This window comes from Leptolyngbya sp. BC1307, from assembly GCF_002286735.1.
Classification (GTDB): domain Bacteria; phylum Cyanobacteriota; class Cyanobacteriia; order Phormidesmidales; family Phormidesmidaceae; genus Phormidesmis.
In genome coordinates this window covers 1-51,151 of record NZ_NRTA01000032.1, presented here as the reverse complement: position 1 = coordinate 51,151, position 51,151 = coordinate 1, and the positions used below count along the sequence as shown (strand labels likewise).

Here is a 51,151-nt window from a genome sequence, read left to right as displayed (position 1 = left end):
CTATTTGCCTATTTTCGCAGTAGTGAGCACAAGTCCCGGCAAAACTATCTCAAGCTCCTGCGTCATCCGTTTGAGGACTATGTGCTCAACGAATATGCCCAAGCCTACCTGAGCGCTCATGGGCTAGCGTCTCGCCATTTAGAGAAACTGAGCTTTTCTGAGCAGGTGATTTGTCAGGGTGAATCGGCATGGGCAGCTTATTTAGAGCGCCTTGATATCGTCACCCCGCTCGCGGTTAGGTTGGTCACCGAAGCGGCTTTGCTCGGCAGTGTGATTAGCCATGGGGTGTCACCTGAGTTGATTATCCTCAGTGATGGTGCGCCGCAGTTTGTCTTGTTCGTCCATGCCCTGTGCTGGATACATATGGAACGTACCCTGCGCAAATTGAGCGGCGAAACCCCTGCGCAGCTCAACGAAATTGAAGCCCTGCGCTATCAGCTGTGGGCCTACTACCAAGCCTTGAAGTTTTATCGCCAAGACCCCTCTGCTGACGATATACCTGCATTCAACCGAGGCTTTGATGCCATCTTTGCACAGACCTTCGAGGACAATGCGCCCTTAAACGCGGTGCTCAAGCAGTTTACCAACCACAAGGCAGAACTCCTGCGCGTCCTGGAGATGCCAGCGCTGCCTTTGCATACCAATGCCGCTGAATCTGATATTCGCGAGATGGTCACTCGTCGTAAGATTAGTGGCACCACTCGCCATGACTTGGGCAGGCAGGCGCGTGACACCTTTGTCGGCCTCAAAAAAACCTGTCGCAAGCTGGGCTTTTCGTTCTGGCAATATTTGACCTCCAGGCTCAAACACGATGACACTGTTCCCTTGTTGCCTGATGTCATTAGACAAAGAGCGGCTCAGGCAACGGCTCAGGCCCTGCCTGCTGAGTCGGCTTGTTTTGTTGCAAGCTAAAACAAGCTTGCCTTCTACCAGCGGTTATTGAGCTATTGCATCGAATGTCTGTCTAGGGCTAATGCCAAGCACTAAAAAACCGGTAGGTTATAAAACCATCTCAATTAAGAAAATAGTAGCCGAAGGCTGTTAGAGAAAGATTCTACCGAGCGATAAAAATCTACAGAGATGAGTGACCAGCATCACCGCTTACATCACTCTGCCAGAGGCTGACCGGCTTAGATACCGCCCCATACCTGATCGCCCCAGCCACTGCTCTTCTTCTACAATCAGCTCTCCGCGCAGAAACACTTTCTTCACCTGCCCCTGAATACTTCGCCCTTCAAAGAGAGAGTAGTCTACGTTTGAATGCTGCGTGCTGGCGCTCAGCGTGTGTTGTTGATTGGGGTCGAACAACACAATGTCGGCATCGCTCCCGACGGCGATCGTTCCTTTTTGAGGAAATAGCCCAAACATCTTGGCAGGGGCAGTAGCGGTAAGCTGCACAAAGCGATTGAGAGTGATCTTGCCTGCTCTCACGCCGCCATCATACAGTAGCTCTAGCCGCAGCTCTACGCCAGGAGCACCGTTCGGAATATTGTTGAAGTTGTCTTGACCCATCCGCTTAGATCTGAATATGCCCATCGGGTTTTCATTAAAACAGAAGGGACAGTGATCGGTCGAGACAATTTGCAGATCGTCAAAGCGCAAGCCCCGCCAGAGTTCGTGCTGACATTTATGGTCTCGCAGGGGCGGCGTCATCACATACTTGGCACTCTCAAAGCCAGGACGATCATATTCACCCTGGTTTAGAAAAAGATAGTGAGGGCAGGTTTCGGCAAAAGCGGGAATGCCGCGATCGCGCGCCTCCACCACCGCATCTAAAGCCTCTTTTGCCGACAGATGCACGATATAAACCGGCACCTCCGCCAGCTCTGCAATCCGAATCACCCGGTGAGTAGCTTCGCCCTCCATCAGCCGGGGCCGCGTCAGCTGGTGGAATTTAGGAGAAGTGTTACCCGCTGCCAGCGCCTCTTCAATCAGCGCCTGAATCACGGTGCCGTTTTCTGCATGAATATTTACCATGCCGCCGTGGTCACTCACTTTGCGCATAATCTTGTAGATGGCCGCATCATCTACCATCAGCACGCCAGGATAGGCCATGTAGAGCTTAAAGCTGGAGACGCCTTCATTGTTGACCAAGTCAGGGAGTTCGGCCAGCGCATCGTCATTCGCATCGGTGATAATGACATGAAAGCCGTAGTCTACGCAGCACTGAGGCTCTGCTGCTGCTAGCCGCCGATCTAGCGCTGCCTTCGGGCTTTCTCCATGAAACTGCTGGGCAAAGTCAATGACTGTTGTCGTGCCGCCAAAGGCCGCTGAGCGAGTGCCGCTCTCAAAGCTGTCGCAGGTATAAACGTCATTGCCCATCGGCGTTTCCATATGCACATGCACATCGACGCCGCCGGGGATGACGAGCAGCCCTGTGGCGTCGTGAACTTCGGCATCTTCTGGCTGTAGGGTGCGAGCGATCGCTTCCACCTTTCCGTTCTCAACCAAAACATCCGCGACGTAATCGTCAACAGCAGTCACAATGCGTCCGCCTTTAATCAGCACTTTGCTCATAGTCTCCTCCTGGTCGGCGCTGTCTGAATAGTCCCTAAATTCAGGACTACCTAGTTTGGCACGTATCGAGCTATAGCTGCACGCCTCGAATAGACATATCTAGCAACTGCATAGGATGCATGAGGATAACGGTTTTACCTTGCTTTTCTAAGGATTGCTTGATCTGTAAAGAACAACCTGGGTTAGAAGAAGCGATTAGCTCAGCTCCGGTATTCAGTAAGCTAGTGGCTTTCATTTGGCCAAGTTCCTGAGCAATTTCTGGCTGTAGCATATTGTATACCCCGGCGCTGCCACAGCACAGTGCCGCATCTAGCGGTTCGCGCAGGCTAATACCGGGAATTTGCTGTAAAAGCTGACGGGGCTGAAGACTAATTTTTTGACCGTGGAGCAAGTGACAAGCGTCTTGGTAAACAGTCACTAGCGGCTCGTCTTGCAAGGGAGACAGTGGCGCTGTCAGCCCTATTTCGGCAAGAAACTCCTGAACATCTCGAACTTTGGCAGAAAAGGCTCGGGCACGCTCCGCATAGTCTGGATCGTCTGCCAAAATGTGACCGTACTCTTTTAGCGTGTGGCCGCAGCCTGCCGCATTGATAATTATATAGTCAACGTCCGCGCCTGCAAAGCTGTCGATCATCTGGCGGGCGAGTGCTTGCGCCTGAGCTGTTTCGCCCTGGTGCGCCGGGAGCGCAGAGCAGCAGCCCTGAGATCTCGGAACAACAATCTCGCAGCCGTTAGCGCTCAGCACCCGAGCAGTCGCTTCGTTGACCCCTGTGAAAAAAACTCGCTGAACGCAGCCTAAAATCATCCCCACCCGATAGCGAGCCTTCCCCTGAGCCGGTATCAGCTCAGGGAGATTGTCTGCAAAGCAGCTAGCCGTTACCGGGGGCAGCAGACTCTCCATCGCCGCCAGATTTGGCGAGAGTTGCTTCAGCAATCCGCTGGACTGAATTAGCTTAGAGAGCCCAGATCTTTGGTAGAGAGCCAGCGGCGCTAACAAAAGACGAATGCGATCAGGATAGGGAAACAGAGAGAAGATTAGCTGGCGCAGCACTTTTTGAGGGAGAGGGCGGGAATGATTGCGCTGAATTTGAGGGCGGACATTGGCGATGAGCTGGTCGTACTGAACGCCGGAGGGACAGGCGGTGGTACAGGCCAGGCAGCCTAAGCAGGTATCAAAATGTTTGACTGAAGCGGCAGAGAGAGGGGCTTCACCTTTGTTAATGGCATCCATCAAGTAGATGCGACCGCGCGGAGAGTCGTTTTCTTTGCCGATAACCCGGTAGCTCGGGCAGGTGGGCAAGCAAAATCCGCAGTGTACGCAGGCGTCAATCAATGACTGCTCGGGAGGTGCAGCAGGGTCAAAGCCAGCGCCATTCTCAGCGCTTTCCTCATTGAGTGCAGTAGTAGCCAAACTGGTATCTAACTTGAGCGGGCCGTCTGAAGTTTTCATAAGCAGTCTGATAGCAGGGTTCCCTTAGTCTCTAAGCTTAGCGCGTGTCATCCGCATGAGTGACTCTGACGGTTTGCGGAATGCGATCGCTTCTCTCTGTATCCCTTTAGACAGGTAGCATCTCTCGGCATTTACTCCCAACGCAGGGAACCACGAAAGAGAATTACAGAGGGAAACTATGAATCATTTTGCAGTGCTCATTCGGCTATTGCGCGATCGCCGAATGTTCTTAGACGAGGTGCGCTCAGGCACTAAGCTAGAGACCAAAATCGCCTCGCTACTGGTGGCTAGCAGCTTCTTTTTTTCAATATACGGCGCGATTATCGGCTCTTACGGCGGCGGCTTACAAATTATCTCTTCGGCCATCAAGCTCCCGGCGCTGTATTTACTGACGCTGATTATCTGTCTGCCAACTCTCTACTTCTTCGACATTTTGTTTGGCTCCAGGCTCGGCTTTAAGCAATATGTCACCATGGCGCTGACTTCGGTGGCCGTGATTAGCGTGCTGCTTTTTAGCTTTGCCCCGGTCGTCTTGTTCTTCTTGATTTCGGTCAAAGGCTACAAATTCTTTTTACTGATGACGGTGCTGGTAATGGCGATTACTGGCTGTGTGGGCGTCAGACTGTTTTACAAGGGGATGATCGACATGGTTGGCCCGGAGGCGATTGAGCAAAAAATGCGCCGCCGACTCTTGCAAGGCTGGGTGGTGCTATACGCCCTGGTGGGCTCTCAGCTTGGCTGGACGCTGAGACCGTTTGTCGGCACAGAAGGAGAACCTTTTCAAATCTTTCGGCCCGAGATTGACGGTAATTTCTACGCTCAGGTCTTTCGCTCCATTGGCTCTATGCTGGGCTTTTACTAAACTGCGAGAAGTGCAGACAGATAATAAAAACCGAGATAATAAAGACCGATGGGTGAGATTCTCTCAGGCTTATAAATTGGGATGGGTGGACAGCAATAATGGCTGAAGAGCTAGCAAATCTGGATAATTTGAGGATCACTCAGCGCGAGCTAGACCAGCTTACAGATCTCGATATCAGCGAAGTGACGATGGGCTGGGCCTACCGGCAGAGCGCTTTTCGTCCGCAGCGACGGCTGGCCTGGCTAAGCGAACAGATACTTACCCTGGGGGTCGCGCTGATCTTTTGCGTGCCGGTGACGCTGCTGTTGGTGCGGGCGCTCAGCGGAGACAGTATGCAGGCGGTGTGGCGCTGGTTGCCGCTAGGAGGAATCGGGGCGATCGCGCTCACCTTTGCCTGGAGTATCTATCGCTGGCAGGCAGGCAAAGGTCTGCTCACCTTGAGCTACCTGCTCGATGAAATCGACCGCTTTAACGAAATGGTCGCTGCCGTCGAAATTTTAAAAGAACTGGGCGCGGCTAAGACCAGCCGTCTGAACTTAGAAAACCAGCAGGAAGTGATAGAGGCGCTGCATCTCACCCGAGAGAGCCTGGTGTGCGGTCTGATGACGGAGCGAGTCATGCGCAAGCACCAGCGGTTTATGAGTCAGCGGGCGGAGATGTTTTCCAACATTGAGCGAAATTTAGCCACGCTGCAGCGGCTACAGGTGAGCGATGACGCTAGTGAATACAGCCGTCTGCTGAATGAAGCGATTCAGATCGGCACGAGCGTGCATCGGGAGCTGAGTGGGGGCGATCGCGCTAATCGCTAGTGGGGTGCCTTTTGCCAACCGCCGGCGATCGCCTCTGATTCCGTACAAAACCATCGCTCTCTTTTTTGAGAGTCAATCACCGTTGTCTCATAATCTTCCATACCTGGCAGATGGTAGAGCTTTCTGCCTGTATTCATTGAGATATTGCCCTTAACAGTGCAGTTCGAATTTGCGATGTTTGCATTCACAAACGGAGCGAGTTTGTCGTGAAACCAGTCAGCCTCTATTGAAAGTAAGACTGAAAGCAAGACAGCGACTAAAGCGCCAATGCCTGAAACAGCACTTAGCAAATTTTTAACCTGGTCGCTTGACCTTTTTCTATATCTGCTACCAGCCGTTTTCGTGGTCAGAGAACGCGGCGAAACCCCTTGAATGGAGACTTTAGCAGCGCGCACTTTCCCATTCGATTCGGTAGCTCGCTCGTACAAAATCATATCGTTTACTTTGGGCCGACGGCTCAATCTCTCCAGTGCACTGATGTGCAAAAAGACATCTTGACTGCCATCGTCCGGTTTGATAAAGCCAAATCCCCTATCATCCTTCCAGGATGACAATTTTCCTCGCTGCCGAGATGCCATGACGTTGTCTCATATGGATACCCGTCTATATTCTTCCCAGCGCAAAATTAGCGATCGCCACTCTTCGGTCAGTGCCATCTTCTACAAAACAGCGCCCCTCTAACGGCTTAACAGATCTTCAATAGCTTGTTTGATAAAGGTTTCATCTTCAGCGTTTTGATAGGGATTGCCCGCCCGGTGACCCCAGATTGAAGGAATGGGTCGATACTCGCTGTGTGGAATCAGCGCAGCCTCCGCCTCGCAGTCTGCTGGTGTAAAGTACAGATCGGTGGTCGCAGGCATCACCAGCGTTTGCGCGGCAATAGACATCAGTGCCTGCTCATAGTAGCCGTTGTAAACCGGATTATCACTGACATCGCAGCGTAGCCAGGTCTCAATCATCGCTAGCAAATTATGCGGATCGCGTTTGCGATAGCCCGCTTCCCAACTGCGTAGCAAATAGTCTTCTAAAGACTCGTACCCCCATTCTAGATAGGGCTTGGCCCGGTAATAAGCCTGCGAAGCCGCCCAGCTTGCATAGATTTGAGTAAAGGTGTGAAATCCACGCTCGGGTATGCCCTCAAAGCGATCGCCCTTCCAAGCCGGGTCACCCTGTAAAGCCGCCCGCAAACTGTAGAGAAAAATACGATTGTGATCGGTGGTTTTGGCGGTACCACACAGCGCCGCAATCCGCCTGACCTGCTCCGGATAGAGCACACCCCAGTGATACGCCTGCTGCGCCCCCATCGACCAGCCATAGACCAGCGCTAACTGCTCTATACCCAGACTGTTTAGCAGCGCCTGCTGAGCCCGAACGTTGTCATAGTGCGTGAAATAAAAGCCGGGTTGCTGAGCCTGTTCACAGTTGCTAGGCGAGGTAGAAAGGCCGTTACCAAACATATTCGGCATGATCACAAACCAGTCTGCCGGGTCTAAGATGCCACCTGGACGTATCAACCAGTCAACATCGGTATGCTGCGCTCCGTAGGAAGTGGGGTAGAGAATGACGTTGGTACGAGAAGGATTTAGCTGGCCGTAGGTTTGGTATACCAGATCGGCCTCAGGGAGAACTGCGCCGCACTGTAGCTGAAAAGCTTTGATAGTAAAACGGTGGGGGGAGGCCATATCAGGGAAAAACCGGGCTAGAGATGAGCGGAGAGATCCTGAGCGCTAATCAATGCCAGCGGCTAACTCAGCTGTTGCACAATCTTTTGGTTAACGCGCAGATATCCGGAATCTACCGAGGCAAAATGTTGTTTTAGCGTTTGGTGAGCCTGAGGCAAGGCATGAAAAGGAATCGACGGATAGAGATGGTGCTCGGCATGGTAAGGCATGTTCCACATAAGCAGTCGCAGCGGCCAAAGGGTGAGGGTTGTGCGCGTATTGGTGAGCAAGTTGTCGCCATAAGTGCAGCCGGTATGCTCAGCTAAGAGAACAAATCGCAAAAGCGGCTGTCCGACGGCTAGCGGCAAGAGCCAGCCCGTGACCAAAAAGTAGGGATGTCCGATGGCGGCAGCAATCAGTCCAACAGCGATGTAGGTGCCTAACTGTAGTTGGGTCGAGCGTATGACTTCTCTGCGAGCGCTGTCAGATAAAAAAGGGCAGTCGTCCAAGTCTCCTAAAGCCGCTCTGAGGTGACCTTTGATCTTACCTATCCACCAAGAGAAGCCCGTGAGATGCCAGAGGTATTGGCTCAACGTCTTCGGCTCAGGATCTTCTAACTCAGGATCTTTACCCGGCACTCGGGTGTAGCGATGGTGCCACTTATGATAGTGCCGGTAGAAGGTACTGTTATAGAACGACAGCAGTCCGGCTAGCCAGGCGATCGCATCATTCGCCCGAGTATTGGCAAACGCCGTTCGATGGACGCACTCATGCACCGCACAAAACATGAAGGCCAAACTCGCCCCGTACACCACCAGCGCCGGGAGCGCCAGCCAACCGGGAGCCGTTTCCCAGAGGTAGCCGCTCACCGCCATGACTGCTAGGTGCGCAGCCAATCGGCCGGTACCCGCCAGATTAGATCGTTGGTTTAAAGGGGTGAGTTCGGCAGGTGATAGAAGCTGACGCGGATTAAAGCTGGCTGAAGCGGAAGATTGCACGGTAGTTAACATCTGCTGCACGCTGAAGATGATGAGGGTAAAACGTAGCTGATTGACGAGAAAAGCTAGCCTCGTATTATCACTTGTTATAACAAGCTGAGCGTAACACACGCAAGCCTGCTATAACAATCTGTACGTGGCTATACAAAAAAATGAGTCGTTTAGCTCTATAGCCTGCTGCTCCTAACCTGCTGACTATGACCGTTCCTTTACATATCAGTATCTCTGAGCAGCTTCGCGGCCAGATTGAAGCAGGCAAGTATCGGCCCGGCGAAAAGCTGCCGAGCGAACATCAGCTAATGAAAACATATGATGTGAGCCGCATCACCGCCAGGCAGGCAATTACCAATTTGGTTAGTCAGGGTTTGGTTCAGGCGCAGCAGGGCAAAGGGGTATTTGTCACGCCTCAGCAGAAGGTGGCTTACTCACTCTCTAGCCCGCTAGTCTTTTTAGAGGAAGACATTGCCCGCAAAGGCATGAATTTTACGTTTGAAAACCTGACCTTTAGAAAAGTGCGTCCGCCCAAGGCCGTGCAAGCCATCTTGCAGCTCACCGATCAGCCGATAGCCTATTTGCAAAAGAAGCTGCTGCGGATGGATGGGGCGGTAGGAGCTATCGATATCACCTACATTTTGCCAGAATTGGGCCAGAGACTGGGGGCGCAGCTCAAGCAGAAAATGACCTTTCCGACCTTAGAAGCCAATGCGATCGCTATTGAGCGCATTGACGCTGTGATCGAATGCACGCACGCCGACTACGAGATGAGCGGCTACTTAGAGGTGCCGATCGGACAGCCGCTGATTGTCTATCGCTACACCACTTACACCAGTCAGCAGCCGATTTTATACGGCGAGACCATCTCGCGAGCAGACCGATTTTGCTACTCGCTGACGATTAAAGGGAACGGCAGCTAACTTGACCTGCCGCGAATAGATAATCACGAACAGGTAGGAGGTTCGTAGCCCCAGCGATCAATCAAAGGTTGCCAGCGATCGCTCACCTGTTCAATCATCTCTTTAGGAAAAGAATATTGGTTCTTCTGATAGTGTTTTTGTGAGTCGAGATAGCGCTGAAAAGCAGGCAGGTCATCTTCCCAACCCGCTAACTCTAGCTGCTCATAAACCTGAGAGAGCTGTTCAATCGGCTGAGCTTCAAACGTTTCAAACTGGAGCGCGATAAAATCTTTTTTGGGCAAAGACTCAGTATCTTGCAAAAGCTGATTGATCATCTTAGGGTAGCTCTCCAGCACAATCTCTTCGACTGGGACATGCTCAAAAGGCTGCAAAGACAGTTCTCGAAAAAGCTTGGCGTAAAAATTTAGCGTGGAGCGAAAGACAACATAGGGATTGCGATAGATGTGAATGAACTTGGCATCTGGCCAGAGCTGACGCAGCCGCTGCACGCGGGCGGTGTAAACCGGATTTTTGATCAGCAACTGCTGGTCGGGGTTTTGGAGCTGAAGCTTTTTGCAAAAGTGAACCATTGCCTGCTGCCAGCGCTCAATTTCTAATTCGCTACAGCCCTCAAAAAAAATCCCGGCGTTGAAGTTTTGGGTAAAGCGTTGGGGAAAATACAGGCCGTGGTAGAACGACAGCAGTTGCATACTAGCTAAGGCGATCTCGTCCTCTTGGGGAGAATCTGGGTTCACCGGCACCCGGTCAATAAATCGATCTTTGGGCAGGGCTCGCTCTAAAATTGGCTGTAGCCCATTGCCCAGGGTGAGAAAGTCCCAAGGTAAACCTACGGCTAGCGGTGAGGTATAGGCAAACTGAGGCGACTGACACAGTACGCTGTGCAAAAATGTCGTGCCGCTACGCCAGTGGCCCACGATAAAAATAGGAGATTTGGTCTGCTCAGGTAGCGGAGAACGCGCCACCTGCCAGCGTTCGTACGTTGAGAAAGGCCAGCGCAGCAGCGCAGTTCCTAGAATGATAGAGAGATGCACCGGGTAGCGCCCCGGCCCATTTTGGCGAAGGAGGGCCGTAAGCGTCTTTAGATTTGCACCCATGAGGGGGTGCAGCAGGCGGGGCTGGGTAGAAGAGGGCACAGGATTTAGCCGAAAAGACTGCCGAGCGATCGCGCCATATTCCGAGGCTGCATCGCATCTGCTGCCGCCGTGGGCTCATAGCCGCAGTGAACCATACAGTTTGCGCATTCAGGATTGCCGCTTTTTGCGCCGTAGCTATCCCAGTCGGTCTGATCGAGCAGCTCTTGAAAAGTTTTGTAGTGCCCCTCATTTAGCAGGTAGCAAGGCTTTTGCCAGCCCAATACGCTGTAGCTAGGGCTGCCCCAAGGCGTACAGTCGTAGTCTTTTTGGCCGATCAAAAAATCTAAAAAGAGCGGATTGTGATTAAACTGCCAGGCTTTTTTGCCGCTGTTAAAAGGCGCTAGGATCTCCCGGAACAGCGCTTTGGTCTGTTCTTTTTGCAGAAAGTGATCCTGGTCGGGGGCCCATTCGTAGCTGTACCCAGGAGAGACCATCATGCCATCTACCCCAATTTCAGTCAGGTAGTCAAACAGATCTTGAATTTCTTTGGGATCGGTGCCCTGGAATACAGTGGTATTGGTCGTCACCCGAAAGCCTCTGGCCTTGGCCGCACGAATGGCGCTGATCGCCGTTTCAAACACGCCTTTGCGGTCTACGCAGTGGTCGTGCAGTTCCTTCAGTCCGTCGAGATGAATGCTAAAGCTCAAGTAAGCCGAGGGCTCAAACTTATCCAGGCTTTTTTCTAGCAGCAGTCCGTTTGTACAGAGGTAGACAAACTTTTTACGCTCGACTAATCCCCGTACAATTTCGTCAATTTGAGGGTGCAGCAAGGGCTCACCGCCGGGGATAGAAACTACCGGCACACCGCACTCCTCAACCGCATCAAAACATTCTTGAGGAGAAAGATTTTGCTTAAGAATTTCTTTTGGATGCTGAATTTTTCCGCAGCCAGAGCAGGCCAAATTGCATCGAAACAGCGGCTCTAGCATGAGTACCAGAGGATACCGCTTGCGACCTCTAAGACGTTGAGACACGAGGTATTGGCCGACTGAGACCGCCTGCTGGAGATGAATGCCCATGAATGCTTAAGTCCTTTGAATTTTTAGCTATTTAATTTCTAGACTATTTGAATTTTTATCCTATCGTGGCAAAATTAGCTACTTCAAAATTAACCCACCATTAATTATTCTATATAGCAATCACTACATTATCCGTAGTGTATATGAGGAGAGAACTATGCTACCTGTCGATCCCGCTCTGGCTTTATTGAAAGCAACCAGCCGAACTTTTTTTATTCCTATCAGCCTATTGCCTTCAGGTCTTAAAGAAGCTGTAGCGTCTGCCTACCTGTGTATGCGGGCGATTGACCAGATTGAAGATCATGCCGATATGGATTTTGTTCTTAAGTCCAAGCTACTCAGGCAGCTCAGCTTAAATTTGCAGGCAGGGACAGCAACTTCTGCCGCAGATGATTTTGCGGTCGGGCTGAAAGATGGCGGGGCAGAGTTGGAAGAGGTGACGCTGCGAATTGGCGAGTGGGCGCTGCTGGCCCCGGCGACGATTTCACCGCGTATCTGGGATGCGACAGCGGCGATGGCCGACCGGATGGCCTACTGGGCAGAGCGCAACTGGCTGATTCAAGATGAGGCGGATCTCAATCGCTATTCGTTTAGCGTGGCGGGGGCGGTGGGCCTGATGCTGTCTGATCTGTGGGCCTGGCACGATGGAACTCAGACTAGCCGCACCGAGGCGATTGGCTTTGGGCGGGGTCTACAGTCAGTCAATATTTTGCGCAACCACGCTGAAGATATGACCCGAGGCGTAGACTTTTACCCCAACGGCTGGACAGACGCTGACATGCAGCGCTATGCCCGCCGCAACTTGGCGCTGGCAGATGCCTATACAGCCACCTTACCTAAAGGCCCGGCGCTGACGTTTTGCCGCATTCCGCTAGCGCTGGCACACGGTACGCTTGACGCGCTTTCTCAAGGCAGAGAGAAGCTCAGCCGTAGCGATGTGCTGGCCATTGTCGGCCAGATTACTAAGGAGCAGATCGCCCAAGTTGCCAGCTAGCTTTGTATCTATTGATACTATAGAAGCGCGATCGGATCGCACGCTAAAAACCTAAGTCCTGCTGGTATGGCCCCTACTTCGTTTCGAGATCGGTTTAACGTCTCCAGGATTGCAATTCAGCATTCTTGGGTGACCGTTTGCTGCTGGATTGCGATCGCAGTAGCGGGCCTATTTGCTTTGAGTTCCCTCAAGTACGCCCTTTTTCCTGACATTACTTTTCCAGTCGTGGTGGTCAGTGCCACTGCGCCGATTGAGACCGCGCTAGAAAGCGAGACGCAGTTAACCATTCCATTGGAAGATCAGCTGCGATCGCTAGAGCCGCTTAACAAGACCGTTTCATCGACATCGGCGGGTCGCACCGTCATCAATCTGCGGTTTAAAGTTGGTACGGCACTCGATGAAGATAGGGCTGCTGTTGAGCAAGCGCTGGGCGAGGTCGAACTGCCGCCAGCGGCTAGTTACGACATTATTCCGCTGAATCTCAATGAGGCCACGGCCATTAGCTATGCGCTTTCGAGTGAGGGCCTATCGCTAACCGACTTGGCAGACCTGGCGGAAGCTGAAATTCTGCCCGTACTGCAAGAAATTTCCGGCGTTCTCCGGGTAGATCTGCGAGGCACAGGCGTTCAAGCGCAGCCAGACGAATTGGAGGGATCGCTAGCTGCTTTGCAAAACTCACCGACGCTGGTGCGCTTTGACCGTCAGACGGCGCTGGCGGTGCAGGTGGTGAAGCAGGGCGATGCGAATACGCTAGAGGTGGTAGACCGCGTAGAATCTGCCGTGCAGCAGTTGGAAAGCGACCTGCCGCAGGTGCAGTTTACGCTGGCGGCAAGTCAGGCGGAGTACATTCGGGCGGCAACGCAGGCGACGATTAGCTCGCTGATTGGGGCGATCGCCATTGCCGTTTTGGTAATCTTTGCCTTTTTACGTAGCTGGCGGGCCACGCTAATTACCGCCCTGGCGATTCCGCTCTCGCTGCTAGGTACCTGCATCGTCATGGCGGTGGCAGGCTTTAACCTGGAGACGATTACGCTGCTAGCCCTGGCGCTGGTGATTGGCATTGTAGTAGATGATGCCATTGTGGAGCTAGAAAATATCATCCGGCATATTGAGCTGGGGCACAGTCCGCGTCAGGCGGCACTGATTGCCACGCGAGAAATTGGCCTGACGGTATCGGCCTCTACACTGACGATCGCAGCAGTATTTTTGCCCGTGGCCTTTATGGGCGGCACGATTGGGCAGTTTTTTAAACCCTTCGGCCTGACCGTATCGGCAGCGGTGCTGATTTCTCTGCTGGTAGCGCGGACGCTCTCTCCGGTGCTGGCGGCCTACTGGCTGAAACCAGGACGATTGCCGCCAACAGAGGCCGATCAAGGTGGTGGTCAGGCAGCGCCTGTCTCCTGGTTAGAACGTAGCTATAGCCGCTTACTAGCCTGGTCGCTGGCGCATCGGTGGAATGTGGTAGGAATTGCGATCGCTAGTTTCATCGCCGGGATTGCCATCATTCCGCTGATTCCTCAAGGCTTTATCCCGCAGCTTGATCGGGGTGAATTCTATCTCAATTACACGGTACCGCTGGCCCAATCTCAGCCCCGACCGGCGGGCGGGCCATTACAAGATCCCCAAGCCAATCCTTCCTCTATTGACCCGAGAGCGCAGCTACTGCAGCAAACTTTGGCAGCGGCTGAACCGCTAGAAGACACAGTATTTCAACTCTCAGAAGTGGACTCGGTGCTGACAACTGCAGGCGGACAGGGGCGACCTAATCAGGGCAGTCTTTATATCAAATTGAAGGGCGATCGCACCCGTGACACCGCCGCCGTCCAAACCCAGCTTCGCCAGGATCTACCCGAGCAAAGCGACCTCATCACCAGCATCGAAGACGTTCAGTTTGTCGATACTGGTGGCGAAAAGCCTTTGCAAGTGGCCCTACTCGGCGACGATTTGGCAACGCTCGATCAAGCCGCTGCTGAAGTCAAAGCAGAAGTTGAAGGTTTGCCCGGCTTTGCCGATGTCAGCCTTTCTGGAGAAGACAATACCCCTGAGCAAATTGTTGAAATCACCCGCCAAAACGGTGAGCGAGTAGCCTTTATCAGCGCCAATCTGAGCGAGGGTAAAGCCTTGGGAGACGCTACCGATCAGGTGGTAGAGATTGCCCAGTCTATTATTCCTGCCGACATTCGCATCGACCTAGGCGGCGACTCTGCCCGCATTGGTGAAGTGCTGGGCAGCTTTGGGAGAACGCTGGCTTTTGCCGTCGTTTGTATGTTGGCGGTGCTGCTGATCCCGTTTGGGCGGCTGCTAGAACCGGCGGTGGTTGGGCTGACGCTGCCACTGTCTGTGGTCGGGGCGATGCTGGCGCTGCTGGTCACTCAGAGCGATTTTGGCCTGGTGTCGGTGCTCGGGCTGCTGTTTTTGCTCGGGCTGCTCGATAAAAACGCACTGCTAATGATGGACTACACCAATCAGCTCAGGCGCACGGGCATGAAGCGCACCGAGGCCATCTTGCAGACGGGGCTGGTGCGGCTGCGGCCTATCTTGATGACAACGGCTTCTACTGTGCTGGGGATGATCCCGATCGCGCTAGGGTTGGGCGCAGGCTCGGAGCTGCGTCAGCCGATGGCCGTGGCGATTATTGGCGGGCTGCTGACTTCTACGTTACTGAGCCTGGTGGTGGTGCCCGTGCTCTATAGTCTTTTAGAAGATAGTTGGGAAAAGGTAGCCCGACGCTCTGCCTGAGAAGGCGGTGGAACCGGAACCGGATACAAAAGGGGAATTCAGACCATGCAAGTGTTTGTCACCGGCGGCACCGGATTTATCGGGGCAAATGTCATTCGCCTACTGCTGCAAGAAGGGCACAGCGTCCGCGCTCTCGTGCGGCCCAACAGCCGGCTTGATAATCTGCAAGGGTTGAACGTTGAAAAAGTCACGAGCGATTTAAACGATCCCGATCTCTGGCAGCAGATGCAGGGCTGCGAGGCGCTGTTTCATGTGGCGGCGTACTATTCTCTCTGGCAGTCAGACCGGGAGCGGCTACACCAGGCCAATGTTTTGGGCACGCGCAACTGTCTGGCAGCGGCTAACCGCGCAGGCATTAAACGCACGGTCTATACCAGCTCGGCGGCGACGATTGGCCTGGGGCCTCAAGGCGTGCCAGTCGATGAAACGCATCAGTCTCCGGTGGAAGACCTGATTGGGCACTACCGCAAGTCTAAATACTGGGCGGAGCAAGAGGCTTTTAAGGCGATCGCCGGGGGGCAAGATATCGTGATTGTTAATCCTACGTCGCCGATTGGGGCCTGGGACGTTAGGCCAACGCCTACCGGGGATATTATTGTGCGGTTTTTACGGCAGAAGATGCCGTTTTATCTGGCAGATACAGGGCTCAATTTTGTTGATGTGCAAGATGTGGCCTGGGGGCATCTGCTGGCGCTGCAGAAAGGGCACTCGGGCGATCGCTACATTCTAGGCAACCAAAACATGAAGCTTAAAGCGATGCTCGACCTGCTAGAAGACTTCACGGGTATCAGCGCCCCCACAAGATCCATTCCAGTCGGCATTCCGCTCGCCGTTGCCTGGATAGAAGAAAATCTCTTGGCCCGCCTGGGTAGAAAGCCGACCGTGCCGCTAGATGGCGTTCGCAAGGGTACCAAAACTATGTATTACGACGCTTCTAAGGCTGTTAAGGAATTGGGATTGCCCCAAACGCCAATTTTGCAGGCTTTACAGCGTGAGGTCGATTGGTTTGTCGCGAATGGCTACGCGGCCTGAGCAATCCAGATTTTCTCTATTCCTATGGATGTCATTGTTTTTTTGTTGAAGGCTTCGTGGCGGGCGGTGGCGATCGCGCTCCTGACTGGCTTAGTCAGCGGTGGCTGTAGCGCGGGTCTGATTGCATTGATCAGCCGGACGGTCGTGCAGGAAGGGTTGCCGAGTGGGGCAATCACAGTTGCCTTCATCGGCTTGGGCATTGTCGCGCTCACGACTGCTATGTTCTCTCGCATTCTGCTAGTCCGCTTCTCTCAGGCGGCGGTATTTGATCTGCAAATGCGCCTCAGCCGCCAGATTTTAGCGACTGAACTAAAACCCTTAGAGACCTTAGGACTGCCGCGCCTGCTAGTAGTGCTCACAGAAGACGTACAGACGGTCGCAAACGCCGCTGGTGTGGTGCCGATGCTAGTAATTAACATTGCTAGCGCCGCAGGGTGCATGGTCTATATCTCCTGGCTGTCGTGGCAAGTGCTGGCGCTGGTGATTTTGCTGACGCTGATCGCTTCAGTGAGCTGTCGCTGGTTTCTAGTCAGTGGCTGGCGGTGGTTGGGCATAGCCCGAGAACAACAGGATCAGCTATTTCAACACTTTCGCACTTTGGTTGATGGCGTCAAAGAACTCAAGCTGCACTATTTGGGTCAGCAAGACTTTTTAGAAGCAGATTTACAACAAACCGCTATTCGAGTTCGCCGCGCCAACGAGCGAGGCATGAGCCTGTTTGCCATTATCGATAGTTGGGGAAAGTTCATCTACTTCTTTGCGGTGGGGCTGATACTGTTTGCCCTACCGCGATGGATTGGCATCACCCCAGAAATGCGCTTTGGCTACGTGCTTACCTTTACCTATGTGCTCGGCCCGATGGAAAGCCTGGTCAACAAGCTACCGCTGCTCAGTCGCGCCAGCATCGCTCTTGATAAAATCAGGACACTGGGTCTGAGCTTGAGCAGTCCTAAGTCTGCTGCGACAGCGCCCCCACCGCCCACCGACTGGCACCGCCTTAGCCTCAAGGAGACAACCCATACCTACCGCACCGATCAGGGCGACAGCGAATTCACGCTTGGCCCCGTAAACCTGACAGTGCATCCTGGCGAGCTAATTTTCGTCATTGGCGGTAATGGCAGCGGCAAATCTACACTAGCCAAGCTAATAACGGGCCTGTATCAACCTCAGTCTGGATCTATCTGGCTAGACGATCAGCCGGTGACGGCTCAAAATCAAGACTGGTATCGCCAGCATTTTTCTGTTGTTTTCTCAGATTTCTATCTATTTGATCGACTGTTGGGCTTCGACAGCAGCGCCGACGATATTCGCGCCAGAGAATACCTAAAAAAATTACAGCTCGACCATAAGGTCAGCATTGATCATGGCGAATTTTCGACAACGTCACTTTCTCAGGGTCAGCGCAAGCGACTCACGCTGCTAAGCGCCTATCTAGAGAATCGCCCGATCTACCTGTTTGACGAATGGGCAGCCGACCAGGACCCTACCTTCAAGCACATTTTTTACACTCAGTTTTTGCCTGATTTAAAAGCCCAAGGCAAGACTATTTTTGTCATCAGCCACGACGACCGCTATTTTCATTGGGCAGATCGCTTAATTAAGCTCGACTACGGCAGCATTAGCTACGATAACCCACCTGTTCAGCCATCTCATGTATAGCGAAAGCGTAAAAATTCAGACAGTTCTGGTGCCGGCGGGGGCTGAGTACCAGGCCGTCAAAAGCGGACTGAGTAGGGTGCCAAATGCTCCTGAATTAGTGGCGATTCCGGCGGGGCCGCAGGGTGTTAAAACGTTTTTAGAAACCCGGTCTATTCGGGAGGGCGGCGTATTGCTGATGGGGTTAGGCGGCAGTCTCACGCCTGAGCTGAGCGTGGGTAATGGAGTCGTGATAGAGAAAATTTGGCAGGCGGCAGGAGAGATGTTTGCATGCGATCGCACTCTCACCACTCAACTGGCAGAACGACTGAGGATTGCCACTGGGATAGGCGTGACATGCGATCGCGTGATTACAACCGTAGCGGAGAAAAAGAGATTAGGCGATCGCTACAGTGCCAGCGTCGTCGATATGGAAGGAGCTGTTTTACTGAAGGCATTGCCTGAGAGGGCGATCGCTATCTTGAGAGTGATCAGTGATGACTGTCAGGATGATTTGCCCGATATTGCGGGGGCGATCGCAGCCGACGGCTCACTCAGGCCAATGTACCTAGCTCTCAGTTTTATAAAACGTCCGCTATCAGCAATCCGATTTATTAGAGGCTCGCTAAAAGGACTCAAAGCGCTAGAAAATGTGGCCTTCGCGCTTTTCTAAGGGTCGGTTCTGCTAGAGGGTTAGAATGCACAGAGGCTAGATGACGGCAACACTACAGTCAATATTCTGACCCTGGGAGTTGTCCACGAAGGCATTGCCAACAGTGCGCTGTCGCTCGTAGATTATTATCTGCCTGATTCCTGGGATGACAAACTTGCCCATGCATTCACCATTGCCATTATCCTGGCAATAGGCTGGATAGCGCAGCAAGCAGTCAATACCACCAAAGTATTAATTCTGCGGCGATACAGCACCGACAAAATAGCCTTGAACTACAGCGCCTTGCGTTCGGCGATTCTCAGTTTGGCAGAGCGCGATCGCTTGTTCTCCCTCACTTCTTCTCGCGTCGCCACAATCGGCTTTTTGGTAATAATTTGCAACCGCTCGTCCCCCCGAAAGGCATACTTCACAATCCGATCTTCCAAACTGTGAAAGCTGATAATCGCCAGCCGTCCTCCCGGGGCTAGCCAGTCAGGCGCTTTTGCCAAAAAATTCTCTAGCGCCGTTAGCTCACCATTCACCGCGATCCGCAGCGCTTGAAAGGTGCGGGTCGCCGGATGAATGCGACCGTGGCGGGCTTTGGCGGGGTAGGCACCCGCGATCGCATCAGCCAGTTCCGTCGTCGTACTAAAAGGCCGCTTCTCTACCATTCGCCGGGAAATCCGCCGCGACAGCCGCTCCTCTCCATATTGATAAATCGTATCGGCCAGCGTCTTTTCATCCCAATGATTGACAATTTCAGCCGCCGTCAGCTCCTGCGTGCTGTCCATTCGCATATCTAGCGGAGCTTCGTGGCGAAAGCTAAACCCCCGCTGCGACTGATCAAGTTGCGTAGAGCTAACGCCAATATCAGCCAAAATGCCGTCAAAGCGTAAGTCAGCCGGATCGTAGCGAGCAAAATTAGTGTGAATAAAAGTCGTCCGGTTAAACTCAGCTAGCCGTTCCTCAGCCGCTGCTAGCGCCTGCAAATCTTGATCAAGCGCTACTAGCTCCACATCTGCCGCAGCCTGCAATATCAGCTCGGCATGGCCCGCCCCGCCCACGGTCGCATCTAAATAGCGATCGCCCGCCCGCACCTGTAGCCCCTCAATCACCGCCCCACTCAGGACAGGAACATGAAAAAAAGGCTGAGCAAATCCATCTTCAGACATATCTTTAAGCGCTAGGGTTGGGCGGCAGCAGTTCAGCAGCGCCGAAAAACGCTACCTTGGAATAGACTCACAGGGCAGTCTAACCCCTGCAAATCAATATTGTTTGACCGTTGAATCTTTAGAGTAAACGTATGACAATAGCAAAGTAATAGAGTAGAGCCGTAAAGGAAACCCGTAAACACATGGCAACGCTGCAAACCAAGACCGAGCCCATGGTCATTAACATGGGGCCTCATCACCCTTCTATGCACGGGGTGCTCCGTTTGATTGTCACCCTAGATGGTGAGGATGTGATCGACGTTGAGCCGGTCATTGGCTATCTGCATCGCGGCATGGAAAAAATTGCCGAAAGCCGCACCAACGTCATGTACGTGCCCTACGTCAGCCGCTGGGACTACGCCGCTGGCATGTTCAATGAAGCCATCACGGTCAACGCGCCTGAGAAGCTAGCCAACATCGAAGTGCCCAAACGCGCTAGCTACATCCGCATGATCATGCTAGAGCTAAACCGCATTGCTAACCATCTGCTGTGGCTTGGCCCCTTTATGGCCGACGTTGGCGCTCAAACGCCCTTCTTCTACATCTTTCGCGAACGGGAGATGATCTATGACTTGTGGGAAGCGGCTTCTGGCGCCCGGCTGATCAACAATAACTATTTTCGCATTGGTGGCGTTGCTGCCGATTTGCCCTACGGCTGGATTGATAAGTGCAGAGACTTCTGCGATTACTTTATGCCCAAGGTGGATGAGTATGAGCGGCTGATTACTGATAACCCCATTTTTCGTCGCCGGGTAGAAGGCGTCGGCACCATGTCTCGGGAAGATGCGATTAATTGGGGCTGCTCTGGCCCGATGCTCCGAGCCTCTGGTGTGAAGTGGGACTTGCGTAAGGTAGACCACTATGAGCGCTACGACGAGCTAGATTGGGACGTGCAGTGGGCCACCGAAGGCGACTGCTTTGCCCGCTACGTTGTGCGCAATAACGAAATGCGCGAGTCGGTGAAAATCATCCGTCAGGCGATGGATCAGCTGCCTGGTGGCCCCTACGAAAATCTAGAAGCTCAGCGGATGGCAGGCGGACCGAAGTCGGAGTGGAATGGCTTTGACTATCAGTTTTCTGGGAAAAAGATCGCGCCTACTTTTAAAATTCCTGAAGGGGAGCACTACGTCCGCATTGAGACTGGCAAAGGCGAAATGGGCATCTACATCATTGGTGAAGACAATGTCTTCCCCTGGCGATGGAAAATCCGCTCGGCTGATTTTAACAACCTGCAAATTTTGCCCAATCTGCTGCGCGGCGTGAAGCTGGCTGATATTATGCCTATTCTCGGGAGCATAGATATCATCATGGGCTCTGTTGACCGATAGAGCACCCCTGTTGACAATCGTTTGTCTGTATCGACTATCTCAGCGCTGCCGTTTCAGCGCTGAGATTTCACTACTGCTCAAGCCGGTCTTCTGGCTGATGGTGTCTGCTGGCTTCAGGCATCGAACTTAGACTTAGCTTTTTCAAAGGCTATTTGCAGTTCTTGCCAGGCGGAGTCTGCGCCTGCCTTCATTTCTTCCCAGGCACTGTCTGCTGAGTTTTTTAGCGCTGCATACTTAGCCTTCGTTTCTGTCTGCTTCACCTTTAAGGCGGCAATTTGCTCTTGATATTTGACTTTGGCTTCGGCTTTGGCGGCATCTGCTTTGGCCTGAAGCGCGTCAATTTGAGCGCCTAGCTCCTGCATTTTGGCTTCGGCTGTTTCTTGGTACGCCTTTTTATCTGATTGACTGGACATCACGAATCTCCCGTAGCGAACGTCTTTATATTAACGATAGACTCTGTTATTAGAGCTGATAGCCGAGCTTTATTCCTTTTTGAACTATCTGAGCAACAAAATCTGCTCTACGCTTAGTCCTGTTGTCTGGCTGATGGTCTCGATGTCTAATACGTTTAGGAGGGAGCGGGCGATCGCTTCTGCCTGCTGCCGCTTACCCTGCTCAATTCCCTGTTGAATGCCTTTTAGCACGGCATTGCGGCTGTCTTGCAAAAACATCTGCTTACGCTCAAAAATGTCTAATTCTTCCCGGCTCAGATTGCTCAGCTCGGCAATCTCAAAGGCTCTTTCAAAGGCGGGCGTATCCTGCCAGGACTGCGGCACGACTTCCAGGCTCTCTGCCTGCTTGAGAAAGTATATCCAGCGATCGCTCAAGGTTGTGAGTTCGTCGAGTGATTTCTCAAACTTGGGCAGCTCTACAAACACCAGCTCAATATCGTCTGAGTAGGTGGTGAGGTCGTCTTTTTCCTTGAGGGCATATCTTGAAATTACCTTTTCACTCTCAGGGAACATCTCAAAGTCGGTGATGGTGAGGGCAATTACCGGGTTGAGGCGGGCGTATTGTTGACCGCTCTCAAGCTGAATGGAGAATGCCTTGGCCGCGTTGTAAAGCACTCGCTTTTCAAAGCCCAGAACGTTCAGCACCTGCATTTCGATAATCACAGTTTTATCGTCAGTCAGCGTCGCTTTGACATCGAGAAAGGTGTCTTTCATGCCCTTAAGCTGAGGCGCTTGGTACGGATCAATAATCTCTAAGTCTTGAATAGCCGCCTGCCCTTCGTACAGCAAAGCGTTAAGAAAGCTGATGAGGATATCTTTACTCTGGCTTGAGCCAAAGATCTTTTTGAAGGCAAAGTCTGTCTTGGGGTTGAGGAAGCGCATTGGCCAGTGCCAAACAGTAATGATGTAGCTTCAGTATAGTGAATTCGGCATTGTCCGCTAAAGGTTAGGAACCGATAGCTGAGTTTTGCCTTCGTGAGAGCGGTGGGTCAAGTCCATCAGGAGCTGTGAGTAGACGCCTTCGGCCATGGAGGGCGCGATCGCTCTCCCCGTCTCAATGCAGCTCACCCAGTGATTCACCACTCGCACAAATGGCGCAATCCGCCCGTCGCTATACACCTTGGGAAAATTCAGCCGCTCTGGTGTCGGCACTTCCTGGAGTTCACCGCCCTGCTCACTGGCAAACACTTTGAACCCGTTCACGTAATCTGTTTGGCTAGGATTGCCGATTACCAGCGTGCCTTTGTCGCCATACACTTCTATCCAGTGGCCGCGTCCGGCGTAGCTGACGGCGCTGAGCGTGATCTGGCAGAGGGTACTGCTAGCGAGGGTGAGGGCTATGGCACAGACATCATCAGAATCAACCGGCTTCATTTCGCCAGTGTCTGGGTCGGGCCGCTGCGTAATCGACGTGCTGAGCGTGGCGCTGATATTGTTTGCAGGGCCAAATAGCCAGTTGACATAGTCAAAGGTATGAGAGATAGAGCCCAGTGCGCCGCCGCCAAGCTTTTTCTGCGCGTACCAGTTCCAGGCTCGCTGCGAATTGGCCCGGCTGGAGGCCAGCCAGTCAATTTTGACCAGGCGCTTTTCTCCCACCGCGCCGTGAACTAGCAGTTCGGCAAAGTGCTGCCAGGCGGGGATATAGCGAAATTCAAAGTCGGGCACAACGGCGACGTCATGTTCTGCTGCCAGAGACTGCAGGTGCTTGGCCTCACCAACTGAAAGGGTCACAGGCTTTTCTAGCAGGAGATGCTTGCCGGCTCTGATGATTTCGCAGGCCATGTCGTAGTGGGCAAAAGGTGGCGTGGCCAGGGTGACGGCCTGTACGCTGTCTTGGGCGAGGATGTCGGTGAGGCGATCGCTCGCAAACCCGGCCCCACAGTCATCAGCCACCTGTTGGGCTTTGGCGCGATCGCGGTTCCACACCGCCACTACTTCCGTTCGATGATGCGCCTGCAACCCTGGGATATGCACCTTCTGCCCAAAGCCCGTGCCGACAACTGCCACACCGATAGATGTCTGTGCCATCGCGAATAAAGCCTCCTGCTATGCGCTACGCCTATGTGTATCAGCCTACTAGGAAGCGGTAGCCTTTTGAATGACCCATCGGGACGCGCTTTTTTCCTATACTGAGAGGATGAGTAAAACCCAAGAAATACTGTCTACCATCCCCGGCAATCCGCTTATTGGCCTCCAGAAAGCTGATGAGCTGTGGAGGACTTATAAGGCTGGCGAGCGCTCTTTCCCGACTGTGATTACTGAGCAGGCTAAGCCTCTAGAACAAGTCGATTATGATGTGGCGGTCTGTGGGGGAACGCTTGGTATTTTGCTGGGGGCGGCGCTGGCGGGTAAAGGTTGGCGAGTGGTGCTGCTGGAGCGAGGGGAGCTGCGCGGACGCGAGCAGGAGTGGAATATCTCGCGGCGGGAGCTGGAGACGTTTGTGGAGTTGGAGTTGCTGAGTGAAGAGGAGTTGGGTGAGGCGATCGCCACCCAATACAACCCCGCTCGCATCACCTTCAACGGCGGCAAAGAACTTTGGGTAACAGACGTTCTCAACATTGGCGTAGACCCGGTGTATCTGTTAGATAAGCTGAAGCAAAAGTTTCTCGCCAGCGGCGGCACACTCTTAGAGCACACGCCTTTTCAGTCGGCTACCGTCCATCCTAACGGCGTCAGCATTCAGGCATCAGATTCACCCATTACCGCCCGGCTGCTGGTAGACGCGATGGGGCACTTTTCTCCTATCGTGCAGCAAGCTCGCCAGGGCGAAAAGCCAGATGCTGCCTGTATGGTTGTCGGTACCTGTGCAAAAGGCTACAACAACAACGAAACCGGCGACCTGATCGCCTCGTTTACGCCCATCAAAAACCAGTGTCAGTACTTTTGGGAAGCCTTTCCTGCTCGCGATGGCCGGACCACTTATATGTTCACCTACCTGGATGCGCATCCCAGTCGGCCTAGCTTAGAAGCGTTTTTTGAAGACTACCTGACGCTGTTGCCTGAATACCAGAATACGCCGCTCGACCAGCTTGATTTTGTCCGCGCCCTCTTTGGCTTTTTTCCCTGTTACAAAGATAGTCCCTTGCAGTATCCCTGGAACCGTACGCTGCCCGTCGGTGATAGCAGCGGCAGCCAATCGCCACTGAGCTTCGGCGGCTTTGGCGCGATGGTTCGTCACTTAGGAAGACTCACAAAGGGCATTCATGAAGCCTTAGATGCCGATTTGTTAGACAGCAAATCGTTGGGAGTGCTCCAGCCTTATCAGCCGAATCTCTCTGTTACCTGGCTATTTCAAAAGTCGATGAGCGTAGGGGTAAATCAAAAGGTTCCTCCTAATAAAATTAACGACGTTCTCTCCACCATTTTTGCAGATATGGCCGCGTTAGGAGATGATGTGCTCAAGCCTTTTTTGCAAGATGTTGTTCAATTTCCGGCGCTGGCAAAAACCATGCTGCGAACCTCTACCCGGCATCCACTCTTGGTCGCCAGCATTTTGCCGCAGGTCGGCGTCGGCTCGGTGGCTAGCTGGATGCGACACTTTGTCAGCTTAGGCGGATACAACGTCCTAAACGCGGCTGAAAGCTCGGTTGATAGAGCGCTGGCCAGCTCTGCGAAAAAACAATACTACGCTAATCGCTGGATCGACGCCCTGAAATATGGCTCTGGCGGTGACTATTAGTGTGGTGAGAGCGATCGCTGTAGGTACCAAGTTGTATCTGCTGCTGGCAGCAGATACAAAGGTTAATGGAGCTCAATCCTGGCAAAATTAAATATATTATCTGAAGGGTCAGAAGGCTATGGAAGCTGTCCTATATGCCCTGTAGCCGTTGTGTCACTCTCTCAGGCTGTGGGGTATTGATTTTAATGAAAAGAACCCTTAGGGTAGCGAGGTAATCAACCGCCTAAACTGGTGGAGAAGCCCGCATGAAGACATACACGCTCAACGATGGAAACAAAATCCCCGCTTTCGGTTTGGGTACCTGGAAATCGCCGGAAGGGGAAGTTCGTCAGGCGGTAAAAGAAGCACTGCGGGTCGGCTATCGCCATATTGACGGGGCCTGGATTTATCAAAATGAAAAAGAGGTGGGTCAGGGCATCCGTGATGCTATAGATGCCGGGATAGTAACGCGCGAGGAGATTTTCGTCACCTCTAAACTGTGGAATACTTTTCATGCACCCGATGATGTAGAAACGGGTTGTCAGGAGACGCTGACGGCGCTTGGACTCGACTATATAGATCTGTTTTTGATGCACTGGCCGATTGCCTTTCGGCCTGGAAAATCGCAGCACAAGGCTCCTGAAGATTTTTGGCCGCTGGCGGAAATGCCCTTGTCTAAAACGTTTGAGGCAATGCTGAAGCTGCGGGAGAAGAATCTTGTGAAGAGCGTTGGGGTCTCTAACTTTACGGTTTCTAAGCTGAAGCAGCTAATTGATGAGAGCGGCGCTGTGCCAGCGATGAATCAGGTAGAACTGCATCCTTACAATCCGCAAACTGAGCTATTGGCCTACTGCCGCGAGCAGGGCATCTGTGTGACGGCATATTCGCCTTTAGGATCGAGCGATCGCCCCGACAGCATGAAGGCAAAAGACGAGCCGCCGCTGCTCGAAAATGAGACGGTGAAAGCGACTGCCGACAAAGAAGGCGTGACCCCTGCTCAGATGCTAATTGCCTGGGCCTTAAGCCGCGATACTGTGGTCATTCCTAAGTCTACTAACGCTGGGCGGATTGCCCAAAACCTGGCGGCTACAGAGCACAATCTCTCTGATGAAGCTCGCGCTGCCCTAGAAAACATTGATATTCACTATCGCTACGTCAGCCCGAGAGGGTGGTTTTTCCCTGGCATCACCTACGAGGGTGAGAGCTTTTGGGCGTAGAGTCATCGCTTGTTTTGCTCTCCGCGTTACGCTCTGGTATCGCAGGTACGCTCTCCGAAGGCATCCGCGCTTATGAGCTACGCCATGTTCGCTATATTGGTTTGGCCAAAACTCACTTACAACATCTGATGACGGCGACTGTGATCGACTGTAAGCGGGTTCACGAGTGGTTGAAAAGAGACGACTCGCACATCTCAGTTCGTCAAACTCATGACCCTATCGATAGGTTAAAAAATATTTCGCCACTAGTATCTAAAGTGGACAAGAGCCCGAAGCAGACGTCATTTCTCAGCCCTGAACTATTGTTGTTTGAAACCTATCGTTAAGGATGACTGATTGTGATGTTCTTAGTGCTTTGCAGTGCTGGCCCTTTGAAGGGACTGAAGGCTATCAAAGATTAGGGGAAGTGAGCCTATGCCAAGCATGACGGCGATGCATAGGCTGATAATCTGATCGACCCAATTCCAATGAAACGCCCAGATCAGAACGGCGGAGACAATCACACCCGCCGAACTGACAGTATCTGCCAAGACATGCAGAAACGCGCCGCGAACATTGAAGTCGTGTTGGCTGTGGTCATGCAAAACTGACGCGGCTATGATATTGACGCCCAAGCCCACGATAGCCGTCACTAGCATCACCTCGCCTGCCACGGCAGGATGCTCTCCGTGAAAGCGATTCACCGCTTCCCAAACCACCCATACAGCAAGAACTAATAGCCCTATGCCATTGGCGAGTGCAGCGGCAATTTCTGCTGTTTGTGGCCCCAAGGAGTCCTGCTTTTGGATGGCTAAATGCGCTAGCCAAGCTGCCCCAATCGCCAAGCTCAATGCCAAGCAGTCAGACAGCATGTGGCCCGCGTCTGTTATTAGTGTAAGGCTATGACTCCACCAACCTGCCGTCCATTCAAAAAACGAGAACCCACCTGATAAAAATAGGCCAATACTCAGCATGTGGATTTTATTCATGCGGGTAGAAGTCGACTCGGGCAGATTACCCTGCAATAGATTATGTTCTGAGCAGTTACAACGGCGCATACTGATTGGTTCTGAGTTGTCTCTAAAGTATATTTTGATGCTGTCTTTTGATGCTGTCTGAGTAGCGGCCGAATGTTCGACCGCATAGTCAGGTTTAAAGATTGATCGCCGCTTTGAGCGCCTCTATTCTCGCTGAAGAATTGCCTATCTGCCTTGGTCTGCAATTCCTAAACAACATAGACAGGATAGCGGGCGACAGTGCCACGACTCAAAATACCCGGCCTATTCCAACGGCACAAATAGCTGCTTTGGAATCACGCCGTGAATGCCTTTGACAATGTCGACAACTTGAGAGACCTCAAAGTCAATAGCAGCGCTTCCTAAAAGTAGCGCGTCTTGCTCGGTCAGCTCATATTCGCTGTTGACGATTCGCAAAGACTCTCTGACTGACTCTTTCATCGCTTCATCGAGATCTTCATCGAGACCAACGGCGATCCAGGCATCTTCAGTCTCACCCATGGGTTGTTCGAGTGTCATCTCTTTGTGCAGCACTAACTCAAAGGTGGGCGTCAGTGAGCATTCAATCGCCGTCAGCGCGACCTCTCCGTTTCCCTGAGCGCAGTGCGGATCGCCAGAATAGAACAGGGCTCCGGGTACCTGAACGGGTAAATAAAGACTGCTGCCGATGCCCAACAGTTTGATATCGACGTTCCCGCCATAGACGCCGGGTGGAATAGAGTTTACAGCATCTTCCACATTGGCCGGAACCACACCCATAATTCCCATGAAGGGTTTTAACGGGATGCCCAGATCAGGCTGGCCATTGCTAGGCCGAAAAACACCGATATCTTTCGCCATATCAACAGGAATCACTTTGGTATAGATATCTGCATCGTTCACCGGAAACTCTCCCGGTAGCGCGCCTTTACCATGACGGTTGGAAATCACACCATAGGGTACCCGATAGGCAATATCGACAGTTTTGATTTCCAATACATCGCCAGGTTCCGCGCCCTCTATATAAATTGGGCCGGTGATGACGTGGGGACCGGGGCCGGTTTTCTCGACGTTGGCTTTCACTATCAGCTGGTCAGGGAGAATATCCTCTTCTTTAATTCCCTGCCCTGTCAAAAACTCAACCGTGTCACCCTGGTCGGCTAAGATTCCCTCGTGAGAAATCGTTTCTAAGACTACCTGGTCGCCCGATTGAATCGTCAAAATCGGCTCACTATCTGGCTTAAAGAGTTCTCCCCAGATCACATGATCTGGCGTTGACTTTACCTCGTAAACCTGACCTGTTGACTGAGCAATTTCAGTTGACGCTAAAGATTTGAGTGACCCGTTGGCGGCACAGAGCGTCAGCATGGTTACCAATGCGAGGGCGATCAGCGATCGCCGATCCTTCCCGGCAGCGGCTCGTTCTCCTAAAAACCATCTGAAACGCTGCTGCACTTGCCTCAACGATCCACCAAACCACACCTTCATGCTTTCCATAGACAGATACCTGTTGCTTGCTAAAGTACATAGCTACGCACAGTGAACTATCTTTTGATACATCAATATGTAGCTGAAATCACAGAGTAGGATACTTGTTATGACAATTGAAGCGCAGCTGCGACTGAGCGCAAGTAGCTCGACACCCTATGACTACTAGGCGGTCAGAGGCCACTATTTGTCACGAAACATGATGAACTATCTACGTTTCAGACTCTGGGCCAGGTCTAATCACCTCTAGTGTCGCGGCAGTTGAGCAGTACAAATGGTTTTTCAAGACCTCCATGCTGAATACTGGTCCCGCCTGTGGATTGCGATCGCAAATTCCAGCCTTTGTAAAGTACATCCCTATGCAGAGATCACACCAACTTCTGGGCTTTCCCACAGTTTTTTCCCTCTCCAGCTAAGCTTACGACTACAAGAAAGATTTAGTAACAGATGCTACAAAAGCTGGTGAGTCAGGCTGTTTTACTAAGGCAGAAACCATACAGCTTAAGCTGGCGGAACTTACTATGGTCGGAACGCTAACACAGACACAAAGCCTGGTAGAGCAAGCTAAAACGCTCGGCATCAAATTCTTTTTGGTCTCCTACACCGATTTGCTAGGCGGAACGCGGGCCAAGCTGGTACCTGCTGCCAAAATTGCCGCTGTCGAGCAAGACGGCGCTTTTTTTAGCTCCTTTGCTTCTAATTTGGGGCTGGGACCAGACGCTGCGGAGATTGCCGCTATTCCTGACCCTAGCTCACTGATTCAGCTACCGTGGGAGCCTACCGTCGGTTGGGTGGCCAGCGATGTGTTCTTTGAAGGTAAACCCTTTCCGGCTGCACCTCGGATGATTTTAGGCCGGGTGGTCGATCAGTGTGAAGCGATGGGCTACACCTACAAAGCTGGAGTAGAAGCGGAGTTCTTTTTACTGAAAAAAACTGAGGCGGGTTACGTTGTTGCTGACGAACGCGATACCGCAGAGCGGCCCTGCTACGACCAAATTAACCTGATGCGTCAGTTCGATTTAATTTCTACTATCGTCGGCTATATGGAGCAGCTCGGTTGGGATCCCTATCAGTGCGATCATGAAGATGCTAACGGTCAGTTTGAGCTGAACTGGGGCTATAGCGATGCCAAGACAACGTGCGATCGCCACACCTTCTTTAAATACATGGTCAAAACCCTGGCCGAACAGCGCGGCCTGACGGCTACTTTTATGCCCAAACCCTTCAGCCATATTACCGGCAGCGGCGGGCATGTCCACAGCAGCCTGTGGCAAGGCGACACCAACAGCTTTGACAAAGGCGCAGACGCAGGCGGACTGTCTCCGGTAGGCTATTGCTTTCTCGGCGGTGTTCTCGCTCACGCCAAGGGGCTCACGGCCCTGTTTGCACCCACTGTGAACTCATACCGGCGGCTAGGGGCAAGTGCAACAACTTCTGGCAGCACTTGGACACCGCGATACATTTCCTATGGCGGCAACAACCGCTCCCATATGCTGCGCATTCCTGAGGCTGGCCGATTTGAATGTCGGTTAATTGACGGCTCAGCCAATCTTTACCTGGCGCTAGCCGGACTCTTGGCAGCAGGACTAGACGGTATTGAAAAAGAGACCTCTCCGGGAGCGAGAATTGACGAGAATTTGTTCGCTCGGGGCGCAGAGTTCCCAAATCTGGAAACCCTGCCGACGAATCTGTTTGAGGCATTGACCATGCTCAAGCAAAACAAACTGCTGATGGATACTTTAGGCGAACTTGGCGCAAAAACCTTCTTTGAATTTAAAAACAAAGAGTGGAGCGGGTTCTGTTCTATCGTCACCGATTGGGAGATGGCGCAGTATATCAATGTTTAGGCATTGAGTTAGTCGGTTGGTCAGTGATTGAGTCTCTTGTCTGCTGCCGCCGCCAAAGGTGAGATTCTCTCGCTTCTCACGCCCTTCTCTTTTAGCTCAGTAACGCCTTGGCCCGGTTGACCATTTTCTCTGCTGTTAGCCCGTTAAAAGCGAGGAGCTGAGCAGCGCTAGCTGTGGTTTCGCCGCGTTTCCAGGCGATCGCATCTCTAGGCAACCCACTCCGCAGCATGACTGGCTCTAGCATGGCGCTCGCCCCGCCGCTGATACCGACGAGAGCGTCGCCATCAAATAGCTCTAAAAACTCAGCATCAGACAAAAAGCCATTGTCTGCGGCCTGCGAACAGGTTTCCCAAGCCACATCGCTCGGGCGGTAGAGGCGGCGCGGACTGATAATAGCAACAATCTTAGAACCAATGCCCTGCGCGGCTAGAGCGCGAGCCGCGTCGATTACTGGGATTAAAACCAGATCGCCGACGACTGCAAAAACAACCGTTCTCCCACCGGGCGTAGACTGCAATTCAATCGCGCCTTTTTCTAACGCCTGGCGGGTTTGTTCAACTGTTGTTCTGACCGGTAAAGGAGACTTGCTCGCGGTAATCGGAATACCTTTGTTTTTGGTAGTGACTGCCCAGTCGTAGCAGACTTGAATACTGTTAGCATCGACTGGGAACAGCGGAAACACGTTGCCATTGCGCATCATTGCCGCAAAGTAGTTTTCGATTTCGGGGCGCTGATGCGTCCAACCGTTGCGGCCCTGCTCTAGTGCGCCTGCTGTAAATAGACAGATGCTAGAAGGGGTCTCCCGGCGCAGCTCAGCCATGGCCTGAATCACAGTCTGCCAGATCGGTAGACCGTTCACCGCAAAAGACTCGTAAGAACACCAGAGCGATCGCCCACCAAACAGTGCCTGACCTGCTGCCAAGCCCGCACAGGCATCTTCACTCAGCGGCTCATAGACCTGTCCGCCTGGCCCCTGGAAGTAGGTTTCATCGACGGTTGGGTGCACAATCTTCAGCGCCTGGTTGATATTGTTAATGCCCGAAGCCGCGTTGCCGTCAGCGTTGGTAATCACAAAGTTGGGGTCTTGCTGCCCGATGTGGGCTACCAGCGCACCCATCGCGGTTGTGGCTACCTGCTTTTTCCCCTCGCCTACTGGAAATTCATTGAGCGGCAGTTGACCTAATTTAGCTAAAGGGAGTTCTGATTCAGTGACAGCTACCTGGGCCGCAGGTCCACCGCCAGCACGCGCGAAGTTGGTGCGCACCAGATTCCAGCCAGCAGGAGGGAGCGATCGCGCCTTGAGAGCCGCCACAATGTAGTCTTTTTCCAGGCTGTCACCCGCATACAAATTGTGAGACTGGGCCCCGCGCTTATGGACTCCTGCGCCTTTGAGCTGTTTGACAATCAGCACTGTTAGCGTGCCGTCTAGGGCCGATTTAGCAGCTTCGTCTACCGCTTCTAGCATCGCCTGCGTAAAGGCCAGCCGCTGCTCCATAGAAAAAGCAGTGCTGTCTACATAAGCGCTAGACTGATTGGCATCGTCGTAGTCTTTGGCATCTAGCAAAATGACGTTCTCGAAGCCATTGCCCTGCCAGTAGGCCAGCATAGCCTCGTTGCTTTGCGTAGAGACCATGCTGTGGTGCTCTTGCGAAAAGCCATTCCACACCAAAATCGGCAAAAAGTTAGTGGTCTCTGGATAGGCCGTATGGAAGTGGGCCATACTGCTCATGATGTAGGGTTCGCCTAAGCCGCCATCGCCAATGGTGACCGGAAACAGCTTGTCAGGGTGGAGCTTAGCCCCAGCCATAGCAAAGTGCTGACCTTGACCTAGCGGGCCTGCCGGACTGAGCAAGCCGGGAATTTGGCCGGAGAGATGACCGAGCAACCCGTGGGTTTCGCGGAAGCGATCGCCCAGTTGCTGCACGGTTTTAATGCCCATGGCCTCTAGAGAAGAGTCCATAAAAACGGTGCTATAAAAGCCGGGGGCGTGGTGGCCGACTTCGGTGATCAGATTTTTGTAACCCAGCATGACTAAAGAAGCGATCGCATCGGCAATGCTGGCAAACCCTCCTGGATGGCCAGACTGCTTGCTAGCTGTTGTCTGCAGCGTCAGGTAGCGCAGCGCATCAGCAGCCAGCAGCGTCTGATAAACCGCTGCCGGATCGCTCGGAGAAGAGATAGCCTGCTTACCTTCACCAATGACTGCCGACTGTCCATACTGCTCAAACTCAGCAGTAGGCTTACCAAAATGCTGAATTCCCTCACAAAAGGCGGGGGCTGGAGATTTTGAAACAGCTACAGTCATCGAAAAATATCCTCGGCGTAAATCAGGCCAGCATCAGTCAGCACAACGGGCCAACTTACGTCATATATTACGGCAACGTGCCAGAACGGGATCAGCCTTTGTCGCCTGACCGGAAAATATCAATTGCTTGCCAACGCTGTATTGAGAGCCATCCTGCGCTGAAGCTGAGTCGATTTGACCTAGCAACAGCCCGAATATTGAGGCCGCCCATGGCGAACAGTAGAAGCCTAGTGCTAACTCCGCATCACATAGCCCACGCCGCGCACGGTTTGAATCAGGCGGCTTTCGTCTTCGGCTTCTAGCTTCAGGCGCAGGTAGCGAATGTAGACTTCGATAATGTTGGAATCGCCCATAAAGTCGTAGCCCCAGACTTCTTCGAGGATGCGATCACGCGTCAACACCTGCTTGGGATGCGAGATCAAATAGTCCAGCAGGTCAAATTCTTTGGCGGTGAGTTCGATGGGGCGATCGCCCCGCTTTACTTCACGAGTTTTGCGGCTCAAGCTCAAATCGGCAAACTGAAAGGCATCTGGGTCGTCTGACTGATTGCGCCGCAGGTGAGCCCGCACCCGTGCCAGCAGCTCTTCAATGCTAAAGGGTTTGACGACATAGTCATCGGCTCCGGCATCGAGCCCGGCGACCCGATCTTCAATGCCGTCTTTAGCGGTGAGTAAAATTACCGGCATCGTTGCCCCCGTAGAGCGCAGTCGGCGGCAGACTTCTACTCCGCTCATGCCCGGCATCATCCAATCGAGCAGTACCAAATCGGGTTCACTGTCCCGAGCAGCCATCAGCCCGCTGAGCCCATCGTTAGCGACAGTTACTTCATAGCCTTCGTAGCCCAGCTCTAGCTGCACAAATTTAGCCAGCTTTTCTTCGTCTTCTACGACTAAAATGCGCGCTCCTCCGCTAGACATCAGCAAAGCCTCCTTATTAACTGATAGATATTAATGACCGAATTATGATCGGTCTGTGTTTAAATTGGCAAACTAACTGTGAATACGCTGCCTTCTCCGAGTTTAGATTGCACCTTCAGCGTACCGTTCATCCCTTCGACTAGAGTTTTAACAATTGATAAGCCCAGTCCGGTACCGCCAGTCGCCCGCGACCGATCTTCATCTACCCGGTAGAAGGGATCAAATATTTTGGTCAAATCCGCCAGGGGGATACCCCGGCCGTGATCGCTCACTTCTATGTAGGCGCGATCGCCTATCTTCTTAAGCCCTACCCGAATTGGCTCGTTGTCATTGGAATACTTCATCGCGTTGTCCATTAAATTGATCAGCACCTGCTTGAGTCGATGGCGATCAACCCGGGCCTCAACCGGCTCTAGATCGGCGTGAATGCGATCGCTCACATACTGACCCATCTCCAGCACTTCTTGCACCACTGCTTCTAAAGGCTGCCGCTCAATTTGAAACCGCAAATGCCCACCGTCAGCCCGGGCCAAATCCAGCAGATCTTGCAGCAGGCGAATGGTTCTATCGGCTTCGGCTGCTGCAATTTCTAACCCTTCTCGCTGGGGACTGCTGAGGTTGTTGCAACGGCGCAGCGTGCTCTGCAAATAGCCATGAACCAGGGTAAGCGGCGTACGCAGCTCGTGAGAGACATCGCTGACGAACCGGCGCTGCTGGTCCCAGGCGGCAGACAGGCGGGAGATCATCATATTGCAGGCTTGGGCTAGCTCTTGCACTTCTGTCGGGGCCCGGTCAAATTCTAGCCGCGTACTAGCCAGATTATCGGTAGAAACATTAGCGGCCAGGCGATTCATTTTACGAATGGGAGCCAGCGACTGGCGAGTGTAGAAGGCTGTGGCGATCGCGCCTACCCCAATCGCTAACAGGCTAGAGAAGGCCAGAGTTCGGGTAATGCGCGACAGCGTCTCTTGATCTTCGGTGATATCGTCTACCACATACAGTTCGCCCATTACTTGACCATTTACTTCTAAGGGGCTAGAGCAAGTCACCAGATGGCGACCCTGAAGCCGGATCACCTCTAAGCCCAGCTTGCCACTGACCTGCTCTAGCAGCGCCTGCGCAAAGCCATTAATTTGCCAGGAACCCATCGAGAGTGTGTCTGACTGAGCCAAAATCTCGCCCTGAGGCGAAGTTACCCAAATCGCCACGTCAGGCTGTTTGCGGTAGTCAATCGCCATCGCCATCGCTTGACTGATTGGCATGGTCTCGCCGTAGAGATCGACATCCTGACCTAGCCTACTAGCAATCATCAGCGCATTGTCTTTGTGGCTCTCGACTAAAAGCTGTCGCATCCGCCAGTTGATCCATCCGGTGAGACTGCCAATGCCTAAAATAGAAACCAGAACCATACCAATAGTGAGCCTGAACTGGATGGAATTAGGATTGATAGCAGATTTCATGAACAGCCTGAGTGAACGCGCTATTTTGACGGTACCTGACCAGGATTAGAAGACGCTGATAGAAATCTCAGGGTTCGATGAGGAGGGCGCGAGTGGCAGCGTATAGCGATCGCAGCACAACTCGCTATTTCGATCCGGTAGTGACCAAAACCTCTGTAGCGGTATCGGTATCTGGGAGGTTTTCTGTGAGCCGGTCTAGTAGTTTCAGCAGTTCACGCTCAAAGGTCACTTGGGCGCGGTTAGTGCGGCCCCCGATGTAGAGTGTGTCAGCGGTTTGTAACGCCCATATTTGAGAGTGAGAGACATAGCTCATCATCACCCCTAACATCAGCAAGCCAAAGCCTAAATACACGACTGGGATGCCAGGATCGGCTTTAATTTGTAGGCCAGTGCTGCCGATGATGTCATCGACAAAGAGCGTGATGCCGTTGACCTGAGTAGAGCCGCCGGCGCGGACGGTAGAAACCAGCTGGCCGGTCATGTCGTATACCAGCAGCGTGCCCTGCAAATCTTGTGCGACTAGCGAAACGCCCTCACTCATATCTGGCTTAGTGGGTACCCAGGTGCCCCATACCCTGCCGCTGTCCGTCTTGAGTTCGGCCATGGGCAAGTTAAAGATCGGGCTATTGTTCATGCGCACTTTGACGGCGGCTACCGACCAGTCGGCCTGGTAGAGAGTGACATTTTTGTAGCGCAGAGGCTGATTTACCCAGATGGTTTTGCGTTTCACTTCGGTGCCGCTGTCATCCAGCACCGAAAGATCGGAGTAGAACTGATCGACCCGGCCCTCCGGCGAATAGTCAATCCAAAAGCGGTTGACGTGGACTGACCAGTCTTTAGGAATCTGACTAGCTGACCAGGGCCCAGCCTCAAAGATATTTTGAATTTTGAAGGTTTGGCCGCTAGGAACCATCTCTTGAGCATAAAAGCCGGTCATCGCGCCTAGAATTGCGCCACCGAGAATGAGCAGCATACTGGCATGGACGACAATCGGGCCGATGCGCCCGACTAGCCCTTTGTGAGCGTAGAGCATCTCACCAGAGTCGTCTGTTTTTTCGTAGAGTTTGTAGCGGCGATCGCCCAGCCCCGTCTTCAGCTCGCTCAAAGATCCGCCCGCGATCTCCGTACTCAGCGCCATTTTGCCAAACTGTCGCGGCTGGCTGTAAAAATTCCAGGTGCGCGAAAACCACCGCAGGGCAATAATTTGCCGGGTAAAGGTACATGCCGTCAGGCTAGCCCCAAACAAAATCAAAATAGATAGAAACCACCAGGTGCTATAGACCTGGTTGAGCCCGACCGTGAGAATGAATTTCCAGGTGAGAAAACCAAATAGGGCCGGATCTTCGGGATAGTTTTCCTGGTAAAAGGCTAGCCCCTGTCCCTGCTCGATGACGGTGCCACTGATGCTGAAGAGAGCGATCGCCAGCAGCAGCCCAATAGCCAGCCGCAGGTCGGCCAGTAGCGGCAGCAGATCTTTACGAAAGTATCGTTTTATAGCAGTAACGGCGCTATTCATGCAGGCAATAGGGGAGAGAGGTCAGACAATGGGCAGCAGTCGGGTAACTAATGAGAAGAGACCGAAGCCGACCAGCAGCACACCGCTCGCAGGCGTAATCCAACCCGACCAGCGGCGCAGCTCTAAAAGGCGTTTAATCGAGGCAGTGAAGATACCCGCCAGCATCAGCGGGGCTACATAGCCGACGGTATAGGCCAGCAGCAGCGAAGCGCCCAGAATCGGATCGCCTGCTTTGCCTACCCAGGCCAGTAAAGTGGCCAGAACGGGCGTGCTGCAGGGTGAAGCGACTAGCCCAAAGGTCAATCCGAGCAGGTAAGACTTAGCGGATCGCGGCAGATTCTTTTTTAAGAATCCGGTGCCATTAAAAGAAGGTAAGGGCGGCAGCGGGAGGGCTTCTAGCAGGTTTAGGCCCATGAGGATAGCGATCGCACTGACAATAATGGGGAGTCCGATGCCGATTTGACCATAGACCCAGCCCAGGCTGCTGGCGGCTAATCCTAAGCCTGCTAGCGTCGTTGCCAGCCCCACCGCAAACCAGACTGACTGGCCTACGGCCTGCCAGCGATTTTCTAGCTCGTAGCTGCCCATATAGCCAACGGTAATCGGCAGCATTGACAGCATGCAGGGGGTCAGGCTCGTCAGCAGTCCGGCTACTGCAATAATGCCGATACTGGCAATCGAGAGATGACCGAGCTGTCCTTCTACCCAGCCGTTAGCAGACTGGCTGAGGTGATAGAGAAAGAGTTGCAGGCGTTCGCCCATAGGAATGATCTAATCGAGCTGTTTTCCTAATTGTATCGAATCGAGTCGCCGCTACTGACGATCAGGCCGACGGCGGAGCGAACGAACGGGGCGCGGGCGATTTTTGGCGGTTGGCAGGACGGCAACGGGGCTGCCTTTGGCGCTAGCTTGTGGGGCAAGATCAGGCGCTGATCGCGGCAAAGAAAGAACATCGGCATCTCGCGATTCTCTAGCGACGCGGATCAGCACACCAGCGGTGATCAAGCTGGCAATCATGGAGCTGCCGCCATAGCTGAAGAGCGGTAAAGGTAATCCGGTTGTGGGTAACGTGCCGGCAGCCACACCAATATGGATCAGTGACTGGCCGACGAGTAGAACCATGCAACCGGTTGCAACCAGCCGATGAACCGGCTTTTTCGCCTGAATCGCCACCATCAGCGCTACCGTACTGTACACCGCCAAGAACAGCAGCAGCATAATGCAGCCAATAAAGCCAAACTCTTCTGCAAAGACCGAAAAAATAAAGTCGGTGTACTGAATTGGCAAAAAGTAAATTTTTTGGGCAGAAAGCCCATAGCCGGTGCCGCCTGCGCCGCCGGAGCCAATCGCCAGCAGACTTTGAATGAGCTGATAGCCGTTTTCACTGGGGTCTGCCCAGGGATTGAGAAAAGAGGTGATGCGATCGCGCTGATAAGACTTAATACTGACGCTAATCACCGCCGCCAGCAGACCGGTAGACGCCGTAATCAGCAGCTGCCGGTAGGGAATGCCAGCAGCCATCGCAATCAGCCAGATCGCGATGCCGCAAACCGCCGTCGTACTGAGATTAGGCTGAGCCAAAATCAGCATCAGCCCGCCTGCAAAGATACCCAACCAAATCAGCCTAGTGCGGTTTGTCAGCTGATGCCATTTGCCGAACAGCTGAGCGCTGTGCATCACCAAAAACGGCTTCATCAGCTCCGAGGGCTGAATTAAGAAAGGCCCAAGCGGCAGCCAGCGGGTCGCCCCGTTTACCGAAATCCCCACGCCCGGAATATGGGTAGCCGCCACCATCAGCATGCACACCAGCAAAAAGAAGCCCGAGAGCCGCATGATCTGGCGCAGCGGATGACGGGTAATCCACCGGGAGATCAGCAGCCCCAAAATCACCCAGATCAGCTGAGCCTTAAAGTACCGCGCCCCGTCGTTAAAATCAGCTTCAGCAACCGGGTAGGAAGCAGAAAACAAGACCACCATGCCGACCGATAGCCACAGCAGCGTCATCCAGCGCAGCAGCCTGGCTTCTAAGGCCCAGCTTTGCACTGAAAAAAATCGGATGATGCCACTAGCACGAGTAAGTGTCAAGGAAGTAGCCCAAAGCAAAAACGTTCTTAGAGCTATAGGAGATCAGGGGATTGTCTGTCAAGCTTCGACTGCGCTCAGCCTTCGGTATTCTCGTAGGCTGGGCGCAGTCGTAAAGCCCTACGGGCATGCGCAAACGTAACGCGCAGCGTCTGCCTTAGCAGAAGTCTACGGTTGCGATAGCTCCGGCGCATTGAGTAGCGGCGCATTGAGTAGCGGCGTAGTGGCAATCGGCAGCGGTGGGGTTTTGTCTTGGGCGATCGCAAACATTTCTGTCCGCAGGCGCTCCGTAAGCTGCATCGTCTTCGCATCGTAAAGCTGAGTTAGCCCCTTGGGGTATAGCCCAAAGCCAATAATCGGAATCAGCAGACAGGCAATCACAAACACTTCGCGCGGCTCCGCGTCAATCAGCACCTCATTCTCAATCAGCTCCTGATTTTCAGGCCCGTAAAAGATATCGCGCAGCATCGACAGCAAATACAGCGGCGTCAAAATCACGCCTACGGCCATCAGCATCACCACGATCAGCTTGAAGTTAAAGCCATAGGCATCGCTATTGGCAAAGCCCACAAACACCATCAGCTCAGCGACAAAACCGCTCATCCCCGGCAGCGCCAGAGACGCCATAGAGCAGGTGGTAAACATGGCGAAGATCTTCGGCATCTTACGGCCCACGCCGCCCATCTCATCGAGGATGAGCGTATGGGTGCGGTCGTAGGTTGCGCCCACCAGAAAGAATAAACTCGCGCCAATCAGTCCGTGCGAGATCATTTGCAGCACTGCGCCGCTAAGTCCGAGGTTGGTAAACGACCCCAGACCAATCAGCACAAAGCCCATGTGTGAAATTGACGAGTAGGCAATCTTGCGCTTGAGATTGTTTTGCGCAAACGAGGTCAGGGCGGCGTAGATAATATTCACCACGCCCAAAATCACCAGCGCCGGGGCGACCACCGCGTGCGCATCCGGCAGCATTTCTACATTCATCCGAATAATCGCATAGCCGCCCATCTTCAGCAGAATGCCAGCCAGCAGCATATGCACAGGCGCTGTCGCCTCACCGTGCGCGTCGGGCAACCAGGTGTGAAACGGAATAATTGGCAGCTTTACCGCATAGGCAATCAAAAATCCTGAATACAGTAAGAGCTGAAGCCGCAGCGGGAACTCCTTAGCCATCAGCGACTGCATATCAAAGGTAACTGTATCGCCATAAAAGGCCATTCCCAGCGCTGCCAGCAGGATAAACAGCGATCCCCCAGCGGTGTACAGAATAAACTTAGTCGCTGCGTACAGCCTTTTCTTACCGCCCCAAATCGAGAGCAGCAGGTACACCGGCAGCAGCTCTAGTTCCCACATCAGGAAAAACAGCAGCATGTCCTGTACGGCAAAGACGCCAATTTGACCGGCGTACATTGACAGCAGCAGGAAGTAAAACAGCTTGGGCTTAAAAGTCACCGGCCAAGAGGCCAAAATCGCCAGCGTGGTAATGAAGCCCGTCAGCAGTACCAGCGGCATCGAAAGGCCATCGACTCCGACAGACCAGCGCAGGTCAATTTGAGGTACCCAGGTGTAGCTTTCGTAGAGCTGCATCCCTGAGCTGCTGATGTCGTAGTTGTTGACAAAGGCATAGACGATCACAGCAAAGTCTATAAGGCCCACAACCAGGGCATACCACCGAACGGTGCGACCTTTTTCGTCGGGGATAAAGGGGATGAGCAGTGCCGCTAAAAACGGGAAGAAAATAATGAACGACAGCCAGGGAAATTGATCCATAACAAAGTGATATTCTGCGGCGTGATGTGCGTACAGATGAGCTACTGAAGAACTATAGCGTCTGAAGAACTATAGCGTCTGCCACCTTGCTTTGCTCATTTATACCGGCTAAAAGCCTGACGCAACCAATGGGCAAAGTGACTGCGAAAGCAATCGACGTAGGCTTGTCTATATATACAAGCCGAAATATACAAGCCGAAGCTCAATTTTCTTTCACACTGTAGAAAGAAAATTGAGCCCTCGGGAGGGCAGTTTTCTGAAAAGTGTGCGGTGATACTTTACGTTTCAGCCGCGAGCAGAGCTTTCGCCAGTGCATAATACTGCGACTTTCCAAAGACACCTCTCAACTTAGCATCACCTTAAGGATCGCTAGGGATATTCGCTGGCGCTGACCGCCTCTTTAAGCTGACGTTATTCAGGCGCAGTGCCATAGCGTTGGCCCCTTTGCTCACGACACAAGTGACCACGAGAACCCAGGTGTAACAAAGCCGTTAAAAAGACTCAATCTTGGCCTGCGCCTGAATAATCAGCTGACCGGGCTCTACCATTAGCTCGTCAAACTGTAGCGTTGTTCCGCTGAGTTCAAAGCTGCGCAAATCTAGTATGTCTTGCGTGCTGTCTACTAGCGACTGCGTTAGCTCAGGCATGTCATTCGTCGCTTCGTCATACTGAATATCTTCGAGGGTCACCACATGACCGCCCTCCATCAGCTGCGGCCTGGCCGTAAAAGCTACATGATGCGTTTCCACTTTCTCTATTAGCATTACATCAGCTTCCACAGCAATCTGGCCTGCCTCAGGGATTGTAAAGCTGACATTGCTGGCATCGGTCGTCACTCGTTCACCTGAGGGTAAATCTATCTTTTGGCCCCGTAGCTTCTGCTTGACGTAGTCGGAGTTAAACGCCTTTTGAATATCTTCAGCCTTGAGCACCACTCGTGCGGAGGCATCGGCTGGCTGCTCTAGCTTAATGTCGCCTAAGGCAGCTTTGATCATATCGATGTCAACTGAGTTAGCTTTCAGGGACAGATGCTCAGTGCGCAGCGCGTTTTGCACCACTAGCCCGCGCCCTTCGACAGTGACTTCATCGACTTCGCCGCGAGCTAGCTTGCCGGGGTCGGTACGAAGTTCCACATCGAGCGATTCCACTTCATCCATCTGAGACTTAATGCCCGCCTCAGCTGCCTGGCTAATTGCCTGCTCGCCAATATCGAGATCTTTTGAACGCATGCTTTTCTACCGTTTGGGACTGCCGCCCAGTGTAGAAAGCGCGATCGCCCTTACCCTTCTATCAAAGGAGCGAACTTAGTCAGCATCCCAAAAGATAATAGATTCGCTGATCGGCTGTAGCGCTGTGCCCGGATAGTAAAACTCTAGAATCTGCTCGTCAGAGTAGCCTTGCTTGCCCAGGTTGTAAGCACCCGTCTGGCTCATGCCTACGCCGTGGCCAAAGCCGCCGCCGATGAACTTGTAGCCGATGAGAACAGGCTGAGGGGGGGGCGTCGTCTGTTTTTCCAACTGTTCCAGGCTGCCTGGCTTGCTGTTTAGCTTGCTGTCAACCGGTTGGAGCGGGTTGGCAGCGCTGATAGTAGGGCTAGCGGCATTGGGCGCGGCGGCAGTCGGCGTTTCAAAAACCGGCTCCAAGTAAAATAGCAAACTGCGAGGTGGAATAAAGGCTTTAACCGCTTCATCTTTAACCAGATCAAAAGAGCCAATGTCAGTATCGACCTGGATCTTTTGTACGCGCCCCGACTCAGCCCTTTCGGTGACGGTGAGCGCAGTGACCTGGTTGAAGTTCGCTAACGGATGCTGACGATTAGAGAGATACTCTTTGAGGGTGACCTCAATATCTTTGAGCGAGGCTTGGCGATTCCAGCGAAAGGCGTCCCAGCCGTCTTCATTAAAGCCGCTGTTAAGGGCGATGAAGGCGCGGAAATTGGCTTCGTCTGAGAGCGGACGCTGCGCTAGATTCCAGCGGGTTTGCAAGGAATCGATTACCGGACGCAGATAGGGCCGGTCCGCGCCGTTCCAAACGTCGGTAAAGCGGGCGGTGACGCCGCCAGTGGTAGAAGAGTAGAGGGCGTCAATCAGTTCGTTGTTGTAGGTGAGTACCTGGCCAGCGGTGGCCGCGATCGCACTATCTGAGATTGGGTAAGTCTCAGCCAGACCAAAATACACCTGACACTGCGTATCGGCGCAAATCTCATAGTCATCAATGGCAAATCGTCTGAGGTTGCGCAGTGCGTAAGTGCGAGCCAAAATTGCCTGCGCTTCAATCGCCTGCCGGGGAGCGCTGACCCCAATTTCATGCGGTACCACCCCGCGCAGATAGTCCTCTATCGGTACCTGGTTGACTAGCGTATAGGTGCCGTAAGCGTTGGGCTGAATGTTCATATCGCCCGCAAACAGATCGCGAAAAGTCGGGCCATCGCCCCGGCCCATTTGAATGCGGCGGTTGCTGCTGGTCACCGTAAATTCGTCGCGCACATACCGGTAGCCGTTGGCGGTAAAGGTCACCTTGGGCACTTCTGTCACTACCCGGCTGTCAATATAGGCGGTGGTATCACCGGCTGCCTGCAAATTTTTGAGCAGCAGTCGGCGCAGCAGCGGTGTGCTGTAGTCATCGCGTTTGGCCCAGACCTGCCAGGCATCGGGCTGGGCGATTTCGGCGGCGATGCCAGCGGCCTGCCAGCGGTTGGCGCTGTCTTCGGCGCTCTCAAAGCTGCGGTGCGTGCTGAGGACAACCCACTCTTGCAATACCGGCTCGCTGAGTGGCTGCATGACGGTGTTGATCTGTAGCTGACTAGCGGTAAGGGTTTGGGCCTGGCCGTTGGTGGTGAAATCAACCTTGAGCTGGTCGCCGGTCAGAGGCGCTAAGACAATTTTATCGGTCTCATTTTCACCAAAGCGCTGAACAATGCCTACCTCAATTTCTGGGTTGCGATTGGCTGATTGGGCTTGGGCGGGCAGGGCGATCGCCCCACTCATCCCCACACCGATCACAGCGCTACTGGCGATCGCTCCTATCCCTAACCCGAGAGCTGAGCAGCTAGTCGCCAGGTAAGAGGTGCTAAAAGTGGTTCTAAGGCGATCGCTCAAATGGTTCATAGCAAGCATGGCAGAGACGGTAAGAAATCCGCCTTGGAATCATTTTTCTGAATCATTTTTTCAAAGCTGAGCTGGCTCGATCAGGCAGTTCTCAACAGCTCTTAGGAGCATAAACAGTCGATGGCTGAAGCTTAGAGACGGCATTGGTTGCGCTAGTTGGCCGGGGCAGGGGCAATAGCGGTGGGGGGGCTAGCCAATGTCAGTCGGCAGATGAGCAGCTTATATCGTAACGGTTTCTCTATCAAATTGTATAGATACGTGCAAAATTTACAGTTGACCGCAGCGATCGCCGCGTTCTTGTCTACGTCCGCCGTGTGCTCGGATCGCTGCTGAACCTGCATTTAGCCTAAGCTAGACATGGCTGTCGCGTATCGAGGGCACACCATTTTGACAGAGGATTTCAAGGCACCGGTAGACCCGGCTCAGTGCTTAAAGGCGCTGATGCAGCGTGCAAAGGTTTCTAGCTACCGAGCGTTGGCAACTCAATCCGGGGTCTCTCGCTGGCAAATTCAGCAGCTGCGGTCTGGCAATATCGCTCAGATGCGATTGGGGGTGGTAGCTCAGCTAGCGGCTGCTTTAGAGATTCCTTTAAACACGCTTCTAAGCGAATTCGGCCTGACCAACACTCATCAAACTGCCTCAGCATCTAACTCAGTCGCCCAGTCACAGCAGCTAATTGCCTTGCAAAAAGAATATCAGCGGTTACAAGAGCAGATGGCGCAGCAGGTAGCGTTGGCGCGATCGCAAACCCAAATCGACGCCCTGCAAACATTGGAAAGCTGGCTAGTGCAGTGGCCCACCATTGCTAAGCGCGCGCAGGAACGTGAAGAATTGCCCGCCGCTAAGCTATTGCCCTTCATCAGGCCCGTAGAGCAGCTGATGGCCGAGTGGGGCGTAGAAGCGATCGCGCCTGTTGATGCCACCCTTCCTTACGACCCGCAGTACCACCAGCTGATCGGCGGCACCGCTGAACCGGGCGCGCTCGTACGAGTCACTCACAGCGGTCATCAGTATCAAGGCAAATTATTGCATCGGGCCAAGGTCAAGCTAGAAAATCTTTCGTAGCGTCATTTATGCCCGCATCAGGGTAAGCACCGTCAGCTCCGGCGGGCAAAAGAGACGACCGGGCGGATAAGTGCCCAAGCCGCGATTTACATAGAGCCAGTTGTCACCGATGCGGTGCAGCCCCCGGGCCCATTCCCAGTGACGCACGACGTGAAAACAGCGATCGCTCAAAAACGGAATGCTATTGCGAACCCGGCGCGGTACCCGCTGGCGAAACCGCTTCCATACCAGCGGCCCAGACCCTAAACCCGGCAAATATATCTGTCCGCCATGCGTATGACCAGAAAGCTGCAAGTCAGCTCGCCATGACGCCAGCGGCTCAGCCGTATCCGGATTGTGAGAGAGCACCAGGCGCGGCACTGCCGGATCAATCTGGTTCAAAACCGTCGGATCAAACTCACGCGACCAGTAGTCAGCAAAGCCCACCACCGGAAAATCTTCCCCTAGCGGTGTCGCCACCTGATTCCACAGCACCGCAATATCTGCCTGCTCCAGCGCCCGAGTCACGATCTGACGCGCCCCCGGCACCTGAATATCGTGATTACCCAGTACGGCCACCATGCCATAGCGACTGGGCAAATGCTTAATCCGCCGCGCCAGCTCGTAGATCGGCTGCGGGTCATGCGTGACAAAATCGCCCGTCAGCGCAATCAGGTCAGGGTGAAAATCGTAAATGCGATCAATCGCTCTTGCGAGCATGGCATCAGACAGCCGCAGCCCATCAAAATGAAAATCAGACAGCTGAGCCACCACCGTGCCCACCAGCCGCTCAGGCAAACCTTGAATCGGAATCGTCTTTTCTTCTACCGATAGCGCGCCTGAAAAAAGCCGATGCATAAGACAGATCCAGATTCTTCAGAAGTAAAAGCAGGTTACCATTCTAGTCAAGCCAGCTATAGTTTTACAGACTACATATTCCCTGCCCCCGATCATTCTCGCCGTTCTTTCACCGCCGTCACGACAAAATCCACCATCCGCTCCGCCACATCTACCCCCGTCACCGCCTCAATTCCCTCTAGCCCCGGCGAAGAATTCACCTCAATCACGACTGGGCCATGACCGGCGCGCAAAATATCTACGCCTGCCACCTGCAGCCCCACCGCCTCAACCGCCCGAACGGCCATACGGCGCTCTGCCGGGCTGAGTTCTACGACGCTGCTCTGCCCGCCCCGATGCACGTTTGAGCGAAATTCGCCCGGTGCGCCGCGCCGCTTCATCGCCGCCACCACTTCTCCTTTGATCACAAAGCAGCGAATATCTTCGCCGTTCGCTTCTTCGATAAATTCTTGCACTAAGATATTGGCCTTAAGCTCGCGTAGCGCCTCAATCATGGACTTTGCTGACTGGTGAGTTTCGGCCAGTACTACCCCAACGCCCTGAGTGCCCTCTAGCACTTTAATCACCAGCGGCGCACCGCCCACTAGCTCGATCAGTCCGTCAATGTCGCGATTGGAGTGGGCAAAGCTAGTCAGCGGTAAATCAATGCCCTGCTGAGAGAGAATTTGCAGGCAGTGGAGTTTGTCTCGCGATCGCGAAATTGCCTCAGCCCGGTTAGCGACAAACACCCCCATTTGCTCTAGCTGACGCACGACAGCGGTACCATAGCGCGTATGCGAAGGGCCAATTCTAGGAATCACCGCATCTAAGAGCGGCAAAACGCTACCCTGATAGAGGAGCTGCGGGCTGCGAGCCGTGATATCCATGTAGCAGCGCAGCGGGTTGATCACCGTCATCGTGTGGCCCCGCCCTTCTCCCGCCGCGAGCAGCCGCCGGGTAGAGTAAAGCGCCGCATCACGCGAGAGCACTGCAATTTTCATCGGGTAGATTTCCTTAGGAGCTGATCCCGGTCGGGTTGCAGTGGGGCGGCGTTGGTCTATTGATTGGGTCTATTGCTAGAACTGAGATATCAGATCAGGTGAGAAGCGACTAGCATGGTGCCAATGCCCATATCTGAAAAGGTTTCGAGCAGCAGCGCATGGGGCATTCGACCATCGAGAATGTGAGCGGCGCGGACGCCTTGGGCCAGCGATCGCACACAGCAAGTCACCTTCGGAATCATGCCGCCTGAGACCACACCGCTGGCAATGAGCGATCGCGCCTGATGAATATCTAGCTTGTTAATTAGCGTACTCGGATCGTTAAAGTCTTCCATGATGCCAGGGGTATCCGTCAGCAAAATCAGCTTTTCGGCATTCAGAGCAGCGGCTAGTTCGCCTGCGACTGTATCGGCGTTGATATTGTAAGCCTGACCCGTTTCATCGGCGGCAACGCTCGAAATCACCGGAATATAGTTCGCGGCTACTAGAGAACTGACCAGATCGGGGCGAATACTGCTAACGTCGCCGACAAACCCGATACCCGATTGCGCCGAGCTAGGCCGGGCCGTTACCAAACTGCCGTCCTTACCGCACAGCCCGACTGCCGCCCCGCCCGCCTGGTTAATCAAAGAAACCAATTCCTTGTTCACCCGGCCCACTAGCACCATTTCCACCACGTCCATAGTTTTCGCATCGGTGACGCGCAGCCCGTCTTTAAACTGAGGATCAATATTGAGCTTGGTTAGCCAGGTATTGATTTCCGGGCCACCGCCATGCACGACCACAGGCCGAATGCCGACGCTGGCCATAAAGACAACATCGCGAATGACCTTGGCCTTGAGACTGCTGTCTTTCATCGCTGCGCCGCCGTACTTAATGACCATCGTGCGGCCCCGAAACTGCTGAATGTAAGGCAGTGCCTCGCTCAAAATACGGACGCGATCAGCTTCAGCTTGTTGAAAGTATTCGCTTTCCGCGTTGAGACTGGGTGAGGGGGGCATGGTGGGGTTGGGAGTAGAGGGAAAGGGGAAGGGAAAAGGGAATTAAATTAGTGGGCTTTGGTTTGATGGCCGTTGGTTTGATGGCCGTTAGTTTGAATAGCGGCTGGGTTGTTCGCCAAGCCAGCGACTGGGTTGATTGAGGTTTGGCTGAGGACGACTTGGCCAGCGGCAAGTTTGGGGTCGGGGCGGAGGCGCTGCTGAAGGGTGCTGAGAATGCGATCGCAAGTTTTGCCAACCGATCTGCCTTCATAGGCAATGCGAATGTCAGCTAGGGCATAGCGATCGCCCCGTTCAGCCAGGAGCGATTCGAGTTTGGTGGTTATATCGGCATCTTTTAACAGGGGCCGGGAGGTATCGCCCGACAGCCGGGAGACCAGTACCGGGACCGGCACATCTAGCCAGATCACGACGCCATGCCGCAGGTGGCTCCAGTTCATCGGCTGCGTGACGATGCCGCCACCGGTTGCGACCACGAGCTGAGTGTGGGCTGAGACTTGGGCCAGCACCTGGGTTTCGAGTGCGCGAAAGGCGGCTTCGCCCGTTTGGGCAAAGAGGTCGGTAATGGGTTGGCCCGCCGTCTGCTCAATCAGCGCATCGGTGTCTAAGAAGCGATAGCCTAGCCGTTTGGCAAGTTTACGGCCAACGGTGGTTTTGCCTGCTCCCATCATGCCCACAAGGTACAGGTTGGTTTTTTTGAGATCGGCAGTCATCATCGGGCGACTGGGCTCTTAGCGTAGGGGCGACTGCTACATTATGTCAGCCTTTGGAACGATCTAGTAGGGCTAACCAAAGCTGCCGCTCGCCGCCGGGGGCGCTGTAAAAGAGGAGGTCGATCAGCAGGCGGAGCGATAGCTGGGCGAGCTTTTCTGTCTCAGGGACAGGATCGGCCATGCGATCGCAATACATATTGTTAAAGTTGTCCAGATAGTCGCCCAGTACGGCAGCGCGGTGAGGAGCTTCGCCTTTAGCGGTGAGCTGCTCTAGGCGGGCAACGGCCTGGCGAATACTGTGATGATGACCGCTAGCCAGATGACAGACGACCAGCACCAGCGCTCTGGCCTCGTCAATATCTAGCTTTTTACGGCCCTGGCCTTTGCGTAGCGGGCTGGATTGCCGCAGTCGCCACAGGCCAACTCGGTCGGAGAGTGTTTGCTTAAGCTGTAGGTCTTGGGCCGCCGCCAGCACCGCATCAGAACCCATGCCGGTCAGCGCCTCTATGGCCATCAGCACCAGATCGAGCTGGGCTTTGATACTGCTGAGCTGAGCAGTCGATATCGCGTCAATGGGCAGGGGCACATTCACAGCAGTCTACGGGTGAGTGGTGTTAGGCGCATTACAGTATGGCAATTGTGCCATAGCCTAGTCCCCCAGTTGATCGGCAGTCTTGAATTGGCAGTCTTAAATTGTCAAGCTTGAATTGGCAGGCTTAACTACGGTTAGCGCCGCCGGTACCGCTGCGAGGGTTATCTACCGCGCAGATCTGATCGCCCCAGGCCAGTGATCGCGCCGCTGACCGACCGGCCCGGCGATTGGCGGCCACAGGCACGCAGGTAAACTCACCGACTGGCACGACATCGGCCTCCCCAACCAGGCTGGTCTCATCTCGGTCGGGTAAAAAACCAAAAATCTTCTCGAAGCCGGTTTCTGCCGATCTGAAGACGACAGCGCCAACGGTAGAGCAATTGCGAATCAGCTCGCTCGATAACTGATCTAATAGCTGCGACGAGCGAATAACCGATAGCGTAGCTGGGCCGTTTAGCGCTACTCTGACGCCATTGGGCCGATCTGTAGGAAACTCTGCGTAGCGATCACGCAGCTGTACAGCACTGACAACCGCGTTAACTTCCCGATCAGTCTCAATATCGCCAATGGCGCTGATCAAAGCGGCATCGCAGGGCGGACTGCTACCTGGCACGGCCTCAGATACCATCGCCTGAAGGGTGGCAACTGGAGATTCTCCGGCCTCTATTTTGATCTCGTACTGACCGGTTTTACCCGATTCATAGCTATTGGCAACGGCTGTGTAAGTGCCGGTGCTTGGCAAGGTGATCACCAGCCGCGAGTTGCGATTGTTGCGGCTGACATCGTCATTTTCGCTAATCCGTCGCCCCTGAGGGTCAAGCAAAATCAGGTAGGGATCAAAATCTCGGCTGCTGAGAGAAATCGTAATCTGCTGGCCACTGCTGCCCGCAAAGGTGTACTCATCGTAAAGGCTGCCGTCTTCTAGGACAGCATCCCCAATTGTCAGTGCGCCCTGCACGGTGAGGAGTTCCTGAGCAGTAGCCGCTGCACTCCAACCTACGGAGACAGCCAGGCTAACCGCCGTCGAAATCGCACCAAATCGCAATGCCCGCATCTAGTTTCTCCAGTTAAATAATTCTGCTAGCTGATCGCCCAAAATAAAGAAAATGTAGAAGGTGCATGCGATGGAGGCCCCATCCTATAGGTCTGCTGATCAAAGTTAGAGAACCCACAGTGACAGCTTATTAACTGGTCAGATTTCCAAAGTTTATACGCTAGAGGATGAATTTACACCGCTAGCTCCCATATGTATCAAAAACAATATGTATCAAAAACAGCGAAATGAAAGCCAGATGAATAAAGACCAGATGAAGATTGCCGATCTGATTGCCACCTTTGAGAGCTGGGCTCAGCCGAGCTGGCAAGAAAAGTGGGACAATTGCGGCTGGCAGGTAGAACCGGGCATCCTCTCCGAGCCAGCTGGCGTGCTCGTTTGCCTGACGCCTACCCTGGCAGTTATGCAGGAGGCGATCGCCCTTAAAGCTCAGGGCGTACCGGTCAATCTAATTTTTGCCCACCACCCGCTGATTTTTGGCGGACTCTCAGCGGTAGTGGCAGGTGATAGCGTCGGCGATATGGTCAGGAATGCGATCGCTCACCGCATCGGCATTTACAGCGCCCATACCAACTTTGACCAGGTCAATGATGGGACCGCCGACGTGCTGGCCCAACTGCTGAATTTGCAGGCCACAGTCCCGATTGAACCGACCGCGCCTCAGCAAGACAGCGCCCGTGGCTACGGTAGAGTGGGAAATTTGCCCGCTGCTCTGCCGCTTAAGCAACTGCTAGAAAAGATTCAAGCTGTGCTCGACCCACCCCAGTTACTCTATTCGCCAGCCGCCGATTTGCAGCAGCCCATCCAACGGGTCGCTGTCTTGGGCGGATCAGGCGCAGGCTACCTGCCATCGGTGAGCAAAACGGGCGCTCAGGCATACCTGACTGCCGACTGCAAATTTCATCAGTTTCAGGCCAGCCGCGACCAAAATTTGGTGCTGATCGATGCCGGGCACTATGCGACCGAAAGACCCGCGTGCGATCGCTTAGTTAGCTGGTGCCAGCAGCAGGGCGCTCACTGGGCGCAGCTCAGCCAGCAAGACGAAGACTTTCGGCAGTTTCTATAGCAATAGGACTTACGCATTGACAGAGCAGGCAGATTATGGGTGGTAGAATAAATCACATCCTCTTAGCCTTCTGGTCAGCATGCGCCAGCGATCAAAACC

The 51,151-nt window shown here is 53.5% G+C and carries 43 protein-coding genes and 1 pseudogene; 16 read left to right on the top strand and 28 right to left on the bottom strand.

Translation table 11 applies throughout. The annotated features are described in order from the left end of the window. Positions 1–912: transposase (locus tag CKL79_RS15990; protein WP_141242221.1), on the top strand; the 912-nt coding region annotated here is incomplete at its 5' end. Between the two features lie 189 nt (positions 913–1,101). On the opposite strand, the gene hydA is transcribed toward CKL79_RS15990, so the two are convergent. Next, positions 1,102–2,517: a dihydropyrimidinase gene (hydA, locus tag CKL79_RS15985; protein WP_121970578.1), complete on the bottom strand. Its 1,416-nt coding sequence runs from the start codon at positions 2,515–2,517 to the stop codon at positions 1,102–1,104. A gap of 70 nt (positions 2,518–2,587) precedes the next feature. After that, entirely contained in the window at positions 2,588–3,967 is a 1,380-nt protein-coding gene (locus CKL79_RS15980) for a heterodisulfide reductase-related iron-sulfur binding cluster (RefSeq protein WP_121970577.1), read from the bottom strand. A 178-nt stretch (positions 3,968–4,145) separates the two neighbouring features. Between CKL79_RS15980 and CKL79_RS15975 the strand changes: the two genes are divergently transcribed. Together CKL79_RS15975 and CKL79_RS15970 are read left to right on the top strand one after the other, a co-directional pair. Beyond that, positions 4,146–4,829 carry an actin-binding WH2 domain-containing protein gene (locus tag CKL79_RS15975; RefSeq protein WP_121970576.1) on the top strand — a complete coding sequence of 228 codons (684 nt, stop codon included), beginning with the start codon at positions 4,146–4,148 and terminating at the stop codon, positions 4,827–4,829. A gap of 98 nt (positions 4,830–4,927) precedes the next feature. Further along, entirely contained in the window at positions 4,928–5,638 is a 711-nt protein-coding gene (locus CKL79_RS15970; RefSeq protein ID WP_121970575.1) for a hypothetical protein, read from the top strand. Here the strand turns inward: CKL79_RS15970 and CKL79_RS15965 are convergent. The 3 genes from CKL79_RS15965 to CKL79_RS15955 all read right to left on the bottom strand — a co-directional run bounded on the left by CKL79_RS15965 (position 5,635) and on the right by CKL79_RS15955 (position 8,309). Continuing rightward, complete coding sequence (locus CKL79_RS15965; protein WP_121970574.1) at positions 5,635–6,216, bottom strand: cold shock domain-containing protein; 582 nt, start codon at positions 6,214–6,216, stop codon at positions 5,635–5,637. The genes CKL79_RS15970 and CKL79_RS15965 overlap by 4 nt on opposite strands. A gap of 99 nt (positions 6,217–6,315) precedes the next feature. Beyond that, positions 6,316–7,320, bottom strand: a complete 1,005-nt coding sequence (locus CKL79_RS15960; RefSeq protein WP_121970573.1) for an alpha/beta fold hydrolase — start codon at positions 7,318–7,320, stop codon at positions 6,316–6,318. Positions 7,321–7,382: 62 nt separating this feature from the next. Next, entirely contained in the window at positions 7,383–8,309 is a 927-nt protein-coding gene (locus CKL79_RS15955) for a fatty acid desaturase (protein ID WP_121970572.1), read from the bottom strand. A 185-nt stretch (positions 8,310–8,494) separates the two neighbouring features. Between CKL79_RS15955 and CKL79_RS15950 the strand changes: the two genes are divergently transcribed. Then, a complete protein-coding gene (locus CKL79_RS15950) occupies positions 8,495–9,211 on the top strand; it encodes a GntR family transcriptional regulator (RefSeq protein WP_121970571.1) in 717 nt (238 codons plus the stop codon). A 23-nt stretch (positions 9,212–9,234) separates the two neighbouring features. Here CKL79_RS15950 and CKL79_RS15945 read toward each other — a convergent pair whose 3' ends face one another. Continuing rightward, on the bottom strand, positions 9,235–10,344 hold the full coding sequence (locus CKL79_RS15945) for a sulfotransferase (RefSeq protein WP_240518900.1): 1,110 nt from the start codon (positions 10,342–10,344) through the stop codon (positions 9,235–9,237). A 5-nt stretch (positions 10,345–10,349) separates the two neighbouring features. Beyond that, positions 10,350–11,363 (bottom strand): adenosyl-hopene transferase HpnH, encoded by a 1,014-nt coding sequence (hpnH, locus tag CKL79_RS15940; protein ID WP_121970569.1) that lies wholly within the window; start codon positions 11,361–11,363, stop codon positions 10,350–10,352. Positions 11,364–11,520: 157 nt separating this feature from the next. Between hpnH and CKL79_RS15935 the strand changes: the two genes are divergently transcribed. The 5 genes from CKL79_RS15935 to CKL79_RS15915 all read left to right on the top strand — a co-directional run bounded on the left by CKL79_RS15935 (position 11,521) and on the right by CKL79_RS15915 (position 18,436). Then, on the top strand, positions 11,521–12,357 hold the full coding sequence (locus CKL79_RS15935; protein WP_121970568.1) for a phytoene/squalene synthase family protein: 837 nt from the start codon (positions 11,521–11,523) through the stop codon (positions 12,355–12,357). Positions 12,358–12,423: 66 nt separating this feature from the next. Next, the gene (locus CKL79_RS15930; protein WP_121970567.1) at positions 12,424–15,096 is read left to right on the top strand and encodes an efflux RND transporter permease subunit; all 2,673 of its coding nucleotides are present in this window, start codon (positions 12,424–12,426) and stop codon (positions 15,094–15,096) included. 45 nt (positions 15,097–15,141) lie between these two features. Continuing rightward, complete coding sequence (hpnA, locus tag CKL79_RS15925) at positions 15,142–16,128, top strand: hopanoid-associated sugar epimerase (RefSeq protein ID WP_121970566.1); 987 nt, start codon at positions 15,142–15,144, stop codon at positions 16,126–16,128. Positions 16,129–16,152: 24 nt separating this feature from the next. Next, the gene (locus CKL79_RS15920) at positions 16,153–17,787 is read left to right on the top strand and encodes a cyclic peptide export ABC transporter (protein ID WP_121970565.1); all 1,635 of its coding nucleotides are present in this window, start codon (positions 16,153–16,155) and stop codon (positions 17,785–17,787) included. Continuing rightward, entirely contained in the window at positions 17,780–18,436 is a 657-nt protein-coding gene (locus CKL79_RS15915) for a phosphorylase (protein ID WP_121970564.1), read from the top strand. The genes CKL79_RS15920 and CKL79_RS15915 overlap by 8 nt, the downstream gene beginning before the upstream one ends. A 272-nt stretch (positions 18,437–18,708) precedes the next feature. Here CKL79_RS15915 and rsmH read toward each other — a convergent pair whose 3' ends face one another. Beyond that, positions 18,709–19,587 carry a 16S rRNA (cytosine(1402)-N(4))-methyltransferase RsmH gene (gene rsmH, locus CKL79_RS15910; protein ID WP_121970563.1) on the bottom strand — a complete coding sequence of 293 codons (879 nt, stop codon included), beginning with the start codon at positions 19,585–19,587 and terminating at the stop codon, positions 18,709–18,711. Between the two features lie 182 nt (positions 19,588–19,769). On the opposite strand from rsmH, the gene CKL79_RS15905 reads away from it, so the two are divergent. Beyond that, the gene (locus CKL79_RS15905) at positions 19,770–20,954 is read left to right on the top strand and encodes an NAD(P)H-quinone oxidoreductase subunit H (protein ID WP_121970562.1); all 1,185 of its coding nucleotides are present in this window, start codon (positions 19,770–19,772) and stop codon (positions 20,952–20,954) included. Between the two features lie 113 nt (positions 20,955–21,067). Here CKL79_RS15905 and CKL79_RS15900 read toward each other — a convergent pair whose 3' ends face one another. The 3 genes from CKL79_RS15900 to CKL79_RS15890 all read right to left on the bottom strand — a co-directional run bounded on the left by CKL79_RS15900 (position 21,068) and on the right by CKL79_RS15890 (position 23,434). Further along, entirely contained in the window at positions 21,068–21,367 is a 300-nt protein-coding gene (locus tag CKL79_RS15900; RefSeq protein WP_121970561.1) for a hypothetical protein, read from the bottom strand. 84 nt (positions 21,368–21,451) lie between these two features. After that, a complete protein-coding gene (locus tag CKL79_RS15895) occupies positions 21,452–22,288 on the bottom strand; it encodes an Rpn family recombination-promoting nuclease/putative transposase (RefSeq protein ID WP_121970560.1) in 837 nt (278 codons plus the stop codon). Positions 22,289–22,345: 57 nt separating this feature from the next. After that, positions 22,346–23,434, bottom strand: coding sequence for a Gfo/Idh/MocA family oxidoreductase (locus tag CKL79_RS15890; RefSeq protein ID WP_121970559.1), 1,089 nt, complete (start codon positions 23,432–23,434; stop codon positions 22,346–22,348). Between the two features lie 109 nt (positions 23,435–23,543). On the opposite strand from CKL79_RS15890, the gene CKL79_RS15885 reads away from it, so the two are divergent. The 3 genes and pseudogenes from CKL79_RS15885 to CKL79_RS23935 all read left to right on the top strand — a co-directional run. After that, positions 23,544–25,085 (top strand): FAD-binding oxidoreductase, encoded by a 1,542-nt coding sequence (locus CKL79_RS15885; RefSeq protein WP_121970585.1) that lies wholly within the window; start codon positions 23,544–23,546, stop codon positions 25,083–25,085. Positions 25,086–25,330: 245 nt separating this feature from the next. Further along, positions 25,331–26,281: an aldo/keto reductase gene (locus tag CKL79_RS15880; protein ID WP_240518899.1), complete on the top strand. Its 951-nt coding sequence runs from the start codon at positions 25,331–25,333 to the stop codon at positions 26,279–26,281. Positions 26,282–26,304: 23 nt separating this feature from the next. Beyond that, a pseudogene (locus CKL79_RS23935) lies at positions 26,305–26,512 on the top strand (transposase); the annotation flags it as partial. A 116-nt stretch (positions 26,513–26,628) separates the two neighbouring features. On the opposite strand, the gene CKL79_RS15870 reads toward CKL79_RS23935, so the two are convergent. Both CKL79_RS15870 and CKL79_RS15865 read right to left on the bottom strand, forming a co-directional pair. Next, positions 26,629–27,249, bottom strand: a complete 621-nt coding sequence (locus tag CKL79_RS15870) for a cation diffusion facilitator family transporter (RefSeq protein ID WP_170944081.1) — start codon at positions 27,247–27,249, stop codon at positions 26,629–26,631. 291 nt (positions 27,250–27,540) lie between these two features. Further along, the gene (locus CKL79_RS15865; RefSeq protein ID WP_240518898.1) at positions 27,541–28,752 is read right to left on the bottom strand and encodes an acetamidase/formamidase family protein; all 1,212 of its coding nucleotides are present in this window, start codon (positions 28,750–28,752) and stop codon (positions 27,541–27,543) included. 512 nt (positions 28,753–29,264) lie between these two features. Here CKL79_RS15865 and glnT point away from each other — a divergent pair. Further along, the gene (gene glnT, locus CKL79_RS15860) at positions 29,265–30,590 is read left to right on the top strand and encodes a type III glutamate--ammonia ligase (RefSeq protein WP_121970556.1); all 1,326 of its coding nucleotides are present in this window, start codon (positions 29,265–29,267) and stop codon (positions 30,588–30,590) included. A gap of 91 nt (positions 30,591–30,681) precedes the next feature. On the opposite strand, the gene CKL79_RS15855 is transcribed toward glnT, so the two are convergent. The 9 genes from CKL79_RS15855 to CKL79_RS15815 form a co-directional block, all read right to left on the bottom strand. Continuing rightward, the gene (locus CKL79_RS15855; protein ID WP_121970555.1) at positions 30,682–32,895 is read right to left on the bottom strand and encodes a phosphoketolase; all 2,214 of its coding nucleotides are present in this window, start codon (positions 32,893–32,895) and stop codon (positions 30,682–30,684) included. Between the two features lie 233 nt (positions 32,896–33,128). Beyond that, positions 33,129–33,812: a response regulator transcription factor gene (locus CKL79_RS15850; protein WP_121970554.1), complete on the bottom strand. Its 684-nt coding sequence runs from the start codon at positions 33,810–33,812 to the stop codon at positions 33,129–33,131. A 59-nt stretch (positions 33,813–33,871) separates the two neighbouring features. Then, positions 33,872–35,221, bottom strand: a complete 1,350-nt coding sequence (locus tag CKL79_RS15845; protein WP_240518897.1) for a HAMP domain-containing sensor histidine kinase — start codon at positions 35,219–35,221, stop codon at positions 33,872–33,874. 175 nt (positions 35,222–35,396) lie between these two features. Beyond that, positions 35,397–36,788: a cytochrome c biogenesis protein gene (locus CKL79_RS15840; protein WP_121970552.1), complete on the bottom strand. Its 1,392-nt coding sequence runs from the start codon at positions 36,786–36,788 to the stop codon at positions 35,397–35,399. A 21-nt stretch (positions 36,789–36,809) separates the two neighbouring features. Further along, complete coding sequence (locus CKL79_RS15835) at positions 36,810–37,550, bottom strand: cytochrome c biogenesis protein CcdA (RefSeq protein ID WP_121970551.1); 741 nt, start codon at positions 37,548–37,550, stop codon at positions 36,810–36,812. A 51-nt stretch (positions 37,551–37,601) separates the two neighbouring features. After that, positions 37,602–38,873 (bottom strand): putative peptidoglycan glycosyltransferase FtsW, encoded by a 1,272-nt coding sequence (locus tag CKL79_RS15830; protein ID WP_121970550.1) that lies wholly within the window; start codon positions 38,871–38,873, stop codon positions 37,602–37,604. Between the two features lie 165 nt (positions 38,874–39,038). Continuing rightward, entirely contained in the window at positions 39,039–40,640 is a 1,602-nt protein-coding gene (locus CKL79_RS15825; RefSeq protein WP_121970549.1) for an NAD(P)H-quinone oxidoreductase subunit 4, read from the bottom strand. Positions 40,641–41,131: 491 nt separating this feature from the next. Further along, positions 41,132–41,869: a DUF2993 domain-containing protein gene (locus CKL79_RS15820; protein WP_121970548.1), complete on the bottom strand. Its 738-nt coding sequence runs from the start codon at positions 41,867–41,869 to the stop codon at positions 41,132–41,134. 75 nt (positions 41,870–41,944) lie between these two features. Then, complete coding sequence (locus CKL79_RS15815; protein ID WP_240518896.1) at positions 41,945–43,756, bottom strand: SpoIID/LytB domain-containing protein; 1,812 nt, start codon at positions 43,754–43,756, stop codon at positions 41,945–41,947. A 348-nt stretch (positions 43,757–44,104) separates the two neighbouring features. Here CKL79_RS15815 and CKL79_RS15805 point away from each other — a divergent pair, with 348 nt between their 5' ends. Beyond that, a complete protein-coding gene (locus CKL79_RS15805; protein ID WP_121970546.1) occupies positions 44,105–44,812 on the top strand; it encodes a helix-turn-helix transcriptional regulator in 708 nt (235 codons plus the stop codon). 6 nt (positions 44,813–44,818) lie between these two features. Here the strand turns inward: CKL79_RS15805 and CKL79_RS15800 are convergent, their stop codons facing one another. The 6 genes from CKL79_RS15800 to CKL79_RS15775 form a co-directional block, all read right to left on the bottom strand. Then, positions 44,819–45,649 carry a metallophosphoesterase gene (locus tag CKL79_RS15800; protein ID WP_121970545.1) on the bottom strand — a complete coding sequence of 277 codons (831 nt, stop codon included), beginning with the start codon at positions 45,647–45,649 and terminating at the stop codon, positions 44,819–44,821. Between the two features lie 92 nt (positions 45,650–45,741). After that, positions 45,742–46,629 carry a 30S ribosomal protein S6--L-glutamate ligase gene (gene rimK, locus CKL79_RS15795; protein WP_121970544.1) on the bottom strand — a complete coding sequence of 296 codons (888 nt, stop codon included), beginning with the start codon at positions 46,627–46,629 and terminating at the stop codon, positions 45,742–45,744. 89 nt (positions 46,630–46,718) lie between these two features. After that, positions 46,719–47,630 carry an acetylglutamate kinase gene (gene argB, locus CKL79_RS15790; RefSeq protein WP_121970543.1) on the bottom strand — a complete coding sequence of 304 codons (912 nt, stop codon included), beginning with the start codon at positions 47,628–47,630 and terminating at the stop codon, positions 46,719–46,721. A gap of 47 nt (positions 47,631–47,677) precedes the next feature. Further along, complete coding sequence (locus tag CKL79_RS15785; protein ID WP_205879115.1) at positions 47,678–48,343, bottom strand: shikimate kinase; 666 nt, start codon at positions 48,341–48,343, stop codon at positions 47,678–47,680. Positions 48,344–48,386: 43 nt separating this feature from the next. Further along, positions 48,387–48,932: a DUF3038 domain-containing protein gene (locus tag CKL79_RS15780; protein WP_205879114.1), complete on the bottom strand. Its 546-nt coding sequence runs from the start codon at positions 48,930–48,932 to the stop codon at positions 48,387–48,389. 124 nt (positions 48,933–49,056) lie between these two features. Further along, entirely contained in the window at positions 49,057–49,986 is a 930-nt protein-coding gene (locus tag CKL79_RS15775) for a PPC domain-containing protein (RefSeq protein ID WP_121970542.1), read from the bottom strand. A gap of 253 nt (positions 49,987–50,239) precedes the next feature. Here CKL79_RS15775 and CKL79_RS15770 point away from each other — a divergent pair, with 253 nt between their 5' ends. Then, positions 50,240–51,052, top strand: coding sequence for a Nif3-like dinuclear metal center hexameric protein (locus tag CKL79_RS15770; protein WP_121970579.1), 813 nt, complete (start codon positions 50,240–50,242; stop codon positions 51,050–51,052). The last annotated feature ends 99 nt before the right edge of the window (positions 51,053–51,151 follow it).

Excerpts from the sequence above, each read along its gene's own strand:
- hydA (WP_121970578.1), bottom strand. The coding sequence starts at position 2,517 with ATGAGCAAAGTGCTGATTAAAGGCGGACGCATTGTGACTGCTGTTGAC.
- CKL79_RS15980 (WP_121970577.1), bottom strand. The coding sequence starts at position 3,967 with ATGAAAACTTCAGACGGCCCGCTCAAGTTAGATACCAGTTTGGCTACT.
- CKL79_RS15975 (WP_121970576.1), top strand. The coding sequence starts at position 4,146 with ATGAATCATTTTGCAGTGCTCATTCGGCTATTGCGCGATCGCCGAATG.
- CKL79_RS15970 (WP_121970575.1), top strand. The coding sequence starts at position 4,928 with ATGGCTGAAGAGCTAGCAAATCTGGATAATTTGAGGATCACTCAGCGC.
- CKL79_RS15965 (WP_121970574.1), bottom strand. The coding sequence starts at position 6,216 with ATGGCATCTCGGCAGCGAGGAAAATTGTCATCCTGGAAGGATGATAGG.
- CKL79_RS15960 (WP_121970573.1), bottom strand. The coding sequence starts at position 7,320 with ATGGCCTCCCCCCACCGTTTTACTATCAAAGCTTTTCAGCTACAGTGC.
- CKL79_RS15955 (WP_121970572.1), bottom strand. The coding sequence starts at position 8,309 with ATGTTAACTACCGTGCAATCTTCCGCTTCAGCCAGCTTTAATCCGCGT.
- CKL79_RS15950 (WP_121970571.1), top strand. The coding sequence starts at position 8,495 with ATGACCGTTCCTTTACATATCAGTATCTCTGAGCAGCTTCGCGGCCAG.
- hpnH (WP_121970569.1), bottom strand. The coding sequence starts at position 11,363 with ATGGGCATTCATCTCCAGCAGGCGGTCTCAGTCGGCCAATACCTCGTG.
- CKL79_RS15935 (WP_121970568.1), top strand. The coding sequence starts at position 11,521 with ATGCTACCTGTCGATCCCGCTCTGGCTTTATTGAAAGCAACCAGCCGA.
- CKL79_RS15930 (WP_121970567.1), top strand. The coding sequence starts at position 12,424 with ATGGCCCCTACTTCGTTTCGAGATCGGTTTAACGTCTCCAGGATTGCA.
- hpnA (WP_121970566.1), top strand. The coding sequence starts at position 15,142 with ATGCAAGTGTTTGTCACCGGCGGCACCGGATTTATCGGGGCAAATGTC.
- CKL79_RS15920 (WP_121970565.1), top strand. The coding sequence starts at position 16,153 with ATGGATGTCATTGTTTTTTTGTTGAAGGCTTCGTGGCGGGCGGTGGCG.
- CKL79_RS15915 (WP_121970564.1), top strand. The coding sequence starts at position 17,780 with ATGTATAGCGAAAGCGTAAAAATTCAGACAGTTCTGGTGCCGGCGGGG.
- rsmH (WP_121970563.1), bottom strand. The coding sequence starts at position 19,587 with ATGTCTGAAGATGGATTTGCTCAGCCTTTTTTTCATGTTCCTGTCCTG.
- CKL79_RS15905 (WP_121970562.1), top strand. The coding sequence starts at position 19,770 with ATGGCAACGCTGCAAACCAAGACCGAGCCCATGGTCATTAACATGGGG.
- CKL79_RS15900 (WP_121970561.1), bottom strand. The coding sequence starts at position 21,367 with ATGTCCAGTCAATCAGATAAAAAGGCGTACCAAGAAACAGCCGAAGCC.
- CKL79_RS15895 (WP_121970560.1), bottom strand. The coding sequence starts at position 22,288 with ATGCGCTTCCTCAACCCCAAGACAGACTTTGCCTTCAAAAAGATCTTT.
- CKL79_RS15890 (WP_121970559.1), bottom strand. The coding sequence starts at position 23,434 with ATGGCACAGACATCTATCGGTGTGGCAGTTGTCGGCACGGGCTTTGGG.
- CKL79_RS15885 (WP_121970585.1), top strand. The coding sequence starts at position 23,544 with ATGAGTAAAACCCAAGAAATACTGTCTACCATCCCCGGCAATCCGCTT.
- CKL79_RS15880 (WP_240518899.1), top strand. The coding sequence starts at position 25,331 with ATGAAGACATACACGCTCAACGATGGAAACAAAATCCCCGCTTTCGGT.
- CKL79_RS15870 (WP_170944081.1), bottom strand. The coding sequence starts at position 27,249 with ATGAATAAAATCCACATGCTGAGTATTGGCCTATTTTTATCAGGTGGG.
- CKL79_RS15865 (WP_240518898.1), bottom strand. The coding sequence starts at position 28,752 with ATGGAAAGCATGAAGGTGTGGTTTGGTGGATCGTTGAGGCAAGTGCAG.
- glnT (WP_121970556.1), top strand. The coding sequence starts at position 29,265 with ATGGTCGGAACGCTAACACAGACACAAAGCCTGGTAGAGCAAGCTAAA.
- CKL79_RS15855 (WP_121970555.1), bottom strand. The coding sequence starts at position 32,895 with ATGACTGTAGCTGTTTCAAAATCTCCAGCCCCCGCCTTTTGTGAGGGA.
- CKL79_RS15850 (WP_121970554.1), bottom strand. The coding sequence starts at position 33,812 with ATGTCTAGCGGAGGAGCGCGCATTTTAGTCGTAGAAGACGAAGAAAAG.
- CKL79_RS15845 (WP_240518897.1), bottom strand. The coding sequence starts at position 35,221 with ATGGTTCTGGTTTCTATTTTAGGCATTGGCAGTCTCACCGGATGGATC.
- CKL79_RS15840 (WP_121970552.1), bottom strand. The coding sequence starts at position 36,788 with ATGAATAGCGCCGTTACTGCTATAAAACGATACTTTCGTAAAGATCTG.
- CKL79_RS15835 (WP_121970551.1), bottom strand. The coding sequence starts at position 37,550 with ATGGGCGAACGCCTGCAACTCTTTCTCTATCACCTCAGCCAGTCTGCT.
- CKL79_RS15825 (WP_121970549.1), bottom strand. The coding sequence starts at position 40,640 with ATGGATCAATTTCCCTGGCTGTCGTTCATTATTTTCTTCCCGTTTTTA.
- CKL79_RS15820 (WP_121970548.1), bottom strand. The coding sequence starts at position 41,869 with ATGCGTTCAAAAGATCTCGATATTGGCGAGCAGGCAATTAGCCAGGCA.
- CKL79_RS15815 (WP_240518896.1), bottom strand. The coding sequence starts at position 43,756 with ATGCTTGCTATGAACCATTTGAGCGATCGCCTTAGAACCACTTTTAGC.
- CKL79_RS15805 (WP_121970546.1), top strand. The coding sequence starts at position 44,105 with ATGGCTGTCGCGTATCGAGGGCACACCATTTTGACAGAGGATTTCAAG.
- CKL79_RS15800 (WP_121970545.1), bottom strand. The coding sequence starts at position 45,649 with ATGCATCGGCTTTTTTCAGGCGCGCTATCGGTAGAAGAAAAGACGATT.
- rimK (WP_121970544.1), bottom strand. The coding sequence starts at position 46,629 with ATGAAAATTGCAGTGCTCTCGCGTGATGCGGCGCTTTACTCTACCCGG.
- argB (WP_121970543.1), bottom strand. The coding sequence starts at position 47,630 with ATGCCCCCCTCACCCAGTCTCAACGCGGAAAGCGAATACTTTCAACAA.
- CKL79_RS15785 (WP_205879115.1), bottom strand. The coding sequence starts at position 48,343 with ATGATGACTGCCGATCTCAAAAAAACCAACCTGTACCTTGTGGGCATG.
- CKL79_RS15775 (WP_121970542.1), bottom strand. The coding sequence starts at position 49,986 with ATGCGGGCATTGCGATTTGGTGCGATTTCGACGGCGGTTAGCCTGGCT.
- CKL79_RS15770 (WP_121970579.1), top strand. The coding sequence starts at position 50,240 with ATGAAGATTGCCGATCTGATTGCCACCTTTGAGAGCTGGGCTCAGCCG.